Source organism: Rubrivivax gelatinosus (genome assembly GCF_016583785.1).
GTDB classification, from domain to species: domain Bacteria; phylum Pseudomonadota; class Gammaproteobacteria; order Burkholderiales; family Burkholderiaceae_C; genus Rubrivivax; species Rubrivivax gelatinosus_B.
This window is the reverse complement of sequence record NZ_NRRU01000032.1, coordinates 1-50581: the sequence shown is the minus strand read 5'-3', so window position 1 is coordinate 50581 and position 50581 is coordinate 1. Positions and strand designations below refer to the sequence as shown.

The window sequence follows — 50581 nt, the reverse complement described above, 5'->3', positions numbered from 1 at the left end:
AAGATCTGCAGATGGCCGCTGGCGAGACTCTCACACTCGCCGCAGGGCAGAACCTGGAGCAAGCCAGCGGCGGCGCCCTGCGCATCCACACCGGCCAGAGCATCGGCGTGCTGGCCGGGGCGGTGAAACCGGGCGAACAGGCCGCCGGCAAGGGCATCACCCTCATCGCCGGCCAAGGCGACATCAGCGTGCAGGCGCAGAGCGACACGCTGCGCGTGGCGGCCAAGCAGGACGTGAGCGTCCAGAGCGCCAGTGCGCACATCGACTGGGCGGCGGCCAAGAAGATCACCCTGGCCACCGCCGGCGGCGCCCGGCTCACGCTGGAGGGCGGCAACATCGTCTTCGAGTGCCCGGGCAAGATCTCGGTGTGGGCGGGCAAGAAGAGTTTTGCGGGGCCGCAGCAATCTAGCTACGCCATGCCGCAGATGCCGAGCCAGGTCTGCGTGTCGTGTCTGCTCAAGGCGCTGAAGTCCGGGTCGGCGCTCGCGAGCGTGTAGCGCATGGCCATGACGTTCGTTGCGTCCGATCCAGCATCCAAGGCGACCCTGGAAGCATTCGAGCGGCTTGCCAGCGACACCGAACCCGGCTGGCACTGGCACGCCTTGGTGGACCTCGCGTTCGACGAAGGGAACCCCCGATGGCCGCTGGCGTCGCCGCCGGCGGCGGTCTACGCCCGTGGGAAGTGGGCCGCCTTGGCGCAGGTGTCGCCGGTGTTCTTCGAACTGGCGGCAGTCGAGCCCGCGCAGTTGCAACGCCAGGTACGGGCGCTGCACAGCTACGCTGCGGGCAGGCCCATGTTGTCGTTTGTGCGCTCGGACTTGTCCGCTACCGAACTCGCATTGGCGATGCACAGGTTCATCGAAGTCCAAACCGAGGACGGGCAAGCCTTCGTGCTGCGCTGGGCCGACACTCGAGTCGCGGTGGGGCTGCACCAGTCGCTCAGCAAGCAGCACTGGTCCTCGTTGCGAGCGCAATTTGCCGATTGGCGGGTCATCGACCGTTACGGCGAACTCGTGAAGCAGCCCGCCACGGCGGGCGCCCCGGCGCTCGCAGAAAAGGCCCAACAAGGCCCGGTCAAGCTGTCCGACGCCGAACTGGGCGCCTTGTTGCGCGCTGGTGAACCAGATTCGCTCGTTGCGATGCTGAGCGAGCAGTTCGCAGACTTGCTTCTGGAAGACAACAGGGCCGCTGTCTATACCCAGGCTTTGCGAGTGTGCGAGTTGGCCGAGGACTGCCAGCTCGGCACGCCGGCAGATCGCCTGTACTTGTTGGTGGCCTGTCGCAGCGCTGGGCGACACCTTGAAGACGATCCTCGGCTCCTGGCATGGCTTCGGGCGAAGTCCTGGGTGGCAACCGGGGACTTCGCGCAGGCAATGGGGAATTTTTTGGAGTCGATCGAATGAACTGTAACGCCATGGCTTCGCAGCCAATTCGGTGGCTGCTGTTGGCAACGAGCGCTGCAATGTTGGTGGCGTGCGGTGAAGAAGATAAGACGGCAGTGAGTTATACGGCCTACAACCACACCGACCTCGGCGTTGGCAGCATCATCATCAATGGTGAAGGCGGAATCCTCAACGCCCGAGCGCATGGTGGTGGCAGTGAGATGTGCTGCGTTGTGATTCCCACTGAGTGGCGGCCTGGATTGAAGGCAACGATCAAGTGGCAGGAAGATGGTCACTGGGTGCGAGACGGCAACGGGAACATCGTCGTGAAGGATGGTCGCAACCAGTTCGTTGAGGGGGCTTGGCGAGAGACGGTTGTTGACATTCCCAGGTACAGCAAGCCCCTTGGTAATCTTCGTATTCATTTCCTACCGGCAGGGGAGGTTCGCGCCGTGGTTAGTTTCTACGGCCCAACGCATCCCGACTACCCCATTCGCTTCCCCAGCGAGCAGGAATCGCCAGCTGGGTCGCCGCAATGACGACGACATCACCCCAAGCCTTCCCTGAAAGCGGTGTCCGGAAGCTCTCAACCAGAGAGCAACTGCAGCGTGCCAAGGCCCTCGCCTGCACAGTGTCTGCAGAGCGGCTTCCAACTTGTTCAGGTCAAGTATTTGTAGGCCTGTTCTTCGACGGCACTGGAAACAATATGAGGGCCGACTATGAACTGCCGCCACCGGAGCAGCGCAAGCACAGCAACGTGGTAAAGCTATTTCTGACGCACATCGATCCTCTTACGCGACCCGGCTACTACCCGTTTTACGTGCCAGGTGTCGGTACTCCCTTCCCAGAGATCGGAGACACAGGCGGACCAATGGGCTCGCTTGCGGCAGCGGGCGGGGAAGAGCGCGTCCTTTGGGGGTTCACTCGTCTGGTCAATGCGCCGCATCAGTATGTTTTCAACGATGCGCCGCTAATCACGAACGCTGACGCGAAAGCGATCGCCGGCTACCTATCTTCTACCGGGACTTCCGCCTTCATCCGCCGAGCGATGTTCCGTGCTTGGCAGCAGAAGCTCAAGGCAGCGCTGAATGATAAGAAGCCACGCGTCGAACAGATCAACCTCTCCGTTTTCGGCTTCTCTCGCGGGGCAGCTCAAGCAAGGGCCTTCGTCAACTGGATTTTCGAAACGTGCGAGCCAGAGGGCGGAGGCTGGACATTCGCCGGGATCCCGATTCGACTGCAGTTTCTCGGCATCTTCGACACAGTCGCATCGGTCGGCTTGGCCAACCTGTACGACAACGGGGTTCTCACTGGCCACCAGTCATGGGCCGATGGAAGCCTAGAGATTCATCCCGCCGTCGAGCAGTGCGTGCACTACGTAGCCGGCCACGAGACTCGGGCCTGCTTTCCGCTGGACTCCGTGCGCGTGAAGTCGAGGTATCCCCCGAATGCCATGGAGGTGATGTACCCGGGGGCTCACTCCGACGTTGGTGGCGGCTACGCGCCCAAAGCCCTCGGAGTCTCGCCCACCCAGGAGTCTCTCCTCAGCATCATTCCTGGCGTGAACATGTACCACGAGGCACGGAAGGCTGGCGTGCCTCTGCTGCCCTTTGATCAACTCAGCGAATCTATCCAGAAGAGCTTAACGCCAGATCCTCAAGTCATTTCCGATTTCAACGGCTTCCTCAGGGGAGCCAAGCTCGGAAGCTCCCCCATCGAAGACATGGGCAGGCGCCACATGAGCCTGTACTTCAGCTACCGCTTCAAGCACTTGCACTCGGTCCAGTACTACGCCACGCCGCCGTACCGCAACGCCAGTCCGAAGGACCGCAGCTACCTCTACAAGACGCAGCGAACGCTGTTCATGCAGATGGCCAAGTTGATGGACACGGTCAAGGAACGGGAGCCAACGTACGCAGCGAACTGGCCTTTCCTCAAGCGCTATGGTCAAGTCATTGATGGCGCGCGCCGAAGCTGGGACGAACTGCATGCTGCGCCATCCATCTGGGACAAGACCTGGACGACTGCATGGCGTTCGATCGCCATCGGACCCATCCGATTGGGCACCGTAGTCGACAACGCGGAGCCCGCGTTTGTGGCCGTGGGGAAGAACCCGATGCAACATGCCTTCGAAGTGGCACAGAGCATCAACTTGGAAGCGGTGACTCCCGAGATCCAGACGTTCTTCGACCGCTACATCCACGACTCGCAGGCAGGGTTCATCGACATGGGCATGGACGAGTACCAGCGCAACGGTATCGGCTTCGTCAAGTTCCGAACTGTCTTCAAGGGTGCGGACTGACAAGACCGCAGCAGCATGCCGGGAAGCAAGCGGTCACCTGACGAGATGCTCATCGTCGTCGAGCCCGGTGGCAGCATCACCAGCTTTGGATCCTCCGATGCGGCGGCGATGCGACGGCAACTGGCAGCCGCTTTCGGCATCTCAGCCTTGCTGGAAGGCCGCTTGGAGCAAACTGGCGCTGCCTGCCAGCTTGGGTGTCAGCGAACTGCTGACGACTGCCAGCGCAGAGGAGCTGGTCAGCCACTTCAGGCGCATCCGGCTCATGCGCGTCGAGGATGGGTAGCGCTTCTACTTCCGATTCGCTGATACCCGGGCGCTGCAAGCAGCGAACGCTGCGCTGCCGAAAGGCGTGCTGGCCACCATCAAGGGACCGGTTGCGCGTTGGAGCTGGGTTGACCGCTATGGCAGGCCGTGCGAGTTGGCCCAGGAGTTAGCTGGGTCGGACGCGGGCGATCTCACGTTTGCTGCGAACCAGTTGGATGCCTTGTTGGCCGCAGGAGCGGCGGACCAGATGGCGGTCAGCCTTGAAGAACTTGGCGACCCGGGCCTCTCTCCTAAGAAGGACGCAGCTCAGTTCGTAAGGGTCGAAGAAGCACTGGCGCACTGCACTGAGGTCGGCCTCGATCCGTGGTTGCTGCGGCGTGCCGTTGCCAGGCGCGTCGTCCTTTCAAGCGGCGCCGCACTGCGCGATGCCGGCTTCAGGGCTGCCGTGCTGGAAGCCAAGCTTCGCGGCACTCCCGACGCTGTCGATCGCTGGGCCGGGCGAGCCGCATGATCGCCGCCAGGCTCATCTTCCGGGTGTCAACGATGCTGCTCTCGCCCTTCGCTCGCTGCCTCAGGTGCCTTCATGCGCCGCCTTATCTGGAAGATCGTCCTGGTCCTGTTGCTTCCTCTGGTTGGCTGCCGAGCTGCCGAGCCGGAGAACATGGTCGGCGTGCCCATCTCTGGCATCGACCATCTGGCAGAGCACCTGAGCATCCAGGAGTTCTGGGTTGACGGAACGGGAGGTCATCAGGCGGGCGGGGGGGGGTAGTGAGGTCTGCTGCGTCAGCCTGCCAGCCGAGTGGCGATCCAGACTGACCGTGAAGGTCAGATGGGGCGTCACGAACTGGAAGCGGCGGGTCTACACGATGTACGAGCGGACCGTAGAGGTTGAACCCTTCGATGAGTTGGGCCCGTTGTATGTGCACTTCCTGCGCGACGGATCGGTGCGGGCCGTGTCGTCGATGTACGCGCCATGGGGAAGCGGCGGCTACTACCGAGGCCCTTCGTACGACACCGTATTGCGCAAGCATCCTTGGGACAACTACGAGCGCAAGCCTGATGAGCCCCTTTTCGAGGAAGTCGATGACGCCATGAAAGACTCAGCCCAATGAGCGATATCAGTGCCCCGGCGCACCTTGGATCACGGCGCTCCATGAGTATTGGCCGCTGGTTCACGAAGGCCCTGGTCTTCGTGCTGCTGCCACTGGCCGCGTGCCGCGCGGCTGGGCAGGACGACACGATCGGCGTGTCCATCACGGGCGTCGACCATCTGGCTGAACACCTGAGCATCCAGGACTTCTGGGTCAATGGTACGGGTGGACATCAGGCCGGTGGGGGAGGCCGCAAAGTGTGCTGCGCCAGCCTGCCGGCCGAGTGGCGGCCCGGGCTCACCGTGAAAGTGACCTGGGCCGTCACGAACTGGAAACGCCGCGTCTATTCCATGTACGAGCGTGATGTGCCGCTGGAGCACTGTGACGGCCCGATGGGCCGCCTTTGGGTGCACTTTCTGCGCGATGGGCAAGTACGTGCCATCACCTGCGACCTCAGTGCTCCAGGCACTTGGGAACCGAACCCGGAGTACCCCGGACCGCAGCCGCTGGCGACCACGCTGCTGCGCAAGCAACCGTGGAGCGACTACGAACGCCAGCCGGACGAGCCCGAGTTTCCTGAAGTTGACAACGCGATGGAGGACGAGGCCATATGAGCGCAAGCTTCGGGACGAAAGCAGCCTGCTTCTTGTTGCCGATGGCATTGGCCGCCTGTCTGAACCGCTCCGGCAATCTCGGAGGCCGATTGGTGTGAGTCAGGCCATTGCAGCCTGACGGGTGGCGAGTTGCCGGTAGTAGTTTGCCTCGGCCTCTGCCGGCGGGATGTAGCCGATGGGTTCGAGCAGGCGGTGATGGTTGAACCACGAGACCCATTCGAGGGTGGCCAACTCGACGGCCTCGCGGGTCTTCCAGGGCGCACGCCGGTGGATCAGTTCGGCCTTGTACAGCCCGTTGATCGTCTCGGCCAGCGCGTTGTCGTAGCTGTCGCCCTTGGAGCCGACCGACGGCTCGATGCTGGCCTCGGCCAGGCGCTCGCTGTACCGAATCGACACGTATTGCGAGCCGCGGTCCGAGTGATGCACCAGCGAGCCGTCGCGCTCGGGCTGGCGCGCGTACAGCGCCTGTTCCAGCGCGTCGAGCACGAAGTCCGTGGTCATCGAGCGGCTGGCGCGCCAGCCGACGATGCGACGCGCGAAGACGTCGACGACGAAGGCGACGTAGACGTGGCCCTGCCAGGTCGAGACGTAGGTGAAGTCGCTCACCCATAGCTGGTTGGGCCGCTCGGCGCGGAACTCGCGGTTGACGCGGTCCAGCGGGCACGCCGCCTTGGCGTCGGGCACCGTAGTGCGGATTCGCTTGCCCCGCATCGCACCGCGCCAGCCGTTGGCCCGCATCAGCCGCGCGACGGTGCAACGCGCCACGGCGCGGCCTTCGCGGTGCAACTGCTTCCAGACCTTGCGCACCCCGTACACGCGCAGGTTTCCCGTCCAGACGCGCTCGATCTCGGGCACCAAAGCAGCGTCCAGCCTCTGGCGCGCTGGCCGCAGTTGCGGATCTCGCCGGCGCGCCAACTCGCGCCACATCGACGACGGGGCGACCTGCAGCGCGCGGCAGATCGGCTCGACCCCGAATCGAGCGCGGTGTTCTTCGACGAAGCCCATCAAGACTTGAAGCGGCGGTCGAGCTCCGCCTGGGCGAAAAACGCGCTCGCCAGCTTCAGGATCTCGTTGGCCTTGTGCAGCTCGCGCACCTCGCGCTCGAGGTCCTAGATGCGCTGCTGCTCCTCGGTCGTCGGCCCGGGCTTGAGCCCCTGGTCGCGCTCGGCCTGGCGCACCCAGCGCCGCAGCGTCTCCGACGTGCAGCCGATCTTGGCCGCGATGGACTCGATGGCCGCCCATTGCGACTCGTACTGGCCCTTGGCCTCGAACACCATGCGCACGGCGAGCTCGACGACCTCGGGGGAGAACTTCACTGACTTCCTCATGCTGACTCCATTCTCAAGCGAAGGAGCCTCCTCGGAAGCCGGAGCGGTTCAGTTCAGCTGAAGTACGTCGCAAGCCATGAATGCGACAACAAGGGCCTCAACTGCTGCAGACGCCAAAACGAGGGGAATGCTGTCGCGTTTTGGGACTTTTCAGGTGGAGCGTTGCGTCGGACGGCTGGCAGCCAGCAGTGAAGAGCCGTGGTGCCGGGCCAGGAGGCGCCTGTAAGTTGACATAATATACATTGTCGCTATTTCGGATCTTGACGTTCTGGCGTGAACGCAGCTCACCGCCGCTGTCGGTGTTCGTTACATTTGGCCTGGCGCGCCGCGCCTGTTCCGCCCCAAGTCCTTGCCGCGCAACGACTTTTCCATCAGGGCTCGGCTTTTGCTTACCGACCCGCCGGTCTGAAATTGCCGATCGCAAAGCTCGATGAACCTTGTTGATGGTCCGCGTCACGCGGTCTTGCTGGCGGCCCTGCTGAGCGCCGGGCCGTGCCTCGCGGCGCCGGCCGCGTCTTCGGCTCTGGGTAACGAGACGGCGCGTGCAGCCGCCATGCCCAGTTCAGCTTCCGCCGTACAGGACGTGCCCGGAACCTCTTCCACGATCCGCATGCTGCTGGACCTTCAGGCGGCACCGCCGGCGCCTGGCGTGGGTGGCGAGACGGTCAAGCCCGCGCGCCAGCTGCCGGCGACCCCACGAGCTGCCGCCGCGGCCGCACACGAAGCGGCGTCGGTCCCGACGGACGCTACGGCCGCGCCCGAGACCGTGGAGGAATCGGGCTCGCCGGCCGCGCCGACGCGGTGGTCCTCACTCAACGGTGATGCTGGCGCTGCCGACACCGGGAGCGATCCCGGCTTGGGTGGTGCCAAGTCGGCGCATGACAGCAACCCGTCGGTCCTGCGCCGGATGGTGTCCGCGCTGCGCGAACACCGCATGGAAGTCTTCGTCGGCGGCCTGCTGGTCCTGGCGCTGGCCGCCGTCGGCACGATCATGTCGACCCGCCGCCAGCGCTCGGCGCGCGGGCGCAAGCGCCTTACTGCAGGTCGGTCTCAGGCGAGTCGTCCTCGTCATCCTCCGCGGCATCCGCGACCTTGACCGGGCCGAGCATCGGGCGGTCCAGCGGGCGGCAGATGCGCCGGTTGAGCTGACCCAGGCGCTCGGAGCGCTCGATCGCAGCAAGCACGATCTCGGGGTTCATCATCAGCGTGAACGGGTTGCGCGACGTGATGCGAGCCATGAGGGTCTCCCGGAGTGGCCGGCGATTCCGGCTGATTGCACTCTAGGGCCGCCGCCCGCGCCTGCCGAGTCGGCGCGTCGCCATCCTTGATGTAAGCCTGCTTCCGACAGCACCGCTGTCAGCGACCGCGCTGCGGCCGGGCGGCGGCGGCTGCGAGCTGGTCGGCGAGCGCGTCACGCCCGGCCCGGCGCGCGAACTCGGCGGCGTCCAGCCCCTGGGCGTTGCGCAGGCTGACGTCAGCACCCAGCCCCAGCAGCGTCTGGGCATTGCGCTGGTCGCCGTAGCTGGCGGCCATCATCAGCGGCGTGCTGCCATTGGGCGAACGGGCATCCAGCAGCGCGCCACGCTCGACGAGGCGCACGATGACGGTCCGGTCGGAGCCGCTGGCCGCGTAGTGCAGCGGCGTCCAGCCCTCGCGGTTGACGGCCGCGCCGCGTGCGATCAGCCGCTCCACCCAGTCCAGCCGGCCGGCCAGCGCCGCCATCATCAGCGCCGTCTCGCCGCGTGCGCTGGCCTGGTCGACCTGGATGGCGGGGTGCGCCAGCAGCAGCCGCGCGACCTTGTCCGAGCCCTCCTTCAGCGCCAGCGCCAGCGCGACGTCGCCGCTTTCACTGACGGCGTTGGGATCGAAGCCGTCGGCCAGGATCTCCTTGACCGCCTGCTCGTTGTCCAGCTGCAGTGCCCGGAAGAAATCCACGTAGGAACCGGCTTGCGCAGGCAAAACTGCAATCACGAAAACAACTTGGAGCAGAAACCTGAGGAATTGCTTCATGATTGGGTTCGCGGATTGAAATCTATACGAATCAGTACGCTGAAGCGCAAAGCTCAAGCAGATTCGAGCTTTGCTTGGGCCTGCCGGACTAGGCCGACGGGTGTGCGTCTGCCGCCACGCGCACCCCGAACAGCTGCTCGAAGTTGCGCGTCGTCGCGGCCGCCACCGTCTCCAGCGGCAGCCCCTTCAACTCGGCGAGCCTGGCCGCGACCAGCGGCACCCAGGCCGGCGTATTGGTCTTGCCCCGATGCGGCGCCGGCGCCAGGTAGGGGCTGTCGGTCTCGATCAGGCAGCGCTCCAGCGGCACTTCGTGCGCCACCTCGCGCAGTTCCTCGGCATTGCGGAAAGTGAGGATGCCCGAGAACGAGATGTGAAACCCCAGATCCAGCGCCGCGCGTGCGACCGCGCGCGTTTCGGTGAAGCAATGGAAGACGCCGCGCACCTGGCCCGCGCCCTCCTCCGCCAGCACCGCCAGCGTGTCCTCGCTGGCCGAGCGTGTGTGGATCACCAGCGGCAGCCCGGTCTCGCGCGCGGCACGGATGTGCACCCGGAAACGTTCGCGCTGCCATTCCATGTCGGCGACGCTGCGGCCGTTCAGGCGGTAGTAGTCCAGCCCGGTCTCGCCGATCGCGACGACGCGCTCGCGCCGCGCCAGCGCCAGCAGCGTCTGCAGATCAGGTTCGGCCAGCCCTTCGGTGTCGGGATGCACGCCGACGCTGCACCAAAAGTTGTCGTGCGCTGCCGCCAGCGCGTGCACGGTGTCGAACTCCTCGAGCGTGGTGCAGATGCACAGCGCGGCGTCGACCCGGTTTGCGGCCATCTCGGCGCGGATGGAGTCCAGGCGCTCATGCAGCCCGGGATACGAGAGGTGGCAGTGGGAATCGACGAACATGCTGGCGGATGCCGGGCGGTCCCGGCTGAGGGAAAGCGGACGATCAGATCGTCTGCGTCGGCTTGGACGACGAGATCGCGGTGCCCAGCACCTCTTCGATCTTCAGCCGCAGCGCACGCGTCTTCTCGTCCTGCGGGAAACGCACGCCGACACCCTGCGTGCGGCCGCCCGAGGCGTTGGCCGGCGTGATCCAGGCCACCTTGCCGGCCACCGGATAACGCTGCGGGTCATCTGGCAGCGACAGCAGCAGGTAGATGTCGTCGCCGAGCCGGTAGTCGCGCGTCGTCGGCACGAACAGCCCGCCTTCGCTGAGGAAGGGGATGTAGGCGGCGTACAGCGCACCCTTCTCGCGGAACACGAGCTGGATCACGCTGGGGCGGCTCTGCAGCCCGGCCGTGGTGGTGGCCGGACCGAGTGCGCCGTGTCGCGACGGCACCCGATCTGTCATGGGCGCAGTGTAAGCGCGCCGCTTCCCTGGGCGACGAGGGCTTCGATCAACAGCGCTTCGTGCCAGGGGTGTTCGTCGTGGCGGGCGATGCGCTGCAAGGCCTCGTGCCAGCCCAGCAGGGCCTGGGCGCTGCGCCCGCGCGGCACGCTGCCGGCCGGGAAGTAGCGCGGCGCGCCGCCGGCGCTGACGGCGGTGGCGTCGTGGCAGAGCTTCTGCAGCGCGTCAACCGCACGCGGCACGCTCCAGCCGGCCAGGGCCTGCGCCTGGCCACGCGCCACCGCGGCCGGCAAGGCGCGCCAGGCGGATGCGGCGACGCCGTCGGCCGCCAGCGCCAGCGCGTCCAGCGGACGGCCGGCCGCGGCGGCCAGCAGCACCTCGGGCTCGGCCACGCCCTGCCCGGCCAGCCAGTCGCGCGCGTCTTCCAGCGTCGGCGCGGCGAGTGCCACCCGGTGGCAGCGGCTGCGCACCGTCGGCAGCAGGTGCTGCGGGTCGCCGGCCGCCAGCAGCAGCCGGGTGCCGGGCGGCGGCTCCTCCAGCGTCTTCAGCAAGGCGTTCGCGGCCTGCAGGTTGATGGCCTCGGCCGGATGCAGCACGACGACCTTGCCACGGCCGCGCGAGGACGTGCGCGCGACCCAGTCGATCGCCTGGCGGATCTCGTCGATGCGGATCTGGCGGCTGGGTTTCTTCTTGCCTTCGTCCTCGGGCTTGTCGCCGGCCAGCGGCCAGGCATGGGCCTGGCGCGCGGCCTCGGGCATCAGCAGCAGCAGGTCGGGGTGCAGCCGGGTCTGCACCAGGTGGCAGCTCTGGCAGCGGCCGCAGGCCGGGCGCGGCGCGCCGTCGTGGCCTTCGCACAGCCAGCTCTGCGCCAGCGCGACACCGAAGGCGAGCGTGCCGATGCCAGCGGCACCGTGCAGCAGCAGCGCATGGCCGCGCTGGCGTGCCAGCGTCTCGGCCAGCGGCTGCTCCAGCCAGGGCAGCGGCGGCCGGCCCTGATCGTCGATGGCGAGGTTCACCACGGGCCGCGCGCGTCCAGCGTGGTTTCGATCTGCCGGCGCACCGCTTCGGGTGTCGCCGAGGCGTCGACGATGGCGAAGCGCGCCGGGTCGTCCGCGGCGCGGCGCGCGTAACCGGCGCGCACACGTTCGAAGAAGGCCTGGTCCTGGCTCTCGAAACGGTCGGGGGCGCGCACCGCGGCGCGGCGCGCGGCGGCGGTGGCCGGTGCCAGGTCGAACCACAGCGTCAGGTCGGGCTGGCGGCCCTGCTGCACCCAGGTCTCGAGCGTCGCCAGCACGCCCAGGTCGAAGCCGCGGCCGGCGCCCTGGTAGGCGAAGGTGGCGTCGGTGAAGCGGTCGCAGAGCACGACAGAACCCCGCGCCAGCGCCGGCTCGATCTGCGTGGCGAGGTGGTCGCGGCGCGCGGCGAAGACCAGCAGCGCCTCGGTCAGCGCGTCCATCGGCTGGTGCAGCACCAGTTCGCGCAGGCGTTCGGCGAGTTCGGTGCCGCCGGGTTCGCGCGTGACCAGCACCTCGCGCCCGCGCTCGCGCAGCCAGCCGGCCAGCCACTCGATGTGAGAGCTCTTGCCGGCTCCGTCTATGCCTTCGAAGCTGAGGAAACGTCCCGGCTTCACGGCCGGCCGCGCTGGTACTGGTTCACCGCACGATTATGGTCGGCCAGCGTGCTGCTGAACTGGCTGCTGCCGTCGCCGCGGGCGACGAAGTACAGCGCCTGGGTCGGCGCCGGCTTCACCGCGGCCAGCAGCGAGGCGCGCCCGGGCATCGCGATCGGCGTCGGCGGCAGCCCGGGGCGGGTGTAGGTGTTGTAGGGCCCGTCGCTTTCCAGGTGCACGCGGCGCAGGTTGCCGTCGAAGCGTGCGCCCAGGCCGTAGATGACCGAAGGGTCGGTCTGCAGCGGCATGCCGACGCGCAGGCGGTTGGAGAACACGCCGGCGACGAGCGCGCGGTCGGCTTCGCGGCCGGTCTCCTTCTCGACGATGGAGGCCAGCGTCAACGCCTGCTCGGGCGTCTTCAGCACGCCGCCGGGCGCACGCGCCGCCCAGGCGGCGGCGAGCTCCTGCTGCATCTTGGTGTAGGCGCGCTTGAGCACCAGCAGGTCGCTGACGCCGACGCTGTAGGCGTAGGTGTCGGGGAAGAAGCGCCCTTCCGGGTTGATGCCGGGCGCGCCGATGGCGGTCATCAGCTCGGCGTCGCTCATCGCCGCGGTCGTCGGCTTGAGGCGCGGCGCGCGTGCCAGCTCAGCGCGGAACTCGCGCCAGCTGCGGCCTTCGATCAGGCGCACGGTCTCTAGCTGTTCGTCGCCCTCGACCATCTTGGACAGCAGCGTGCGCGGTGTCGCGCCCGGCAGCACCGCGTAGCTGCCGGCGCGGATGCGGCGCGCTTCGCCCGACCAGCGGAACCACTCGTAGAGCAGACGCGGCGAGGTATTGACCCCGGCGCGCACCCAGGCATCGGCGATCTGGCGTGGTGTGGTGCCGGCTTCGATCGAGACCTCGACCGTCGGCGCGGCGAGTTCGAGCGGGCGCCCGAGCCACCACAGCGCGATGCCGACGCCGATGACCGGCAACAAAAGCAAGGACAGGACAGCAGCCTGCCAACGGCCGGAGCCGGACCCCCTTCGAGACATGGGCGGCGATGATAATGGCCTGCATGAAGCCTTCCCTCGCCGCCATGTCAAATCTCCAGGGGGCCGTGCGACTGGCCGACTGGGGCGTGATCCGCGCCACCGGCAACGACGCCGCCAGCTTCCTGCACGGCCAACTGACGCAAGAGATCGTGCGCCTGGACGCCGGCCACGCGCGCCTGGCCGGCTACTGCTCGGCCAAGGGGCGGCTGCTGGCGAGTTTCGTCGTCTGGCGCCGCGGCCCGGCCGAGATCCTGCTCGCCTGCAGCGCCGACCTGCTGCCGGCCGTGCTCAAGCGCCTGAAGATGTTCGTGCTGCGCGCCCAGTGCCAGCTCGAGGACGCCAGCGCCGAATGGCCGCTGACCGGCCTGGCCGGCGACGCGGCACTGGCGGCGCTGGGTGACGCTGCGCCGGCCACGCCCTGGCAGCGCAGCGTCGTCGCCGACGGCGCCGAGCTGCTGCGTCTGCCCGACGCAGCCGGATTGCCCCGGCTGCTCTGGGCCGGTGCCGGTGCGCCGGCGCTGCCGCCGCTGGCGCCCGAGGCCTGGGCCTGGCTCGAGGTGCAGAGCGCGCTGCCGCGCATCGTCGCGGCGACGGCCGAGCAGTTCGTGCCGCAGATGGTCAATCTGGAGGTCGTCGGCGGCGTCAACTTCCAGAAGGGCTGCTACCCCGGGCAGGAGATCGTCGCGCGCAGCCAGTACCGCGGCACGCTCAAGCGCCGCGCCTTCCTGTTCGACAGCGACGCACCGGCCGCGCCGGGCCAGGAACTGTTCGCCGCCGACGACCCGGGCCAGCCCGCCGGCCTGGTCGTCGCCGCAGCACCGGCGCCTGACGGCTCGGGCTGGTCGGTTTTCGCCGAAACCAAGATCGCGTCGCTGGCCGACGGCGTCGCCCTGCACCTGGGCGCTGCCGACGGGCCGAGGCTGACGCCGGCCGCCCTGCCCTACGCCTTTCCCGCCGCCGAAGCCTGACGGTGCCGCAGCCGGTGCGGCGCTACGTCTATTACCGCGTTGCCGAGGACCAGGTGGGCGGATGCAGCGCGGCCGTGCTGGCGCTGTTCCGGCAGTTGCGCACCGAATACGCCGGCGCCTCCTTCGAGCTCTTGCGCCGTCCCGAGGCGCGGGACGGCCTGGCGACGCTGATGGAAGTGCACGCCGGCCTGGCCGACGAAGCTGCGGCCGATGCCGTCGAAGCCCGGCTCGCCGCGGCGCTGCAGCCCTGGATCGCCGGCCCGCGCCACGTCGAACGTTTTCTGCCGCTGGGCTGATTCAGCCCCGGGCGAGGGGCAATCGCACCCGGCCCGGGCCCAGCCTCGGCCATCGCGCTTGAGGTCGTATCCCGGCCCGACTCAGAGCCGGCGCCGCATCTCCTGGTGCGCGATGCCGGCTTCGTCGAACGGCTCTCCGGCAGGCGCGAAACCGGCGCGCAGATAAAAACCCACCGCGCTCGCCTGCGCGTGCAGCAGGATCTCGGCCTTGCCCGCCGCGCGTGCCGCTTCGACCAGCGCGTCGAGCACGGCGCGCCCGGCACCCTGGCCACGCAGCGGCGCCAGCACCGCCATGCGGCCGATGCGCGCGACGCCGGCTTCGGGCGCATCGAGCCAGCGCCCGGTGGCGACCGGCCGCCCGTGCTGCAGCGCCAGAGCGTGCACGGCACCGGCGTCGGCCGCGTCCCATTCGAGTTCGGCCGGGATGCCCTGCTCCTGCACGAAAACGGCGTGGCGGATGGTCTGCGCCTCGGTTCCGAGTTCGGCCCAGCTGCCGACACGCAGCTCGAAGTCCGGCTGCGCCGGGGTGGTGTTCGGGTTCATGGTTTCCAGGCTTGTTTCAGCGCGGCGGCGGCCGCGTCCAGGGCGGCCTGCGCATCCGGCAGCGCGCGCCCCATCTTGATGAAGTCGTGCGTCATGCCGCGCGCGATCTCCAGCGCCACCGGCACGCGCGCCAGGCGCAGCCGGTCGGCGTAGGCGATGCCTTCGTCGACCAGCGGGTCGCACTCGGCCAGCAGCAGGCAGGCGGGTGCGACACCCTCCAGGTCCTCGGCCTCCAGCGGCGCGAAGCGCCAGTCGCGGCGGTGGTGGTGGTCGATGTAGTGCTCGAAGAACCAGGCGATGGTCGCCGCGTCGATCAGGAAGCCGTTGGCGAACAGCTTGTGCGAGGCGGTATCGGCGTGCGCCGCGGTGCCCGGCGTGATCAGCAACTGCAACGCCAGCGGCAGGCCGATGTCGCGTGCGTGGATGGCGGCCACCGCTGCCAGCGTGCCGCCGGCACTGTCGCCGCCGACGGCCAGGCGCGAGCCGTCCAGGCCTAGCGTGCCGGCGTTCGCCGCCAGCCAGGCCAGCGCCGCCCAGGCGTCGTCGACCGCGGCCGGGAACCGGTGCTCGGGCGCGAGCCGGTAGTCGAGCGCGACGACGGCGCCGCCGCTGCGCCGCGCGAGCTGGCGGCACAGGCTGTCGTGCGTTTCCAGGCTGCCGATGACGAAGCCGCCGCCGTGCAGGTACAGCAGCAGCGGCAGGTGTTCGTGCGAGGGCGCGTAGAGCCGCGCCGCGAGCGGCGACCCGTCTGCGGCGGGGATCCTGAAGTCCTCGACCCGGGCCAGCGGCGCACGCGGCAGGTCCAGCACCTCGGCGGCGGATTCGTAGGCGGCGCGTGCGGCCGGCGGTGTCAGTGCATGGAAGGGCTTGCGTTCGGCACGCTGGATGCGTTCGAGCAGGCCCGCCATTGCGGGTTTCAGCAGATGCGTTCCCAAGGTGGACGCGAGGATACTGGCTGCATGGCCCGCATGCTCTACGTCACCCAGATCGACCTCGACTTCGGCGCGGTGCGCCTGCTTCGCGCCGAATGCGAACGCATCGGCATGCGCCGCCCGCTCGTCGTCACCGACGCCGGCGTGCGCGCTGCCGGCGTGCTGCAGCCGGCGCTGGACGCACTCGCCGACCTGCCGCATGCGGTCTTTGACGGCACGCCGTCCAACCCGACCGAAGCCGCGGTGCGCGCCGCGGTCGCGGTCTGGCGCGAAAGCGGCTGCGACGGGCTGGTCGCCGTCGGCGGCGGCTCCAGCATCGACCTCGCCAAGGGCGTCGCGATCGCCGCGACCCACGACGGCCCGCTGGCGCGTTACGCAACGATAGAAGGCGGCAGCGGCCTGATCAGCGAGCGCGTCGCCCCGCTGATCGCGGTGCCGACGACCGCCGGCACCGGCAGCGAGGTCGCACGCGGCGCGATCGTCATCGTCGACGACGGCCGCAAGCTCGGTTTCCACAGCTGGCACCTGGTACCCAAGGCCGCCCTGCTCGACCCGGAGCTGACGCTGGCGCTGCCGCCGCGGCTGACCGCGGCCACCGGCATGGACGCGATCGCGCACTGCATCGAGACCTTCCTGGCGCCGGCACTCAACCCGCCGGCCGACGGCATCGCGCTCGACGGCCTGGCGCGCGGCTGGGCGCACATCGAACGCGCGACCCGCGACGGCAGCGACCGCGAAGCGCGCTGGAACATGATGAGCGCGAGCATGCAGGGTGCGCTTGCGTTTCAGAAAGGCCTGGGCTGCGTGCATTCGCTGAGCCACGCGCTCGGCGGCGCCGACCCGCGGCTGCACCACGGCAGCCTGAACGCGGTCTTTCTGCCGGCTGTCATCCGCTTCAACGCCGCCGCCGACAGCGTGCGCCGCGAGCGCCGGCTGCAGCGCCTGGCGCAGGCGATGGGCCTGCCCGGCTGCGACGACGAAGGCCTCGAAGTCGCCGACGCGATCCAGGCCCTGAATGCACGCCTGGGCCTGCCGTCCGGGCTGGCGGCGATGGGTGTAAGCCGCGACCGCTTCGACAAGGTCATCGCCGGCGCGTTGGCCGACCACTGCCACAAGACCAACCCGCGGCAGGCCAGCGCCGACGACTACCGCGCGATGCTCGAAGCCTCGCTCTGAGGCCTCGGCTTCAGCCCGGCACCAGCTGCGCCCAGGCTTCTCGCAGCACCTGCGCCGAGTTCTGCAAGGCGGCGGCTTCCTCGTCGTCCAGCGCCGGCGGGATCACTTTGGTCGCACCGTTGCGGCCAACGATCGCCGGCAGCGACAGCGCCAGGCCGTCCAGCTCGCCACCCGTCTGGCAACGGGTGACCGTCAGCACCCGGTGTTCGTCGCGCAGGATGGCGCGCACCAGGTCGGCGGTGACGAAGCCGATGGCGTGGTTGGTCACGCCCTTCCTCTGGATGATCTCGTAGGCCGCGCGTTTGACCTCGTGGCCCAGGCGCTGCTCGTCCTCGCGCGTCCAGCCCGGCCAGTCACGCAGCGGACGGCCACCGACCTGGGCGCCGGACCATTGCACGATCTCGGAGTCGCCGTGTTCACCCAGCACCTGGGCATGCACCGAGCGCGAATCGACCGCCAGCCGCACGGCCAGCGCCTGGCGCAGCCGCGCGGTGTCGAGCATGGTGCCGGTGCCGATGACACGCTCGGGCGGCAGGCCCGAGGACTGCTGCAGCACACGCGTCAGCACGTCCACCGGGTTCGACACCGCGACGACGATGCCGGCGTGTTTGCCGACCAGGCGGCCGACTTCGCTGGCGACGCGGAAGTTGTCGGCCAGCAGTTGCAACCGCGACTCGCCGGGGCGGCCGTTGCGGCCAGCGGCGAAGACGACCAGGTCGCAGCGCGATGCCTCTTCCAGGCCGACGGCGCGCACCTTGGCGCGAGGGTAGTACGGCGCGCCCTGCGCCAGGTCCATCGCCTCGCCTTCGGCGCGCGCGCCGTCGCGGTCGTGCAGCAGCAGTTCACGCGCTGCTCCGGCCTGCAGCACCGAGACCGCGACGCTGGCGCCGACATGGCCGACACCGATGATTCCGACTCTCATGGAAAACCCTCCAGCCGGACCATGCTACGCCGCCGCGGTGACCGGGGCGAGAACCCGTACGGCTGGGCGACGCAGACGGCAAAACGGCGCTGCCCTTGCCGGGCAGCGCCGTCCGCCTTGTCTCCTCTTGGCTTCCTCTCGGAACCGGTCTCTGTCCTGGAGGGCCGGGGCTCGCGGGCCCCGGCCGCGGCGCGTCAGTGCGCGCCGTCGAGGAACTGTTCGTCTTCCGTCGAACCCTTGAGCGCGGCGGTCGATGCCTGCTTCTCGATCGTCGTCGTGACGGCGTCGAAGTAGCCGGTGCCGACCTCGCGCTGGTGCTTGACCGCGGTGAAACCACGCTCGGCGGCGGCGAACTCCTTCTGCTGCAGCTCGACGAAGGCCGTCATGTTGTCGCGGGCGTAGCCGTAAGCCAGGTCGAACATGCCGTAGTTCAGGCTGTGGAAGCCGGCCAGCGTGATGAACTGGAACTTGTAGCCCATCGCGCCGAGTTCACGCTGGAACTTGGCGATCGTCGCGTCGTCGAGGTTCTTCTTCCAGTTGAACGAAGGCGAGCAGTTGTAGGCCAGCAGCTTGCCCGGGAACTTGGCGTGGATCGCGTCGGCGAAGGCCTTGGCGAAGGCCAGGTCGGGCTTGCCGGTCTCGCACCAGATCAGGTCGGCGTAGGGCGCGTAGGCCAGGCCGCGGCTGATCGACTGCTCCAGGCCGTTCTTGGTGCGGAAGAAACCTTCGACGGTGCGCTCGCCGGTCAGGAAGGGCTGGTCGTTCTCGTCGACGTCGGCGGTGACGAGGTCGGCGGCTTCGGCGTCGGTGCGCGCCAGCAGCACGGTCGGCGTGCCCATGACGTCGGCGGCCAGGCGCGCGGCGACGAGCTTGCTGATCGCTTCACGCGTCGGCACCAGCACCTTGCCCCCCATGTGGCCGCACTTCTTGACGGCGGCAAGCTGGTCCTCGAAGTGCACGCCGGCGGCGCCGGCGTCGATCATCGCCTTCATCAGTTCGAAGGCGTTGAGCACGCCACCGAAGCCGGCTTCGGCGTCAGCCACGATCGGGGCGAAGAAGTCGATGTCGTTCTTGCCTTCGCTCCACTGGATCTGGTCGGCACGCTGGAAGGTCGAGTTGATGCGCTTGACGACCTTGGGCACCGAGTCCACCGAGTACAGCGACTGGTCGGGATACATCTCGCCGTTGCTGTTGGCGTCACCGGCGACCTGCCAGCCCGACAGGTAGATCGCCTTCAGGCCGGCCTTGACCTGCTGCATCGCCTGGTTGCCGGTGAGCGCGCCGAGCGCGTTGATGAAGGGCTCGTTGTTGATCAGCGTCCACAGCTTCTCGGCGCCGCGCTTGGCGAGCGTGTGCTCGATCGGCAGCGAGCCGCGCAGGCGCACGACGTCGGCGGCGGTGTAGCCGCGCTTGATGCCTTTCCAGCGCGGGTTCTCCGCCCAGTCTTTTTCGAGGGCGGCGGCTTGTTGTTCGCGGGTCGGTTGCGTCATCGGAAGACTCCTGGTCCAAGGGAGAAACGATGGCGCAAGCGTAGCGTCGCCGGGCCTCGCTGCCAAGACATCTGTCTTATATAAGACAAAAGATTCGACTCAATAAAAACAACAGCTTACGGGCCGTTTCTTGCGATACGGAACGCAGATCTTCCATATGACGAATTTTGCTGCGCTGCAGCGCGACAATTTGCCACGATGTGAAAGCGAGCTTCTACATCGCAAGATGGTGGCCGTGCAGCAGCCAGCGCTGGTACAGATGCTCGGCCAAGGCCTGTTGCCGCGGCAGGCGGGGCGCAGCCTCGCGGTGCATCGCCGCGCCGTCAGACGACGCCGCGCTCGCGCAGCCACCGCGCCAGATAGGGCGGCCCATCGCGCTGGACAGGTGCTGCAGGATGCGCACCGGTTTCATGGCCTGCCGCTCCTTATGATCACCCTCGCCTCGTCCGCCCGGACACCCGCTGCCACCCGATGAGCCACTTCGCCTTCCTCTGCGATCTCGCCACCTTCCTGAAGGTGCCGGCGCGCGACGCCCTGCCGGCGGCGCCTTACTGCGTCGCCGGGGTCGCCTGGGACGGCGCCACGACCAATCGCCCGGGTGCACGCTTCGGGCCACGCGCGATCCGCAGCGCCAGCCACATGCTGTGCGACGCGACCCATCCGCTGTTCGACGTCTCGCCGATCGGCGCGCTGGCCGACGCCGGCGACCTGCCGCTGCCCAACACCTCGATCGACGGCATGCGCGCCGCGCTGCAGCCGGCGGCCGCGCAGCTGATCCGCCAGCACCACATGGCCTGGCTGGGCGGCGACCACTCGATGACGCTGCCGCTGCTGCGCGAGTACCGCGCATGGCTCGGCCGGCCGCTGGCGGTGATCCATTTCGACGCCCATTGCGACACCTGGCAGGACCACTTCGGCGAGCCCAGCGGCCACGGCACCTGGGTGCACGAAGCGTTTGCCGAAGGGCTGGTCGAACCCGCGTGTTTCGTCCAGGTCGGCATCCGTTCGGCCGCGGTGCGCGAAGCCCGCGACTACGTGCCCGATCGTGGCGGCCTGCTGTTCAGCGCCCGCGAGCTGCGCGGCCTGGAGAGTCCTGCGCAGCTCGCGCCTGTTCTGGCGGCGGTGCGCGAGCGCCTGGCGGCGCACGGCATGCCGCCGGTCTACCTGTCGCTGGACATCGACTGCCTGGACCCCGCTTTCGCCCCCGGCACCGGAACCCCGGAACCGGGCGGCCTCAGCACCAACCAGGTGCTGACGATGCTCGAAGAATGGGCAGGCCTGCCCTTCGTCGGCATGGACTGCGTCGAGGTCGCGCCGCCTTACGATCACGCCGAGCTGGCCTCGTCGGCGGCCGCTACTTTCGTCTGGAGTTATCTTTCAGGCTGTCTGGCGCGCGCAGCGCGCTGAGTTCCCGACGACAATCGTGGGCGGCGAAAATTGCTTGATCCCGCGCAAGTCAGACAGGTCACTCGATCGAACAATGGGGGAAACCCCTGAAGGAGTCGCGATGGTTGCAAGCTCTGGAACCAAGGCCCGCCCCGCGCGCGTGCCCGCGCCGCCGATGCCCCCGTTTGAGGCGCTGGATCGCACCCACGCCCGCGTCATCGAGGTGCTCGGGCAGTTCGACCGCCTGCTGGCGCACATCGACGAAAACGGTGCCGATGAAGTCGCGCGCGCCAGCGCCGCGGAAATCCACCAGTTCTTCAGCGGCCACGCCCGCCAGCATCACAGCGACGAAGAACGTTTCGTCTTCCCGCAGCTGCTGGCCAAGGGCGACGCCGAGCTCGTGCAGAGCATCAAGCGCCTGCAGCAGGACCACGGCTGGCTCGAGGAAGACTGGCTCGAACTGGCGCCGCAGATCGAAGCGATCGCCGAGGGCTACAACTGGTACGACCTGGTGATGCTGCGCCACGCGCTGCCGGTCTTCACCGCGCTCTATTACGAACACATCGGGCTGGAGGAGTCGCTGGTCTACCCCGCCGCCCGCCGTCACCACGCGTCGCTGGAGGAAGGGGCGAAGTCCCGCGGCTGAACGGCCGCCGGCACCCTCGCCCGACGGGCGCCCTGCGGGGCGCCCGTCGTCTTTCTACAGCGCCAGCGAGGTCGTCTTCTTCACCGTGCGCAGCACCAGCATCGAGTTCGAGCGCAGCACGCCGGGCAGGCGCGGCAGCACCTCGGCGTGGAAACGCTCCAGGTCCTCGGCGTCGCGGTAGGCAAAACGCAGCAGGTAGTCGTTGGCACCGGCGACGTAGAAGCAGTCCAGGATCTCGGGCGTGTTCTTCACTGCCTGCTCGAAGGCCTCGAGCTTGGCCGGCTGGGTGCTCTCGAGGTTGACGATGGTGTAGCTGGCGCCGTGGCGGCCCACCGCCCGCGGGTTGAGCAGCGCGACGTAGCGGTCGATCACACCCAGTTCTTCGAGCGCCTTCACGCGCCGCAGGCAGGCCGAAGGCGACAGGTGGATGCGCTGCGCCAGGTCGACGTTCGAGAGCCGGCCGTCGTGTTGAAGTTCCTGCAGTATGGCGCGGTCGACAGCGTCGAGTTTGGCAGGCCATTGCGGCGATGCTTCAGCATTTCGCATGAAGTTGTGCTCCGGTGTTCCTTGTTCGCATCATAGTGCGTAAACACGGGCCAACCCCGGTCCAGCGAGCACGCACATTGCTAGCGCTCGTGGCTAGACTGCCAGCGGGCCAGCGCGCCCCTCAACTCACGTCGAAACACCAGGCGCCGGACCGTTGGCGCCACCCGGGATTACCGCCATGACACAGGATCTCTCCGCCTACTGGATGCCGTTCACCGCCAACCGTCAGTTCAAGAAGGCGCCACGCCTGCTGACCCGGTCGCAAGGCATGTATTACTGGGACGATCACGGGCGCCAGATCCTCGACGGCGTCGCCGGGCTGTGGTGCGTCAACGCCGGCCACGCGCGGCCGAAGATCGTGCAGGCGATCCAGGCCCAGGCCGCCGAGCTCGATTACGCGCCGCCGTTCCAGATGGCGCACCCCAAGGCCTTCGAGCTCGCCGACCGTCTCGCCAAGCTGGCTCCGGCCGGGCTGGGCCACGTGTTCTTCACGAACTCGGGGTCGGAGTCGGTCGAGACCGCGCTGAAGATCGCCCTGGCCTACCACCGCGCGCGCGGCGAAGGCACGCGTACCCGGCTGCTGGGCCGCGAACGCGGTTACCACGGCGTCAACTTCGGCGGCATCTCGGTCGGCGGCATCGTCGGCAACCGCAAGTACTTCGGCACGCTGCTGGGCGGCGTCGACCACATCCGCCACACCCACGACCCGGCGCGCAACGCCTTCAGCGTCGGCCAGCCCGAACACGGCGCCGAACTCGCCGACGACCTGGAGCGCCTGGTCACGCTGCATGACGCCTCGACGATCGCCGCGATCATCGTCGAGCCGGTGGCCGGGTCCACCGGCGTGCTGCTGCCGCCCAAGGGCTACCTGCAGCGCCTGCGCGAGATCTGCGACCGCCACGGCATCCTGCTGATCTTCGACGAGGTCATCACCGGTTTCGGCCGCACCGGCCAGCCCTTCGCGGCCCAGACCTTCGGCGTCACGCCCGACCTGATGACGCTGGCCAAGGGCATCACCAACGGCAGCGTGCCGATGGGCGCCGTGCTCGTGAAGGACACGATCCACGACACCTTCATGAACGGGCCCGAGCACCTGATCGAGTTCGCCCACGGCTACACCTACTCGGGCCACCCGCTGGCCTGCGCCGCCGGCCTGGCGACGCTGGACACCTATGCCGACGAAGGCCTGCTGACGCGTGCCACCGAGCTCGGCGGCCATTTCGCCGCGGCCGTGCATTCGCTCAAGGGCGAGCCGCACGTGATCGACGTGCGCAACGTCGGCTTCGTCGGCGGCATCGAACTCGCCGCACGCCCGGGCGAGCCCGGCAAGCGCGCCTTCGACGCCTTCCTCGACTGCTACGAGCAGGGCGTGCTGGTGCGCACCACCGGCGACGTCATCGCGCTGTCGCCGCCGCTGATCATCGAATCCGAGCAGATCGACCGCATCGTCGAGGCGATCCGCACGGCGCTGCGACGCGTGGCCTGAGCGTCCCGGAGCACGCCGCGATGCCCTTGCTCGACACCGACCAGGACCTGGCCCGCGACTCGTACTACGCCGCGACCGCGGTGCGCGGCCCCGGCCACGCGCCGCTTTCGGGCAGCACGAGCTGCGACGTCGCCGTCGTCGGCGGCGGCCTGGCCGGGCTGTCGGCGGCGCTCGAACTGCGCCAGCGCGGCTTCGACGTCGTGCTGCTCGAGTCGCAGCAGCTCGCCTGGGGCGGCAGCGGCCGCAACGGCGGCCAGGCGATCCACGGCCTGGCCTGCGACCAGGGCACGATCGAAGCCCAGCTCGGGCTGGACGAAGCCCGGCGCGTCTGGGCGATGACGATCGAGGCGCTGGACCTGATCCGCGAACGCATCGCCCGCCACGGCATCGCCTGCGACTGGCGCGACGGTTTCCTGGGATTGGCGACGAATGCACGCAAGGGCGCCGAACTCGCCGCCTGGGCCGACCGCATCGAATCGGTCTACGGCTACCCGCTGACCCGGGTCGCGCCGGCCGACCTGCGCGCCTGGATCGACAGCCCGCGGTTTCACAGCGGCATCCACGATCCGCGCTCGGGCCACCTGCACCCGCTGAAGTACTCGCTCGGCATCGCACGTGCGGCGGCCGAGGCCGGCGTGCGCCTGCACGAACACAGCGCCGTCACCTCGATGACGCCGGGCGAGACGGTGCTGCTGCGCACCGCCGGCGGCGAGCTGCGGGCGCGCCAGGTGCTGCTCGCCGGCAACGTCTACCTCTCGGGACTGGCGCCGGCGCTGGAGCCGCGCATCATGCCCGTCGGCACGTACATTGCGTGCAGCAGCGTGCTCGACGACGCGCTGGCAGACCGCCTGATCCCGTCGCGATCGGCGGTCTGCGACACCAACTTCGTGCTCGACTACTTCCGCACCACCGACGACAACCGCATGCTCTACGGCGGCCGTGTCAGCTACAGCACGGTGACCCCGGCCAACCTCGCCGAAAGCATGCGCCAGCGCATGCTGCTGAGCTTCCCGCAGCTGGCCTCGGCCCAGGTCGACTACGCCTGGGGTGGCTTCGTCGACATCTCGATGAACCGCGCGCCCGACTTCGGCCGCCTGCCCGCCGCGCCCAACGTCTACTACCTGCAGGGCTTCTCCGGCCACGGTCTGGCGCTGACCGGCATGGCCGGCCGCCTGGTCGCCGAGGCGATGGCCGGCGACGCCTCCCGCTTCGACGTCTTCGCGCGCCTGCGCCATCGCCCCTTCCCCGGTGGGCGCATGCTGCGTACGCCCGCATTGGTACTCGGCATGGCCTGGTATAGGCTGCGAGACATCCTCGGCTGACCCCGTTCTTCATGACCCAACGCCCGCCCATCGTCCTCGTCACCAGCTGCAATCGACCGTCAGGCGAACATCCGTTCCACGTCGCCGGGCGCAAGTACGTCGACGCCGTGCGCCTGGCCGGCGCGCTGCCGCTGATCGCACCGCCCTTCGGGGCCGACGAGGTCGATGCGCTGCTGGACACGGCCGACGGCGTGCTGCTGACCGGCTCGCAGTCCAATGTCCACCCCTCGCACTTTGGCGAAGCGGTGCTAGACCCGTCGCTGCCGCTGGACCCGGAGCGCGACGCCTGGACGCTGCCGCTGATCCGGCGTGCGCTCGAACGTGGCGTACCGCTGTTCGGCATCTGCCGCGGCGCCCAGGAAGCCAACGTCGCGCTCGGCGGCACGCTCTATCAGGCGGTGCACGAAGCCGCTGGCCGCCAGGACCACCGTGCACCCGCCGGCCAACCGGCCGCGGTGCAGTACGACCTGGCGCACCGGGTCGACGTCGCCGCCGGCGGCCTGCTGGCGGCAATCACCGGCCGCCAGCACTTCGAGGTCAACTCGGTGCACGGTCAGGGCGTGCGGGACCTCGCCCCCGGCCTGTGCATCGAGGCCGTCGCGCCCGACGGCCTGGTCGAAGCTTTCAGCCGGCCCGATGCGCCGGGCTTCAATCTCTGCGTCCAGTGGCACCCCGAGTGGCGTGCCGCCGACAACCCCGTCTCCGTCCAGCTCTTCAACGCGTTCGGCGTCGCCGTGCGCGCCTACCGCGACCGGGTGCGCGGGCCCTTGCCTCGTGTCCCTGCCGCTTGAACGACAGGGTTTCGTGCGCCGCCCCTTGATCGCGGTGCGCCGACAGCGAAGACAGGTGCCCCATGGCCGACAAAGAACCGACGACCTTCAGCGAACTGGAGCAGTGGCTCAACAAGAACCGCGTCACCGAGATCGAGTGCCTCGTGCCCGACCTCACCGGCGTGGCCCGCGGCAAGATCCTGCCGCGGCAGAAATTCACCGAGGACCGCGGCATGCGGCTGCCGGAAGCCATCGTCGCGATGGGCGTGACCGGCGAGTTCCCCGAGGAGGGGCCGTACTACGACGTCATCACGCCGACCGACCGCGACATGCACCTGCAGCCGGACCCGACGACGGTGCGCATCGTGCCCTGGGCGACCGACCCGACGGCGCAGGTCATCCACGACTGCTACGACCGTGACGGCAAGCTGGTCGCGTTCGCGCCGCGTTCGGTGCTGCGCCGCGTCTGCGGCCTGTACGACGAACTCGGCCTGGAGCCGGTGGTCGCGCCGGAGCTCGAGTTCTACCTCGTCGCGCGCAACACCGACCCCGACGTGCCGCTGAAGCCGCCGGTGGGCCGCAGCGGCCGCAGCGAGACCTCGCGCCAGGCGTATTCGATCGACGCCGTCAACGAGTTCGACCCGCTGTTCGAGGACGTCTACGACTACTGCGAGAAGATGCAGCTGAACGTGGACACGCTGATCCACGAGATCGGCGCCGGGCAGATGGAGATCAACTTCTTCCACGCCCACCCGCTGGGGCTGGCCGACGAGGTGTTCCTCTTCAAGCGCACGGTGCGCGAGGCGGCGCTGCGCCACGACATGTTCGCCACCTTCATGGCCAAGCCGATCGCCGGCGAGCCCGGCAGCGCGATGCACGTGCACCAGAGCGTGGTGCGCAAGTCCGACGGCCAGAACATCTTCAGCAACCCCGACGGCACGCCGACCAAGGAGTTCTTCTGGTACATCGGCGGGCTGCAGAAATACATCCCGGCGGCGATGGCGCTGTTCGCGCCCTACGTCAACAGCTACCGCCGGCTGGCGCGTTTCACCGCGGCGCCGATCAACATCCAGTGGGGCACCGACAACCGCACCGTCGGCATCCGCAGCCCGGTGGCGTCGCCCAACGCACGCCGCATCGAGAACCGCGTCATCGGCGCCGACGCCAACCCCTACGTCGCGCTGGCCGCGACGCTGGCCTGCGGCTACCTCGGCATCCAGCACCGCATCGAGCCCTCGGCCGAGTGCAAGGGCGACGCCTACCTGGGCGAATACGCCCTGCCCCGCAGCCTGGGCGAGGCGCTGACGCTGCTGCGCGACGAGCGCGAGCTCGCCCGCGTGCTGGGCGAGGACTTCATCACCGTCTACACCGAGGTGAAGGAGATCGAACACGCCGAATTCATGAAGGTGATCTCGCCCTGGGAGCGTGAACACCTGCTGCTCCACGTCTGAAGAAAGCCTCCATGTCCACGTCCACGCACCGCACGACCCAGGAATGGCAGGCCGCCGACGCGGCCCACTTCCTGCACCCCTTCACCGACTTCCAGGCGCTGGCGCGCAAGGGCTCGCGCGTCATCGAGCGCGCCGACAACATCTACCTCTGGGACAGCGAGGGCCACAAGATCCTCGACGCGATGAGCGGCCTGTGGTGCGTCAACGTCGGCTACGGCCAGCAGGCGCTGATCGATGCGGCGACCGCGCAATTGAAGCAGCTGCCCTTCTACAACGCCTTCTTCCAGACCGCGACGCCGCCGGCGATCGAACTCGCCGAGCTGCTGGCCGAGGTGTCGCCGCCGCAGTTCCAGCACGTGTTCTTCAGCGGCTCGGGCAGCGAGGGCAACGACACCGTCGTGCGCATGGTGCGCCGCTACTGGGACCTGCTCGGCCAGCCCGAGCGCCAGGTCATCATCAGCCGCGACAACGCCTATCACGGCTCGACGATGGCCGGCGCCTCGCTCGGCGGCATGAGCGGCATGCATGCCCAGGGCGGGCTGCCGATCCCCGGCATCGTGCACATCGGCCAGCCCTACTGGCACGAACACGGCAAGAGCATGTCGCGCGACGAGTTCGGCCTGGTCGCCGCCCGCTGGCTCGAAGACAAGATCCTGGAGCTGGGGCCTGAACGGGTCGCGGCCTTCATCGGCGAGCCGATCCAGGGCGCCGGTGGCGTCATCATCCCGCCGGCGACCTACTGGCCCGAAGTCCAGCGCATCTGCGACAAATACGGGATCCTGCTCGTCAGCGACGAGGTCATCTGCGGTTTCGGCCGCACCGGCAACTGGTTCGGCTGCGAGACCATGGGCACCCGGCCCGACCTGATGACCTTCGCCAAGGGCGTGACCAGCGGCTACATCCCGCTGGGCGGCGTGATGGTCGGCGAGCGCATCGCCCGGGTGCTGATCGACAAGGGCGGCGAGTTCGCCCACGGCTACACCTACAGCGGCCACCCGGTGGCCTGCGCAGTGGCGCTGGCCAACATCAAGCTGATGCGGGAGCTGAAACTCGTCGAGCACGTGCGCGACGACGTCGGCCCGTATCTTGCGAGCCAGTTCGCGACGCTGCGCGACCACCCGCTGGTTGCCGACGCGGAAAGCTGCGGCCTGATGGGTGCGATCCTGCTGGCCCAGGACAAGGCGACGGGCACCCCCTTCCCCGAGTCCGTGGAGATCGGCATGGTCTGCCGCGGCCACTGCTTCCGCGAGGGCCTGATCATGCGGGCGGTCGGTGACCGGATGATCATCGCGCCCCCGCTCGTGATCACACGGCCGCAGATCGACGAGATGGTGGGTCTCATCCGTCGATGCCTGGATCTCACGCTTGCCGATGCCAAGGCGGGCGGTTGGCTGTCTTAGACTCCCGCGCTGTTCACGATTCCCCCCCATCCTTCGGAGGTTTCCTCATGAACTTGAAGTCCGTCCTGGCGATGGCTGGCCTCGTCCTGGCCTGCTCGACCGTGTTCGCCCAGGAAGAAGAAAAAGTCCTGAACATCTACAACTGGTCGGACTACATCGCCGAGGACACGATCAAGAACTTCGAGAAGGAAACGGGGATCAAGGTCCGCTACGACAACTTCGACAACAACGAGATCGTTCACGCCAAGCTGGTGGCGGGCAAGACGGGTTACGACATCGTCGTGCCGTCATCGAACTGGGCCAAGCTGCAGGCCGACGGCGGCCTGCTGCGCAAGATCGACAAATCGCAGATCCCGAACTACAAGAACCTCGACCCGGCGGTGCAGGCGGCGCTGGCCAAGCTGGACCCGGGCAACGAGTACATGGTCGACTGGCTCTGGGGCTACACCACGGTCGGCATCAACGTCGACAAGGTCAAGGCCGCGCTCGGCTCGACACCGATGCCCGACAACGCCTGGGACCTGGTGTTCAAGCCCGAGTACATCTCCAAGTTGAAGAGCTGCGGCGTCAGCTTCCTGGACTCGGCTTCCGAGGTGCTGCCCGCCGCGCTGCACTACCTGGGCAAACCTGCCTACAGCAAGGTTCCCAGCGACTATGCCGCGGCAGCCCAGGTGCTGAAGGCGGTGCGCCCGCACATCACGCTGTTCAGCTCGTCGGGCTACATCAACGACATGGCCAACGGCTCGATCTGCCTGGCGCTAGGCTGGTCGGGTGACATCAACATCGCGCGCCAGCGTGCGATCGACGGCAAGACCGGCCAGAACATCCAGGCGCTGATCCCCAAGACCGGCGGCGTGCTGTTCTTCGACGTGATGGTGATCCCCGCCGATGCACCGCGCCCGGGCAACGCGCACAAGTTCATCAACTACGTCCTGCGCCCCGAGGTGCACGCGTCGCTGACGAACAAGGTGTTCTACGCCAACCCGAACGGCGAGTCGCGCAAGTTCGTGAAGCCCGAGGTCGCCAACAATCCGACCGTTTTCCTGTCCCCCGCCGACATGGCCCGCATGGTGTCGCCCGATTCGCTGAACAACGACCTGCGCCGGCTGATGACCCGCACCTTCACCTCCTTCAAGACCGGGATCTGAGCCCCCGGGACCTAAGCCCCCCCGTAGCGCCTGCGGCGCTCCCCCCCGAGGGGGGCGCCGCCAGCGGACCGGCAAAGCCGGATCCGCGGCGGCAGCTAGACGCGTTTCTCGACAGTCTTTTTCCAATTAGATAGACACAGGCCCGCCGCTGAGATGGTTGCCACCGACAAAGAAAAGCAGTTCCTGCAGATCCAGGACGTCGTCAAGGACTTCGACGGGCACCGTGCCGTCAACCGTGCCAGCGTGGACATCGCCAAGGGCGAGATCTTCGCGCTGCTCGGGCCTTCGGGCTGCGGCAAGAGCACGCTGCTGCGCATGCTGGCGGGCTTCGAGACGCCGACGTCCGGACGCATCCTGCTCGGCGGCGTCGACCTGGCGACGCTGCCGCCGTACGAGCGGCCGATGAACATGATGTTCCAGAGCTACGCGCTCTTCCCGCACCTGACGGTGTGGGAGAACATCGCCTTCGGCCTGAAGCGCGAAGGCCAGCCCAAGGACCGCATCGCCGCGCGCGTCGAGGCCATGCTCAAGCTGGTGCAGCTGACCAAGTACGCCCAGCGCAAGCCGCACCAGCTCTCGGGCGGCCAGCAGCAGCGGGTCGCGCTGGCGCGCAGCCTGGCCAAGCAGCCGCAGCTGCTGCTGCTCGACGAGCCGCTGGGCGCGCTCGACAAGAAGCTGCGCGAGCAGACCCAGATCGAGCTCGTCAACATCATCGAGCAGGTCGGCGTGACCTGCGTGATGGTCACCCACGACCAGGAAGAAGCGATGACGATGGCCACGCGCCTGGCCGTGATGTCCGAGGGCCGCTTCCTGCAGGTCGGCCAGCCCAGCGAGATCTACGAGACGCCAGCGACGCGTTTCGTCGCCGACTTCATCGGCAACGTCAACATGATGGACGGCACGCTGACGGTCGACGAGCCCGACCACGTCGTCATCAGCTCCAAGGACTGCCGGCACTACGTCGGCCACGGCATCACCGGCACCGAAGGCATGCCGGTGACGGTGGCGCTGCGGCCCGAGAAGATCCACATCTCGCACCACAAGCCGGCCGAGGACGAGTTCAACTGCGCGCCGGGCAGGATCAAGGAGCTGTCCTACTTCGGCATGTTCACCGTCTATCACGTCGTGCTGCCCAGCGGCACGCTGGTCAAGGTGAGCGTGGCCAACACCCAGCGCCACCGCGACGAGAGCTACACCTGGGGCGACGAGGTCTGGCTGCACTGGTCGCGTTCGGCCCACGTCGTCCTCACCCAGTGAACACGGCCGTGCAACGACTGAAGTCCTGGTTCTCCGGGCGGCACCTCGTCATCGCGGTGCCCTACCTGTTCCTGCTGCTGTTCTTCCTGTTCCCGTTCCTGATCGTCGGCAAGATCAGCGTCAGCGAGATGGAGTCGGTCGCCTTCAAGGACCTGATCACCTTCACCGACGGCGCCCTGCAGCTGACGATCAAGTTCGGCAACTACCTCTACATCGCCGAGGACAGCCTCTACTTCAGGACCTATCTCAGCAGCGTGCACTACGCGGCGCTGACGACGGCACTGTGCCTGTTCATCGGCTACCCCTTCGCCTACTTCATGGCACGCGCCCGCAGCACGGTGCAGCCGGCGCTGCTGATGCTGGTGATGCTGCCGTTCTGGACTTCCTTCCTGCTGCGCGTCTACGCCTGGAAGGGCTTGCTGAGCGACGGCGGCGTCGTCGCCGATCTGATCGTCGGTGTCGGGCTGGACCAGTTGCTGGCCGCGCTCGGGCTGATCCCGGCTCCGGGCAAGCTGATGAACACGCCGTTCTCGCTGATCCTCGGCATGGTCTACACCTACCTGCCGTTCATGATCCTGCCGCTGTACGCCAATCTCTCGAAAATGGACCTGCGGCTGCTGGAGGCGGCGGCCGACCTCGGCGCCTCGCCCTGGGTCGCGTTCTGGAAGATCACGGTGCCGCTGTCCAAGGCCGGCATCATCGCCGGCGCCATGCTGGTGTTCATCCCCTGCGTCGGCGAGTACGTGATCCCCGAGCTGCTCGGCGGCCCCGAGACGCTGATGATCGGCCGCGTCATCTGGGACGAGTTCTTCTCGAACAACGACTGGCCGATGGCCTCGAGCGTGGCCGTGATCATGATCCTGCTGATCATCGTGCCGCTGGCGATCTTCAATAAATACCAGGCCGAGGCGCAGGAGACCGTGCGATGAAGGCTTCGCGCTTCAACATGTGGTTCGGGCGCGCCTGGCTGGCCGCGGGCTACGTCTTCCTGTTCGTGCCCATCGTCGCGCTCGTCGTCTATTCGTTCAACGACTCGCCGCTGCCCAACGTCTGGCGCGGCTTCACGCTGCGCTGGTATCGCTCGCTGGCCGACGACAGCGAGATCATCTCCGGCTTCTGGCTCAGCCTGCAGGTCGCCTTCCTGACGGCCTGCGGCTCGGTGGTGCTGGGCACGATCGCCGCGTTCGTGCTCGTCAAGTACAAACGCTTCGCCGGCCGCACACTGTTCAGCGGCATGGTCAACGCGCCGCTGGTGATGCCCGAGGTCGTCGTCGGCCTGTCGCTGCTGCTGATGCTGGTGAGCGTGCAGCGCGCCCTCGGTTTCCCCGAACGCGGCCTGGGCACGATCTGGATCGGCCACCTGCTGCTGGGCATGGCCTACGCCACCGTCGTCGTGCAGTCGCGGCTGCAGGACCTGAACCCGCGGCTGGAAGAAGCGGCGATGGACCTGGGCGCGCGCCCGGCGCAGGTCTTCTGGCTGGTGACGCTGCCGATGATCGCGCAGTCGCTGGTCTCGGCCTGGCTGCTGACCTTCACGATCTCGCTGGACGACGTCGTGCTGTCCAACTTCCTGTCCGGCCCAGGTGCGACGACGATGCCGCTGGTCATCTTCTCGCGTGCCCGGCTGGGCCTGAACCCGAGCGTCAACGCCGTCGCAGCGATCACGGTGGCCGTGGTCTCCGTCGGCGTCATCGTCGCCAGCTACATGATCGCGCGCCGCGAACGCCAGCGCCTGGCCGACCTGGCCGCCGCGGCCCGCGCCTAGAACAAGACCCGCAACCGCCCAGATCCACGAGGAGGAATCCTGATGAAGCCCGCCCGCCTGACCGCTCTCGTGCTCGCGATCGGGGCCGCCTTCCCGGCAGCCGCGCAGAGCAACGAGGACCTGCTGAAGGAACTGCGCGCGCTGCGCGACCGCGTCACCGAGCTCGAGAAGAAGCTCGCCGCGCAGCCGGCGGCAGCGCCCGCGCCGCAGGCCGGCCAGTGGGGCATGACGCCCGAGCAGGCGCAGGAACTGGCGCGCATCGGCACCAAGGCCGAGGCGCTGCAGGACAACTTCGAGGCCCAGGGCTTCAAGGGCCTGAAGATCAGCGGCCAGATCGACCCGGCCTGGATCTACAACCGCCGCGCCGACAACGCGTCCTTCGTGCTGCTCAACGGCGAGGACGCGCGCTACACCTACGACAACTCCTACTTCGGCATGGCCGTGCTCGATTTCCTCAAGGAAACCGAGGGCGGCACGATCTGGCACCTGACGCTGGCGCCCGAACGCGGCACCGGCGCGCTGACCAACGGCGGCTCCATCGTGCACGAGGCCTCGGTCTCGATCCCGCTGGGCGACCTGCAGAACCGCCTGTGGGTGGGCCAGATCCCCGACTGGACCGGCTACGAGCTGACGCTGCCCGACGGCAACAAGCTCGTCACCCACAACCTGCTGTTCGACTTCATGGCGCCGACGGCCTACACCGGCGCGGTCTACGAAATGAGCAGCGGCAAATGGGTCGCCAAGGTCGGCCTGGCGAACGTGAACACGCCGCGCCAGGGCTCCAGCCACAAGTCGCCGGCGCTGATCTACCGCGTCGACTACTCCAAGGGCGAGTTCAGCGGCTTCGGCTTCACCGGCCTGCACGGCAAGACGGCCAACTACGCGGCCCAGGACCTCGGCCAGGAAGACGCCTACAGCGCGGTCAACCTGCTCGAGGCCGACGCCTACTTCACGCGCGGCGATCTGTCGCTGTTCGGCCAGATCAGCTACGGCCAGCAGAAGAAGGCCGCGATCTACCACGAAGACGGCGTGCTGCGCGACGCACGCTGGTGGGGCCTGTCGACGACCGCGGCCTACAAGATCACGCCGCGGCTGGAAGGTGTCGTGCGCGCCGACTACGTCTACAACCGCAAGAACGGCGGCGGCCTGTTCGGCTACAGCAGCGACGACGGCGCCAACGGCATCGGCCGCGGCCTGACGCTGGACGCCGATGGCAACGCCATCGTCGCAGGCGACCCGTCCAAGGGCAGCAACCGCTACGCGCTGACCGTCGGTGGCAACTATCTCTACGACGAGAACACGATCTTCAAGCTCGAGTACCGTTACGACGGCGCGAGCCAGGCCGTGTTCGAGGACGTGAAGGACGGCGGTTACCGCAAGAACAACCACCTGCTCGGCGCGTCGGTGGTCGTCAAGTTCTGACGCCGCGCCGCCCGGCGGGCCCACGCGGCCCGTGTCCAGCCCACCAGGAGACGCGATGAACTCCCCGACCCCGAACTGGCGCGAACGCGCCGCCGCGCTCGCGATCGACGGCCGTGCGCTCGTCGATGGCGAGCGCATCGCCAGCGCATCCGGCGAGACCTTCGACAAACACTCGCCGATCGACGGCCGCCGGCTCGGCGCCGTCGTGCGCGGCCGGGCCGAGGACGTAAACCGGGCCGTCGCCAGCGCCCGCGCCGCCTTCGACGACCGGCGCTGGGCCGGCAAGGCGCCGGCGGCACGCAAGAAGATCCTGCAGCGTTTTGCCGAGGGCATCCTCGCCGCCAAGGACGAACTCGCGCTGCTCGAGACCCTGGACATGGGCAAGCCGATCCGCTATTCGCTTGCCGTCGACGTGCCCGCGACGGCACGCTGCATCGCCTGGTACGCGGAAGCCGTCGACAAGCTCTACGACGAGGTCGCACCCACCGCCGACAACGCGCTGGCGCTGATCACGCGCGAGCCCATGGGTGTGGTCGGCGCCATCGTGCCCTGGAACTACCCGATGATCATGGCGGCCTGGAAGCTGGGGCCGGCGCTGGCGGCGGGCAACTCGGTCGTGCTCAAACCCAGCGAGAAGAGCCCGCTGACGGCGCTGCGTCTGGCCGAGATCGCGGTCGCGGCCGGTTTGCCGCCGGGTGTGTTCAACGTCGTGCCGGGTTACGGCGGCGAAGCCGGCGAGGCGCTGGCGCTGCACCCCGAGGTCGACGCGATCGGCTTCACCGGCAGCACGCGCATCGGCCGGCGCATGCTCGAGTACTCGGGCCGCTCCAACCTGAAGCGTGTCTACAACGAGCTCGGCGGCAAATCGGCCTTTCTCGTCTTCCCCGACGGCGACGTCGAACGCGCCGCCGAGACCGTGGCCGACAGCATGTTCTTCAACCAGGGCGAGAGCTGCAACGCGCCGTCGCGCGTGCTGGTGCACGAGAGCATCGCCGCCGACTTCGCCGCGCGCGTCGCCGCACTGGCGCCGCGCTACCAGCCGGCCGACCCGCTGGACCCGGGCACGGTGATGGGTGCGATCGTCGACGAGACGCAGCTGGACACGGTGCTCGGCTACATAGCCGCCGGCCTGGCCGACGGCGCCAGCTGCCTGGCCGGCGGCCGCCGGGCACGCGCCGAAACCGGCGGTTATTACGTCGAACCCACCGTCTTCGACGGCGTGACCGACTCGATGCGCATCGCGCGCGAGGAGATCTTCGGCCCGGTGCTATCGGTGCTGCGTTTCGCCGACGAGGCCCAGGCCGTGGCGATGGCCAACGCCAGCGCCTACGGGCTGCAAGCCAGCGTCTGGAGCGACAACGTGCACCGCGCCCACCGCGTCGCGCGCGCGCTGCGCGCCGGCACGGTGCACGTCAACCAGTACGACGAGGACGACATCACCGTCCCGTTCGGCGGCTACAAGCAGAGCGGCAACGGCCGCGACAAGAGCCTGCACGCCTTCGACAAGTACACCGAGCTGAAGACCACCTGGCTGCGCATCAACCCGGCATGAAGGCGCTGCACGAGCGGCTGGCAGCCGCCGGCGTGCACACGCTGCTGGTCCAGTTCACCGACCTGAACGGCGTCGCCAAGGGCAAGCTGGTGCCGCTGGCGCACCTGGACGAGGTGCTCGCCACCGGCGCCGGTTTCGCCGGCCCGTCGATCGTGGGCACCGGCTTGCCGCGCTGCGGCCCACGCTCCGAGTTCTACGCACGCGGCGACGCCGCGACGGCGCTGCCCTTGCCCTGGTGGCCTGGGGTCGCGCGCCTCGTCGGTGACGGCTTTGTCGCCGGGGAGCCCTTCGACGGCTGCCCGCGCCAGCTGCTGCGGCGTGCGCGCGCGCGTCTGGCGGCCCGCGGCCTGACGATGCGCACCGGCATCGAGCCCGAGTTCTTCCTGCTCAAACGCGACGCGGCCGGCCGCTGGGCCCCGGCCGACGACGCCGACCGCCTGGACAAGCCCTCCTACGACCTGAAGTCGCTGCCGCGCCAGCACGGTTTCCTGCACGCACTGTCGACGGCACTGAGCGACGCCGGCCTGGACGTGCTGCAGATCGACCACGAGGACGCGCAGGGGCAGTACGAAGTCAACTTCGCCCACGACGAGGCGCTGGCCAGCTGCGACCACCTGATGCTGTTCAAGCTCGCCGCGCACGCGCTGGCCGAGCAGCGCGGCATGGTGTTCTCGATGATGCCCAAGCCCTTCGCCGACCAGCCGGGCAGCGGCCTGCACTTCCACGTCTCGCTGTGGCGCGGCGCCGAGCCCGCCAGCGATCTGCTGGACGCCTTCGTCGCCGGCGTGCTGGCGCACGCGCCGGCGCTGGCGGCACTGGCCGCGCCGACGGTCAACTCGTACAAACGCCTGACGGTGGGCGAATCGCTGTCGGGCACGGCCTGGGCGCCGGCCTATGTCGCCCACGGCCCGAACAACCGCACGGCGCTCGTGCGCACCCTGCCCGGCCGCTTCGAATGGCGGCTGCCCGACGCCAGCGCCAACCCGTATCTCGCGACCGCCGGCCTGATCGCGGCCGGCCTGGACGGCATCGAGCGCGGGCTGGTGCTGCCGCCGGCGGTCGAAGACGACTTGTTCGCGCTCGATCTGGTGACGATCCGCGCGCGCGGCATCGCCCTGCTGCCGCAATCGCTGGGCGAAGCGGTTGCAGCGCTCGAAGCCGATCCGGTGCTGCTGGATGCACTCGGCCCCAGCCTGGGCCCCGAGTTCTTGCGCCTCAAACGCGCCGAGTGGACCGAGTACGCACGCCACGTCGGCGCCTGGGAACTGGAGCGCTACGCCGCGGCGTTCTGATGTCCCAGTCCCGTGTTCCGCTGCTGGCCTACGCCTGCCTGGCCTCCGGCATGGCGCTGGTCGGCTGTTATGTCGGCCTGTCGCGCCTGCTGGTCGCGGCGCTGCCGGTCTTCCTGCTCGCGTGGATGCGCTTCGGCATCGCCGCGCTGGCGATGGCGCACTGGGTGCGGCGCGGCGAGGCCGAAGCGCCGCTGACGCCGCACGACCGCAAGCTGCTGTTCTGGGAGAGTTTTCTCGGCAACTTCCTGTTCAGCATCTGCATGCTGTACGGCGTCAAGGCGACCTCGGCGCTGGCCGCCGGGGTCGTGATGGCGGCGATTCCGGCCGCGGTGGCCATCCTGTCGCGCCTGTTCCTGGGCGAGCGCATCACGCGCCGCGTCGCCGGCGCCATCGCGCTCGCGGCGGCCGGCATCGCGCTGCTGGCGCTGGCCAAGGCACCGGCCGGCAGCGCCGAAGCCGGCGCGCCGTGGTGGGGTTATGCGCTGCTGCTGGCAGCGGTGGTCTGCGAGGCGAGCTACGTCGTCATCGGCAAGCGGCTCACCGGCAACGTCTCGCCCAAACGCATCAGCGCGCTGATCAACCTCTGGGGGCTGGCCCTGGTGACGCCGTTCGGCATCTGGCAGGCGCTGAGCTTCGACTTTGCCGCCGTCGCCGCGCCGACCTGGGCGCTGCTGGTCTTCTACGCGATCGCCGCCAGCATGGTGACGGTCTGGCTGTGGATGGCCGGGCTGCGCCATGTGCCGGCCTCGCAGGCGGGTGTGTTCACCGTGATGCTGCCGGTCAGCGCGGCGCTGATCGGCGTCGTCTTCCTCGGCGAGCATTTCGGCGCCGGCCACGCGGCGGCGTTTGCGCTCGCGCTGGCCGGGCTGCTGCTCGCAACCTGGCCGGCACGGCGCTGAAGCCTTACTTCTTGTCCTTGCTGGTTTCGTGGCCGATGACGCCGCCGACCGCGGCGCCGCCGATCGTGCCGGCGGTGCTGCCGCCGGTCAGCACCGCGCCGGCGACGCCGCCGATGCCGGCACCGACCGCCGTGTCACGCTGATGCGTCGACATGCCGGAACAGCCGGCCAGCGCGGCCACCGAGACCACCAGGGCACCGAGGGTGAAAGATCGCGAAACGTTCGTCATGTCCAGCTCCTTGCAACGAGCACCCTGCGCAAGCCGCGGACGCGGCCGGCGAGAGGCTTTGAAACAAGTCTGGACGCCGAGGGCCGGCGGCACCATCGGCGGGTGCCGCCACCCGCTGTGCGCGCCGTCCTACGCCGTCAGCCGCGGCGTGCGCTGCGGCCGTAGCTCCTGAACCGGGCGATCACCTCGTCCATCTCGGCGCGCCCCAGCACGCGCGGCTCGGCCACCGCCAGCGCCTTCAGGTAGACCTCGCACAGCGACTCGATCTCCTGGCAGACCTTCAGTGCCTCGGCCAGCGTCGCGCCGGCGGCCACCAGGCCGTGGTGCGCCAGCAGACAGGCTTTGCGCTCGGCCATCGCCTCGCCCACCGCGGCCGACAGCGCCTCGGTGCCAAAGGTGTGGTACGGCACCAGCGGCACGGTGTCGCCACCGGCCACCGCGATCATGTAGTGGAAAGCCGGCAGCGGCCGGTCCAGGCAGGCCAGCGCGGTGGCGTTCGGCGAATGCGTGTGCACGACCGCGTTCAGGTCGGGCCGGGCGCGGTAGACAGCCTGGTGGAAATGCCATTCCGACGACGGCTGCCACTGGCCCTCGACACGGCCGTCGGCGAGGAAGACACGCACGAAGTCTTCGCCGCGCACTTCCGAGCCCATGCCGGTCGGCGTGATCAGCATCGCGTCGCCGCAGCGAACGCTGAGGTTGCCGGTGCTGCCGCGGTTCAGGCCGCGCGCATCCAGCAACCGCACCGCGGCGGCGGCGTCCTCGCGCAGCGTGATCTCCACCGACGGCAGGTTCATCGTGCGCTCCGTTGGGCGAGTGCGCGCAGCGCGGTTTCGTCGGCCGGAAACACGCCGTGTTCGGTGACCAGGCCGCTGACCAGGCGCGCCGGCGTGACGTCGAAGGCCGGATTCGCCGCCGTCGTGCCGCTGGGCACCAGGCAGACCTCGGCCAGCTCGCCCGCGGCCGTCAGCCCGGCGATGTGCGTCACCTCGCGCGCGCTGCGTTCCTCGATCGGGATCTCGCGAACGCCGTCGGCGAGCCTGGGGTCCAGCGTCGAGGTCGGCATCGCAACGTAGAACGGCACGCCGTTGTCGTGCGCGGCCAGCGCCTTCAGATAGGTGCCGATCTTGTTGCAGACGTCGCCGCGCACCGTCACGCGGTCGCAGCCGACGATGCACAGGTCGACCTCGCCGCGCTGCATCAGGTGGCCGCCGGCGTTGTCGGCGACCAGCGTATGCGGCACGCCGGCCTTGCCCAGCTCCCAGGCCGTGAGGCTGGCGCCCTGGTTGCGCGGGCGCGTCTCGTCGACCCAGACGTGGAGTTCGATGCCACGCTCCTGGGCGCGGTAGATCGGTGCCGTCGCGGTGCCCCAGTCGACGGTCGCCAGCCAGCCGGCGTTGCAGTGCGTCAGCACCTTGACCGGGCCGGAGCGCTTGGCGGCGATGGCCTCGATCAGCGCCAGTCCGTGATCGCCGATCGCGCGGTTGACCGCCACGTCTTCCTCGGCGATGGCGTCGGCCAGCGCCCAGGCGGCGGCGCGGCGCTCGCTGGCCGGCAGCGGCCGCAGCCGGCTCAGCATGCGGTCGACGGCCCAGGCCAGGTTGACGGCGGTCGGGCGCGCGGCGCGGATGCGCCCGCAGCCGGCTTCGAGCGCGGCGTCGCCGGCGTCGGCGTTCATCAGCAGCGCGACGCCGTAGGCGGCACTGGCGCCGATCAGCGGCGCACCGCGCACCCACATGTCGCGGATCGCGACGATCATCTCGTCGGCGCTGGCGACGCGTTCGATGACCAGGCGGTGCGGCAGCAGGCGCTGGTCGATGATCTCGACCGCCTCGCCGCCGGCGACGGCGCGGATGGTGCGCAGCGGCTTGCCGTCGACCTTCATGCGAGCACCCGGCCGGCGATGGCTTGCAGGCGCTTGACGACCTCGGGGTCGCGTGCGGCGGGCGCGGTGATGATCGCGTTGTCCAGCGCGTGGCGGCAGCCGCAGGCGGCTGCGTGTTCGTCGTGGGCCACGTCCTCGGCCAGGCCGCGCACCATCTGGCGCGCGTTCTCGGCGTTGGCGAGCAGCACCTTGACGATCGCGTCGACCGTCACCGCGTCGTGGCCGACGTGCCAGCAGTCGAAGTCGGTGACCATGCTGACCGAGCAATAGCAAAGCTCGGCTTCGCGCGCCAGCTTGGCCTCGGGCATGTTGGTCATGCCGATGACGCTGCAGTTCCACGAGCGGTACAGATGCGACTCGGCGCGGGTGGAGAACTGCGGCCCTTCCATCGTCAGGTAGGTGCCGCCGCGCACGTGGGGCACGCCCTGCTCGGCCAGGCGCTTCTGCACGTGGTCGCCCAGGCGGTGGCAGGTCGGGTCGGCCATCGAGACGTGGGCCACGCAGCCGGTGCCGAAGAAGCTCTTGTCGCGTGCGAACGTGCGGTCGATGAACTGGTCGACGATGACGAAGGTGCCCGGCGGCAGGTCGGCACGCAGGCCGCCGACGGCACTGCAGGACAGCACGTCGGTGGCGCCCAGCTGCTTCAGCGCGGCGATGTTGGCGCGGTAGTTGACCTCGCTCGGCGGGATGCGGTGGCCGCGGCCGTGGCGCGGCAGGAAGGCGAGTTCGGCGTCGCCCAGGCGGCCGAGGAAGATCTCGTCGGAGGGCGCGCCCCAGGGCGTGTCGACCGAGACCCAGCGGGTGTCGGTGAGGCCGGGCAGGTCGTACAGGCCGCTGCCGCCGATGATGGCGAGTCGTGTCGTCATAGGTGTCGAAGTCGCCGCGGCAGGCGGCGGGGTCGGGAACGAGGAAGGCCGGCACCCGACGGGCTGCCGGCCTCGTGCCGCGGCCGGGCATGGCCCGCTGCGGTAGCGTGATGCTACGTCGCTCGGCGCCGGCCGCGGCTGCCGAATGTCAAGCGGCCGCGCCCTGCTCCAGCACCCGCACCGGACGCTGCGCCAGCGCGTGCACCACAGCCGGCGGCTCGTGCTTCAGCTTGTGGTCGGACCAGACCTGACGCCAGCGGCGCGCACCGGGCTCGCCGTTCCACAGCCCCAGCATGTGGCGCGCGACGTGCGCCCAGGGCACGCCGGCGGCGGCCTGCTGCTCCATGTAGCGCACCATCTCCAGCTCGAGCGCGGCGCGGTCTCTCGCCGGTGCCGGCGTGCCGAAGAAACGCGGGTCCCAGCTCGCCAGCGACCAGGGCTCGTGATACGCGGCGCGGCCCACCATCACGCCGTCGACGTGTTCGAGCTGCGCCGCGATCGCCTCGTCGCCGGCAATGCCGCCGTTGACGACGATGGTGAGCTGCGGGAACTCGGCCTTCAGCCGCTGCGCGACCTCGTAGCGCAGCGGCGGGATGTCGCGGTTTTCCTTCGGGCTCAGGCCTTCGAGCCAGGCGTTGCGTGCGTGCACGATGAAGACCTCGCAGCCGGCGTCGGCGACCGTGCCGACGAAGTCGCGCACGAAGCCGTAGCGCTCGTCCTTGCCCAGGCCGATGCGGTGCTTGACGGTGACCGGCAGGCCGACCGCGTCGCGCATCGCCTTGACGCTGTCGGCCACCAGTGCCGGCTCGTGCATCAGGCAGGCGCCGAAAGCGCCGCGCTGCACGCGCGGGCTGGGGCAGCCGCAGTTCAGGTTGACCTCGTCGTAGCCCCAGCGTTCGGCCAGCTTCGCGCAGGCCGCCAGGTCGGCGGGCTCGCTGCCGCCCAGCTGCAGCGCCACCGGGTGTTCGTCGGCGCCGAAGTCCAGATGGCGCGCGACGTCGCCATGCAGCAGCGCGCCGGTGGTCACCATCTCGGTGTAGAGCCGCGCATGGCGGCTCAGCAGCCGGTGGAAGTGGCGGCAGTGGCGGTCAGTCCAGTCCAGCATCGGCGCCACGCACAGGCGCCAGGGGCTGGGGACGGCAGGGTCCAGGAGCGTCATCGTCGTCGGTCGGGCGCCGAAAAGCCGGCGCGGGCCGCGATTGTCTCAGCCGTGACCGCGGATGAAGCCGTCCATCGCCGCCAGCACCTGCTGCGGTGCGCTCAGGTGCGGCAAATGGCCTTCGGCCTCGAGCACGACCAGCTCGCTGCCGCGGATGCTGCGGTGCAGGTATTCGGCCGCCGCCTGCGGCACCGCCGCGTCCTCGCGCGTCTGCAGCAGCAGCGTCGGGCGTTCGAGCCGGCCGATGCGCTCGCGGTAGTCGGACTGGAAGATCGAACACAGCACCGTCAGCACCGCGTCCGCCGGCACGCTCTTGATCGTCTCGGCGAAGTGGGCGGCGAGTTCGGGCCGGTCGCGGTTGCCCATCGCCACCGGCGCGAAGGCGTCGGCCCAGGCATCGCGGCCGGTGGTCACGGCGCGGTAGAGCGCGTTCAGGTCGGCTTCGCTGAAGCCGCCTTGGTAACCCACGTCATCCAGGTAACGCGCCGAGGCGCCGATCGCGACCAGGCGCGCGAACTGCTCGGGCCGCTCGATCGCCGCCAGCAGGCCGGCCAGCGCGCCCATCGAGTGGCCGACGAAAACGACGTCGCGCAGGTCGAGCGCGTCCAGCAACTCGTTCAAGTCCTGCGCGTAGCGCTCCATCGTCAGGTAGCGGTGCTGCTCGAAGGCCTGCGGGTCCGAGCGGCCGGCGCCGACGTTGTCGAAACGCACGATGCGGAAGTCGGCGGCGTAATGCGGCCAGATGGCGTCCCAGGCGCGCTGATCGGTGCCGAAGCCGTGTGCGAACACCAGGACCCGCTCGGCCTGCGGGTTGCCGGCCAGGCTCAGGTGGTGCTTGCGGATCGAATCGGCTGCGGTGTGCGGCATGGGCGGGAACGATTATTCGTGCGGGCGCCCGGCCTGCGCAGCCTGGGGCTTACACCCTGTCACGTGGGGCGTGAAATCTTCGCGCTCCTGCCGGTTGAACCAGGACCCGAGCCGCTCGGGGTTTGCGCTCAGCTGCGCTGGGCGTTGGCGGCGATCGAGTCGGCGAAACGTTCCAGCAGTTCCTGCGGCAGGTCGTGGCCCATGCCGGGAATCATCTCGACGGTGGCACCCGGGATCTTGAGCGCCAGGTCGTGCGCGGCCGCCGGCGGCACCAGCGGGTCGTCGCGGCCGTGCAGCACCAGCGTCGGGGCGCGGACAGCGCCCAGCAGCCGCGTGCGGTCGCCGTCGGCGATGACGGCGGCGATCTGGCGTGCGGTGCCCGCGGGGCGCCAGGCGCGGTCGAAAGCGGCCTCGAAACGCTGGTGCATCTGCGCCCGGTCGGGCGGGAAACCGGGGCTGCCGATCGTGCGCAGCACCCGCTCCAGATGGGCGACGACCGCTTCGCGCGAGTTGTTCGCGGGCCGCGACAGCAAGGCCTGGCGCACCCGCAGGCCCGGCTGCGGCAGCGCACGCGCGCCCGAGGTCGTCATCATCAGCGTCAGGCTGCGCACACGTTCGGGCCGGCGCGCGGCCAGGTGCTGGGCGATCATGCCGCCCATGGACGCGCCGCAGACGTGCGCCGACTGCAGTCCGAGCGCGTCCATCACGCCCAGCGTGTCGGCCGCCATGTCGGCCAGCGAATAAGGCGAGCGCCCCGGCAGGTGCAGCGCGAAGCGGATGCCGGCGATCGCCAGGTTGGGAGCACCCAGATGGTCGAAACCCTGGCTCAGCCCGGCGTCGCGGTTGTCGAAGCGCAGCACGCGAAAACCGCGCGCCACCAGCAACTGCACCAGTTCCTCGGGCCAGGCCGTCAGCTGCATGCCCAGCCCCATCACCAGCAGCAGCGGCACGCCGTCGGGCGGGCCACGATCGTCGACCTCGAGCGCGAGGCCGTTGGCGGAAACCTGCATCAGCTGCGCCCCGCCGCAGCGCGCCCGTGGCGCCATGCACAAACAGTCATGCGCCGGATGTTATCGGCAGCGCGGCGGGCGCCGCCCCCAGCGCTTGCGGGTGTTCAGGCCGCCGCCTTCTGGCCGCCGAACTCCTCGAAGGCCTGCAGCGCCTTGGCCGCGTACATCAGCGAGGGCCCGCCGCCCATGTAGATGCACAGGCCCAGCATCTCCTCGAACTCGGCACGCGTGCAGCCCAGCTTGACCAGTGCGTCGGCGTGAAAGCCGACACAGGGGTCGCAGCGCGCGCCGACCGACAGCGCCATCGCGATCAGCTCCTTGGTCTTCTTGTCCAGCGTGCCGGGGCGCGTGGCGGCCATCGCCAGCGACGAAAAGCCGCGCGTGGTGTCGGGCATGTCGGCGCGCAGTTGCGCGAGCGAGGCCGAGATCGAGGAGGTCAGGTCGCGATAGGACTCGGTCATGATACGGGTGTGGGTATAAACGTCGGCGCATTGTCGGTGCAAGCGGCAGCCTGCCGGCTTGCCGCAGCACAAGCCCCAGCCCGGCGCTCGGCCACCCGGCGCCGCCGCCTCAGCCGTGCGCGTCTGGCCTCGTTTCGGGCGGCTGCGCCAGGCCGGCCTCACGCAGCTGCCGGTGGATCGCCGCGGCTGCGATCGCGCCCTGCCCCGTCGCCACCGCCAGCTGGTCGAGCGAGCTGACGACGTCGCCGGCAGCGTACAGGCTCGCCACCGTGCTGCGGCAGCGCTCGTCGACGATCAGCTTGCCGGCGGCGTCCGGCGCTTGCGCTAGCCGGATGCGCGGTTCGACGCCCAGCGCGGTGTAGACGACGTCGACCACCAGGCAGTCGTAGATCTTGTCATCGGGCATGCGCGGCGTCGGCAATCGTGTATCCCGGCGCGGGCCCGGCTTTTGCCGGTCGGGCCCATGCCTCGTGCCGCCCTGTCCCCGGCCGCTGCCGCGCCCGCCGATCCGCTTCAGGTCTACCTCGCCAAACGCGATTTCGCGATCACTCCTGAACCTTCGCCGGCCGTGCACGCCGACGCCGCCGACCCGGTCTTCGTGATCCAGAAACACGACGCGACGCGGCTGCACTACGACTTCCGGCTGGAACTCGACGGCGTGCTGCTGTCCTGGGCGGTGCCCAAAGGCCCGAGCCTGGACCCGGCGGACAAGCGCCTGGCGGTGCGCACCGAGGACCACCCGCTGGCCTACGCCGGCTTCGAGGGCACGATCCCGCGCGGCCAGTACGGCGCCGGCGACGTGATCGTCTGGGACCGCGGCCGCTGGACCGCGCTCGGCGACCCGCGTGCCGGGCTCGCGGCCGGCAAGCTCGTCTTCGAACTGCACGGCGAGAAGCTGGGCGGCACCTGGGAGCTGGTGCGCACCAAGGCGCGCGACGGCGAGCGCGGCGAAAACTGGCTGCTGTTCAAGAAACGCGACGCACACGCGCGCCCTCGCGCCGAGTTCGACGTCGTCGCCGAACGCCCCGACAGCGTCGCCGCAGCGGCCGCCCCGCGCTCGCGGCGGGCCCGTACGGAAACCGCAGCGGCGAAACCGCGCCAGCGCCGGCCCGCAGCCGCGCTGGCCCTGGACGCGCTGGCGCCCAAGGCGCCGCAGCCGGCGACGCTGGCACCGCAGCTCGCCACGCTGGCCTGCGCAGCACCCGCCGGCGGCGGCTGGCTCTACGAGACCAAGTACGACGGCTACCGGCTGCTGGCCCGCATCCGCCGCGGCGCGGTGCGGCTGTTCACGCGCAACGGCCACGACTGGACGGCCAAACTGCCGGTACTGGCCGCGGCGCTCGAAGGGCTTGGCCTGCAGTCGGCCTGGATCGACGGCGAACTGGTCGCGCTCGGCGCGCGCGGCGGTGCCGACTTCGGCCTGCTGCAAAAAGCCTTCGACGGCAGCGGCACCGCCCGCCTCGTCTACTGCGTCTTCGACCTGCCCTATCTGCAGGGCCGCGACCTGCGCGAGCTGCCGCTGGACGCCCGCCGGGCGCTCTTGAAGTCGCTAGTCGACGAGCAGGAGCGGCCGCTGCTGCGCTACTCGGCCGAACTCGAGCCGGGGCCCGACGGCGCGCTCGCCACTGCCTGCAGCCAGCAACTCGAAGGCGTGATCGCCAAGCGCCGCGACGCGCCCTACCGCTCGGTACGCAGCGACAGCTGGCTCAAGCTGAAATGCCGCCGGCGCCAGGAGTTCGTCGTCGGCGGATTCACCGAACGCAGCGGCGCCACTGGCGAGATCGGCAGCCTGCTGCTCGGCGTGCACGACGCGGCCGGCCAGCTGCAGCACGCCGGCAGCGTCGGCACCGGCTGGGACAGCCAGGCGGCGCAGGCGCTGCACCGGCGGCTGGCCGCCCTGGCCGTCGACACACCGCCGTTTGCCGGCGGTGCACGCGCGCGGGGGCGCTGGAGCCGTCGCGGCCCGGGGCTGGAGCGCTGGGTGCGGCCCGAACTCGTCGTCGAGGTCGAGTTCGCCGACTGGACCGAAGCCGGCCGCGTGCGCCACGCCGTCTTCGTCGGCGTGCGCGAGGACAAGCCGGCGCGCCAGATCGTGCGCGAACGAGCCCTGGCCCCCGACGCACTGCCGAGTGCGGCGCCCACTGCCGCGTCTTCCGGGCGCGTCGGCCGCATGCGCGTGACACACGGCGAGCGCATCGTCGACGCCGCCAGCGGGCTCACCAAGCTCGACCTGCTGCGCTGGTACGACGCGGTCGCGGCGCGCATGCTGCCGCATCTCAAGGGGCGGCCGGTCGCCTTCCTGCGCGCGCCGCAGGGCGTGGGGCACGCCGGCTTCTTCCAGAAACACGCCGAGCGCACGAGCATCCCCGGCGTCACCGAACTCGACCCGGCGCTGTGGCCCGGCCACGAGCCGCTGCTCGAGATCCGCACACCCGAGGCGCTGCTGGCTGCGGCGCAGATGAACGTGATCGAGTTCCACACCTGGAACACGCGGGCCGCCGCGATCGCCACGCCCGACCGCATGGTCTTCGACCTGGACCCGGGCGAAGGCGTGGATTTCGGCGCGGTGCGCGACGGCACGCTGCTCGTGCGCACGCTGCTCGACGAACTGGGCCTGGCGGCGTGGCTGAAGACCAGCGGCGGCAAAGGCCTGCACGTCGTCGTGCCGATCGCCGAGCGCCTTGGCGTCGACGTCGTCAAGGCCTTCGCGCGTGCCATCGTCGCCCACCTGGCGCAGGAACTGCCCGAGCGTTTCGTGCTCAAGAGCGGGCCGTCGAACCGCGTCGGCCGCATCTTCGTCGACTACCTGCGCAACGGCGAAGGCGCGACCACCGTTTGCGCGTTCTCGGCCCGCGCCCGGCCCGGGCTGGGCGTGTCCATGCCGCTGCACTGGGACGAACTGCCGGCGCTGCGCAGCGCGGCGCAGTGGACGGTGGCCGACGCCGCTGCCCGCCTTGCCGCCGCAACCGCCGACCCCTGGGCCGACTACTGGCGCAAGCGCCAGCCGCTCGCGGCCGCGATGAAGCGGCTGGGTTTCGACCCGGCGGCACCGCTGCGCCGTGCCTGACGCGCGCCCGCCGGCGCCGACACCCGCTGCCGGCCTGTTCCTACACACGCTGCGCCTGCGGGACGACTCCGGGCGCCGCACCGATCGCGACACTGAGTTCACGTTTTTGGGAGCCTGCCATGAGCATCGCCATCCAGACCCCCCCGCGCGCCGCGCACCTGCCCTGGGTGCACGCGCAGCCGGTCGTCGCCTTCCTCGGCGGTGCCGCCACCGGCCGGCCGCCGGGCCACGACCACCAGAGCAAGGCACGCGTCGCCGCCGGCCTGGCCGAACTGCTGGGCTATGACTATGTCGGCGACTACGCCGCGCTCGGCCCGACCCACCGCCCGGTCTACCTGGTGCCGCGCGACACGCTGACGCAGGCCGAAGCGCTGCGCCTGGGCGTGCGCGGCCCGGCCGACCTGTTCGGCGGCGTCGTGCCCCAGCCTTTCGTCGCCACCAAGCTGATCACGCACCCGGCTGTCGGCGCAGCGCCGCCGCCTGCCGGCTGGTCCGCCGCGTTCTGCCACGCCGTGCGCGGCGCGGTGCTGCCGGGCTGTTCCTGCTTCTCGGCCGCCGACCTGCGGCGTGCGGCGACGCGGCTGCTGCACCGCGGCGCGGTGCGGCTGAAGGATCCGGGCGGCGTCGGCGGCCTGGGCCAGTGGGTGGTGCGCGACGGCGCCGAGCTCGAGCGGGTGCTGGGCGAACTCGATCCGCTTGCGATCGAGCTTCACGGCCTCGTCGCCGAGGCCAACCTGCGCGACGTCAGCACGATGTCGGTCGGCCAGGTGCGTGTCGGCGAATGGCTCGCCTCCTACTACGGCAGCCAGCGCCTGACGCGCAACCGCGAAGGCCAGGAGGTCTATGGCGGCTCCGACCTGGTCGTCGTGCGCGGCGGCTTCGACGCGCTGCTGCAGCGCGAGCTGCCGTCGCCGGTGCGCCTGGGCATCGAGCAGGCGCTGACCTACCACCACGCTGCGATCGAGTTTTTCCCCGGTTTCCACGCCTCGCGCGCCAACTACGATGTGGCCCAGGGGCTGGACGAGTCCGGTCGCTGGCGCTCCGGCGTGCTCGAGCAGTCCTGGCGCATCGGCGGCGCCAGCGGCGCCGAACTGGTCGCGCTGCAGGCCTTGCGCGACGACCCCGAACGCCGCCTGGTGCACGCCTCGACGCACGAGGTGCACGGTGGCGCCGAGATCCCGGCCGGGGCGATGCCGCTGTACGACGGCGTCGACGCCGAGGTCGGCCGCCTCACCAAGTACGCCTTCGCCCAGACGCATGTCGACAACTGAGGAAACGATAGACATCGAGGTCGACGACGAACGCATCGCCGGCACCTTCGTCGCGCCCGGCACGCTGATCCCGGGCGTGCTCTTCGTGCACGGCTGGGGCGGCAGCCGCTCGCAGTACCTGGCGCGGGCGCGAGAGCTGGCGGCGCTGGGTTGCGTCTGCCTGGCCTTCGACCTGCGCGGCCACGCCGGCACCCAGGCGCAGCAGGCGCGGGTCTCGCGCGAGAGCAATCTGCGCGACCTGGTCGCCGCCTACGAGCGGCTGGTCGCGCACCCCGAGGTCGACCCGCAGGCGATCTGTGTCGTCGGCAGCAGCTACGGCGGCTACCTCGCCGCGATCCTGACGACGCTCAAGCCCGTGAAGTGGCTCGCACTGCGCGCGCCGGCGCTCTACCTCGACGCCGGCTGGGAGCTGCCCAAGCTGCAGTTGCACCAGGAACAGGACCTGAAGACTTATCGCCGCAGCGTCGTGCCGCCCAAGGACAACCGGGCCTTGCGCGCCTTCCAGCAGTTCGAGGGCGACGTGCTGCTGATCGAGTCGGAGAACGACCGCATCATTCCGCACGCCGTCATCACCAGCTACCAGGAGGCGGCGCGCCAGGTGAAGTCGCTGACGCTGCGCTGCCTGGCCGGCGCCGACCACGGCCTGTCGGACGAAGCCGACCAGCGCGCCTACACCCAGGTGCTGGTCGGCTGGTTCAAGGAGATGCTGCTCGGTGCCCGCCGCGGTACGGTGCAGCCGGCGACCGCCGACGGCGCGCCGCCCGAGCGGCCGCTGCCGACGAAAAAGGCGGTCAGCGCCGCCGCCGCCGCGCAACCGTCAGCATGACGAGCGCCAGGCCCAGGCCCATCGTCGCCACGGTGGCCGGCTCGGGCACCGCGAACGCGAGCGACAGGTCGAGCGAGGCGTCGCGCGCCCCCCGGCCGGTCGCATGCAGCGTGTAGGTGCCGGGGCCCAGCGCCCCGGCGAGCAGCGAGGTCCTGACGCCCGCGGCGCGGCCGGCAAAGGAGTCGCTGAACACCACGTTGCCGTCGGCGTCGAGCAGGTCGATGTCGACACCCAGCAGGCGCGAGCCGCCACGCACGACGTTCCAGCTCGCCTCGCCCGTGGCATAGGCGGCCGAGGCCAGCGTGAAGGTGATCGACTGGTCGAAACGGCCGCGCTGGCCGGCGGCAAAACTGTCGAGCACGAGGGCGTCGCCGCCTCGCAGCGGCGTGTCCAGCCGCGTCGACTCGATCAGCTGGTCGAAGTCGACCACCTGCACCGCCGCCCGTGCCGGCAGCGCCGCCGCGAGCATCACCGCCGCCACCAGCCCCGCTGTCGCCATGCGCTTCATCGCTGCCCTCCGCTTGAAACAGGTCAAGCGCAGGTGTAGCCGAAGGCCGCGCCATCGGCACCCCCGCGGCTGCGGGCCGCGCGGGGCCAAGCGGTAACCGGAGGTCAGCGGAGGTCAGCGGCGTGCCGCCGCTCAGTCCGCTTCGGACTCGACGACGAAGAGGTAGCCGACGAGTTCGCCGTCGTCGGCGGTCATCTCGTAGACCTCGGCGTCGGCGATCGCGTCGGCGCCCGACATCTCGACCGCGGCCTCGGTCGCGGCGGCCAGTGCGGCCTCGCGTCCCGGGTCGGCCTCCAGGGCCTGCGCCAGCGCGGCGTTGTAGCGCTCGCGTGCGGCCAGCACCTCGTGCGTGTCGCCGCCCTCGCCGTCCGGGCTCAGCATGCCGGCGACGCGGGCGAACTCGTACTCGTGGCGCACATCGTCGCGTGTCGTGCCGGCCGCGGCCAACACCGGCGCCAGGTGCACGCCAGGCGGAACACGCGCCGGCTCCATGTGCGGCTCCTGCGCCCAGGCGCTGCCGGCCAGCGCGCACGCGCCCAGCAGCATGGCAATCGTTCGTTTCATCGTCTGTCTCCAGGTGCCAAGGCCAGTTCGAGCACGTTTTCCACCACGCGCACACCGTCGACACCGGCGGCGATCGCGGCCGCCCGTTCGCGTGCGGCCTCGTCCGGGGCGACGCCGCGCAGCGCGACGTGGCCGCCGACGCAGTCGACGTCGACCGGCGCCGTCGCCAGTTGCGGGTCGCGCCCGAGCTCGGCGCTGACCGCGGCGCCGATGCCGGCGTCGGTGACC

The 50581-nt window shown here is 69.6% G+C and carries 55 protein-coding genes, 1 pseudogene and 1 other annotated feature; of the genes and pseudogenes, 29 read left to right on the top strand and 27 right to left on the bottom strand.

Features of this window, described 5'->3' with window-relative positions:
- From CKO43_RS10455 to CKO43_RS10435, 5 genes are all read left to right on the top strand, one after another.
- Nucleotides 1–497: DUF2345 domain-containing protein (locus CKO43_RS10455; protein WP_200378597.1), on the top strand; the 497-nt coding region annotated here is incomplete at its 5' end.
- A gap of 3 nt (nucleotides 498–500) precedes the next feature.
- Complete coding sequence (locus tag CKO43_RS10450) at nucleotides 501–1403, top strand: DUF4123 domain-containing protein (protein WP_200225630.1); 903 nt, start codon at nucleotides 501–503, stop codon at nucleotides 1401–1403.
- Complete coding sequence (locus CKO43_RS10445; RefSeq protein WP_200225627.1) at nucleotides 1400–1921, top strand: DUF3304 domain-containing protein; 522 nt, start codon at nucleotides 1400–1402, stop codon at nucleotides 1919–1921. The genes CKO43_RS10450 and CKO43_RS10445 overlap by 4 nt, the downstream gene beginning before the upstream one ends.
- Complete coding sequence (locus tag CKO43_RS10440) at nucleotides 1918–3684, top strand: T6SS phospholipase effector Tle1-like catalytic domain-containing protein (RefSeq protein ID WP_200378596.1); 1767 nt, start codon at nucleotides 1918–1920, stop codon at nucleotides 3682–3684. The genes CKO43_RS10445 and CKO43_RS10440 overlap by 4 nt, the downstream gene beginning before the upstream one ends.
- A 349-nt stretch (nucleotides 3685–4033) precedes the next feature.
- Nucleotides 4034–4459 (top strand): hypothetical protein, encoded by a 426-nt coding sequence (locus CKO43_RS10435; RefSeq protein WP_200225621.1) that lies wholly within the window; start codon nucleotides 4034–4036, stop codon nucleotides 4457–4459.
- A 60-nt stretch (nucleotides 4460–4519) separates the two neighbouring features.
- Here CKO43_RS10435 and CKO43_RS25770 read toward each other — a convergent pair whose 3' ends face one another.
- Complete coding sequence (locus tag CKO43_RS25770) at nucleotides 4520–4696, bottom strand: hypothetical protein (protein WP_242477749.1); 177 nt, start codon at nucleotides 4694–4696, stop codon at nucleotides 4520–4522.
- Between CKO43_RS25770 and CKO43_RS10430 the strand changes: the two genes are divergently transcribed.
- Nucleotides 4677–5060 carry a DUF3304 domain-containing protein gene (locus tag CKO43_RS10430; RefSeq protein ID WP_242477748.1) on the top strand — a complete coding sequence of 128 codons (384 nt, stop codon included), beginning with the start codon at nucleotides 4677–4679 and terminating at the stop codon, nucleotides 5058–5060. The genes CKO43_RS25770 and CKO43_RS10430 overlap by 20 nt on opposite strands.
- Nucleotides 5057–5653: a DUF3304 domain-containing protein gene (locus tag CKO43_RS10425; protein WP_242477747.1), complete on the top strand. Its 597-nt coding sequence runs from the start codon at nucleotides 5057–5059 to the stop codon at nucleotides 5651–5653. The genes CKO43_RS10430 and CKO43_RS10425 overlap by 4 nt, the downstream gene beginning before the upstream one ends.
- 99 nt (nucleotides 5654–5752) lie before the next feature.
- Here CKO43_RS10425 and CKO43_RS10420 read toward each other — a convergent pair.
- Nucleotides 5753–6981, bottom strand: a pseudogene (locus CKO43_RS10420) (IS3 family transposase).
- Nucleotides 6587–6703 (bottom strand) — a sequence feature (AL1L pseudoknot). Its footprint overlaps the pseudogene before it by 117 nt.
- Nucleotides 6982–7411: 430 nt before the next feature.
- Between CKO43_RS10420 and CKO43_RS10415 the strand changes: the two are divergent.
- The gene (locus CKO43_RS10415; RefSeq protein ID WP_200225619.1) at nucleotides 7412–8077 is read left to right on the top strand and encodes a hypothetical protein; all 666 of its coding nucleotides are present in this window, start codon (nucleotides 7412–7414) and stop codon (nucleotides 8075–8077) included.
- Here CKO43_RS10415 and CKO43_RS10410 read toward each other — a convergent pair.
- From CKO43_RS10410 to mltG, 7 genes are all read right to left on the bottom strand, one after another.
- On the bottom strand, nucleotides 8016–8219 hold the full coding sequence (locus CKO43_RS10410; RefSeq protein WP_200225617.1) for a hypothetical protein: 204 nt from the start codon (nucleotides 8217–8219) through the stop codon (nucleotides 8016–8018). The genes CKO43_RS10415 and CKO43_RS10410 overlap by 62 nt on opposite strands.
- A gap of 118 nt (nucleotides 8220–8337) precedes the next feature.
- The gene (locus CKO43_RS10405) at nucleotides 8338–8916 is read right to left on the bottom strand and encodes an ankyrin repeat domain-containing protein (protein WP_346014377.1); all 579 of its coding nucleotides are present in this window, start codon (nucleotides 8914–8916) and stop codon (nucleotides 8338–8340) included.
- Nucleotides 8917–9079: 163 nt separating this feature from the next.
- Nucleotides 9080–9883, bottom strand: coding sequence for a TatD family hydrolase (locus CKO43_RS10400; RefSeq protein WP_200378595.1), 804 nt, complete (start codon nucleotides 9881–9883; stop codon nucleotides 9080–9082).
- A gap of 43 nt (nucleotides 9884–9926) precedes the next feature.
- A complete protein-coding gene (locus CKO43_RS10395) occupies nucleotides 9927–10331 on the bottom strand; it encodes a PilZ domain-containing protein (protein ID WP_242477746.1) in 405 nt (134 codons plus the stop codon).
- Nucleotides 10328–11344, bottom strand: coding sequence for a DNA polymerase III subunit delta' (locus tag CKO43_RS10390; RefSeq protein ID WP_346728242.1), 1017 nt, complete (start codon nucleotides 11342–11344; stop codon nucleotides 10328–10330). The genes CKO43_RS10395 and CKO43_RS10390 overlap by 4 nt, the downstream gene beginning before the upstream one ends.
- Nucleotides 11341–11958 carry a dTMP kinase gene (gene tmk / locus CKO43_RS10385; RefSeq protein WP_200225609.1) on the bottom strand — a complete coding sequence of 206 codons (618 nt, stop codon included), beginning with the start codon at nucleotides 11956–11958 and terminating at the stop codon, nucleotides 11341–11343. The genes CKO43_RS10390 and tmk overlap by 4 nt, the downstream gene beginning before the upstream one ends.
- Complete coding sequence (mltG, locus tag CKO43_RS10380) at nucleotides 11955–12971, bottom strand: endolytic transglycosylase MltG (RefSeq protein WP_200378593.1); 1017 nt, start codon at nucleotides 12969–12971, stop codon at nucleotides 11955–11957. Before mltG ends, tmk begins: the two co-directional genes overlap by 4 nt.
- A 23-nt stretch (nucleotides 12972–12994) precedes the next feature.
- Between mltG and ygfZ the strand changes: the two genes are divergently transcribed.
- Both ygfZ and CKO43_RS10370 read left to right on the top strand, forming a co-directional pair.
- The gene (ygfZ, locus tag CKO43_RS10375; protein WP_200378592.1) at nucleotides 12995–13939 is read left to right on the top strand and encodes a CAF17-like 4Fe-4S cluster assembly/insertion protein YgfZ; all 945 of its coding nucleotides are present in this window, start codon (nucleotides 12995–12997) and stop codon (nucleotides 13937–13939) included.
- A gap of 2 nt (nucleotides 13940–13941) precedes the next feature.
- Nucleotides 13942–14235, top strand: a complete 294-nt coding sequence (locus CKO43_RS10370) for a DUF4936 family protein (RefSeq protein ID WP_346728241.1) — start codon at nucleotides 13942–13944, stop codon at nucleotides 14233–14235.
- Between the two features lie 81 nt (nucleotides 14236–14316).
- On the opposite strand, the gene CKO43_RS10365 is transcribed toward CKO43_RS10370, so the two are convergent.
- Both CKO43_RS10365 and CKO43_RS10360 read right to left on the bottom strand, forming a co-directional pair.
- Complete coding sequence (locus CKO43_RS10365; RefSeq protein ID WP_200378591.1) at nucleotides 14317–14778, bottom strand: GNAT family N-acetyltransferase; 462 nt, start codon at nucleotides 14776–14778, stop codon at nucleotides 14317–14319.
- Complete coding sequence (locus tag CKO43_RS10360) at nucleotides 14775–15686, bottom strand: alpha/beta hydrolase (RefSeq protein WP_200378590.1); 912 nt, start codon at nucleotides 15684–15686, stop codon at nucleotides 14775–14777. The genes CKO43_RS10365 and CKO43_RS10360 overlap by 4 nt, the downstream gene beginning before the upstream one ends.
- A gap of 51 nt (nucleotides 15687–15737) precedes the next feature.
- On the opposite strand from CKO43_RS10360, the gene CKO43_RS10355 reads away from it, so the two are divergent.
- Nucleotides 15738–16886, top strand: coding sequence for an iron-containing alcohol dehydrogenase (locus tag CKO43_RS10355; RefSeq protein WP_200378589.1), 1149 nt, complete (start codon nucleotides 15738–15740; stop codon nucleotides 16884–16886).
- A 10-nt stretch (nucleotides 16887–16896) separates the two neighbouring features.
- On the opposite strand, the gene CKO43_RS10350 is transcribed toward CKO43_RS10355, so the two are convergent.
- The 3 genes from CKO43_RS10350 to CKO43_RS10340 all read right to left on the bottom strand — a co-directional run bounded on the left by CKO43_RS10350 (nucleotide 16897) and on the right by CKO43_RS10340 (nucleotide 19710).
- Nucleotides 16897–17808 carry a lactate/malate family dehydrogenase gene (locus CKO43_RS10350; RefSeq protein WP_200225594.1) on the bottom strand — a complete coding sequence of 304 codons (912 nt, stop codon included), beginning with the start codon at nucleotides 17806–17808 and terminating at the stop codon, nucleotides 16897–16899.
- Between the two features lie 194 nt (nucleotides 17809–18002).
- Nucleotides 18003–19298 carry an isocitrate lyase gene (gene aceA / locus CKO43_RS10345; RefSeq protein ID WP_200378588.1) on the bottom strand — a complete coding sequence of 432 codons (1296 nt, stop codon included), beginning with the start codon at nucleotides 19296–19298 and terminating at the stop codon, nucleotides 18003–18005.
- A 214-nt stretch (nucleotides 19299–19512) separates the two neighbouring features.
- Entirely contained in the window at nucleotides 19513–19710 is a 198-nt protein-coding gene (locus CKO43_RS10340; RefSeq protein ID WP_200225588.1) for a hypothetical protein, read from the bottom strand.
- Between the two features lie 59 nt (nucleotides 19711–19769).
- Here CKO43_RS10340 and CKO43_RS10335 point away from each other — a divergent pair, with 59 nt between their 5' ends.
- Together CKO43_RS10335 and CKO43_RS10330 are read left to right on the top strand one after the other, a co-directional pair.
- Complete coding sequence (locus CKO43_RS10335) at nucleotides 19770–20705, top strand: agmatinase (RefSeq protein ID WP_200378587.1); 936 nt, start codon at nucleotides 19770–19772, stop codon at nucleotides 20703–20705.
- 154 nt (nucleotides 20706–20859) lie between these two features.
- Nucleotides 20860–21330 carry a hemerythrin domain-containing protein gene (locus tag CKO43_RS10330; RefSeq protein WP_242481120.1) on the top strand — a complete coding sequence of 157 codons (471 nt, stop codon included), beginning with the start codon at nucleotides 20860–20862 and terminating at the stop codon, nucleotides 21328–21330.
- 54 nt (nucleotides 21331–21384) lie between these two features.
- On the opposite strand, the gene CKO43_RS10325 is transcribed toward CKO43_RS10330, so the two are convergent.
- Nucleotides 21385–21876 (bottom strand): Lrp/AsnC family transcriptional regulator, encoded by a 492-nt coding sequence (locus CKO43_RS10325; protein WP_200378586.1) that lies wholly within the window; start codon nucleotides 21874–21876, stop codon nucleotides 21385–21387.
- Nucleotides 21877–22054: 178 nt separating this feature from the next.
- On the opposite strand from CKO43_RS10325, the gene CKO43_RS10320 reads away from it, so the two are divergent.
- From CKO43_RS10320 to CKO43_RS10260, 13 genes are all read left to right on the top strand, one after another.
- Nucleotides 22055–23362 (top strand): aspartate aminotransferase family protein, encoded by a 1308-nt coding sequence (locus CKO43_RS10320; protein ID WP_200378585.1) that lies wholly within the window; start codon nucleotides 22055–22057, stop codon nucleotides 23360–23362.
- Nucleotides 23363–23382: 20 nt separating this feature from the next.
- Nucleotides 23383–24684, top strand: coding sequence for an NAD(P)/FAD-dependent oxidoreductase (locus CKO43_RS10315; protein ID WP_200378584.1), 1302 nt, complete (start codon nucleotides 23383–23385; stop codon nucleotides 24682–24684).
- Nucleotides 24685–24695: 11 nt separating this feature from the next.
- On the top strand, nucleotides 24696–25475 hold the full coding sequence (locus CKO43_RS10310; protein ID WP_200378583.1) for a gamma-glutamyl-gamma-aminobutyrate hydrolase family protein: 780 nt from the start codon (nucleotides 24696–24698) through the stop codon (nucleotides 25473–25475).
- A gap of 62 nt (nucleotides 25476–25537) precedes the next feature.
- Nucleotides 25538–26905, top strand: coding sequence for a glutamine synthetase family protein (locus tag CKO43_RS10305; protein ID WP_200232325.1), 1368 nt, complete (start codon nucleotides 25538–25540; stop codon nucleotides 26903–26905).
- An 11-nt stretch (nucleotides 26906–26916) separates the two neighbouring features.
- Nucleotides 26917–28305, top strand: a complete 1389-nt coding sequence (locus CKO43_RS10300; RefSeq protein ID WP_200232326.1) for an aspartate aminotransferase family protein — start codon at nucleotides 26917–26919, stop codon at nucleotides 28303–28305.
- Nucleotides 28306–28352: 47 nt separating this feature from the next.
- Complete coding sequence (locus tag CKO43_RS10295) at nucleotides 28353–29453, top strand: polyamine ABC transporter substrate-binding protein (protein ID WP_200378582.1); 1101 nt, start codon at nucleotides 28353–28355, stop codon at nucleotides 29451–29453.
- Nucleotides 29454–29606: 153 nt separating this feature from the next.
- Nucleotides 29607–30710 carry an ABC transporter ATP-binding protein gene (locus CKO43_RS10290; RefSeq protein ID WP_200378581.1) on the top strand — a complete coding sequence of 368 codons (1104 nt, stop codon included), beginning with the start codon at nucleotides 29607–29609 and terminating at the stop codon, nucleotides 30708–30710.
- 8 nt (nucleotides 30711–30718) lie between these two features.
- Nucleotides 30719–31639, top strand: coding sequence for an ABC transporter permease subunit (locus CKO43_RS10285; protein ID WP_346014521.1), 921 nt, complete (start codon nucleotides 30719–30721; stop codon nucleotides 31637–31639).
- Nucleotides 31636–32475 (top strand): ABC transporter permease, encoded by an 840-nt coding sequence (locus tag CKO43_RS10280; RefSeq protein ID WP_200378580.1) that lies wholly within the window; start codon nucleotides 31636–31638, stop codon nucleotides 32473–32475. The genes CKO43_RS10285 and CKO43_RS10280 overlap by 4 nt, the downstream gene beginning before the upstream one ends.
- A gap of 42 nt (nucleotides 32476–32517) precedes the next feature.
- Nucleotides 32518–33897 (top strand): DUF3138 family protein, encoded by a 1380-nt coding sequence (locus tag CKO43_RS10275; protein WP_200378579.1) that lies wholly within the window; start codon nucleotides 32518–32520, stop codon nucleotides 33895–33897.
- A gap of 55 nt (nucleotides 33898–33952) precedes the next feature.
- Entirely contained in the window at nucleotides 33953–35449 is a 1497-nt protein-coding gene (locus CKO43_RS10270; RefSeq protein ID WP_200232400.1) for an aldehyde dehydrogenase, read from the top strand.
- Entirely contained in the window at nucleotides 35446–36741 is a 1296-nt protein-coding gene (locus CKO43_RS10265) for a type III glutamate--ammonia ligase (RefSeq protein ID WP_200378578.1), read from the top strand. The genes CKO43_RS10270 and CKO43_RS10265 overlap by 4 nt, the downstream gene beginning before the upstream one ends.
- Nucleotides 36741–37640 carry a DMT family transporter gene (locus tag CKO43_RS10260; protein ID WP_200378577.1) on the top strand — a complete coding sequence of 300 codons (900 nt, stop codon included), beginning with the start codon at nucleotides 36741–36743 and terminating at the stop codon, nucleotides 37638–37640. The genes CKO43_RS10265 and CKO43_RS10260 overlap by 1 nt, the downstream gene beginning before the upstream one ends.
- Before the next feature lie 4 nt (nucleotides 37641–37644).
- On the opposite strand, the gene CKO43_RS10255 is transcribed toward CKO43_RS10260, so the two are convergent.
- From CKO43_RS10255 to CKO43_RS10215, 9 genes are all read right to left on the bottom strand, one after another.
- Nucleotides 37645–37869: a glycine zipper 2TM domain-containing protein gene (locus CKO43_RS10255; protein ID WP_200378576.1), complete on the bottom strand. Its 225-nt coding sequence runs from the start codon at nucleotides 37867–37869 to the stop codon at nucleotides 37645–37647.
- A 137-nt stretch (nucleotides 37870–38006) separates the two neighbouring features.
- A complete protein-coding gene (locus CKO43_RS10250) occupies nucleotides 38007–38666 on the bottom strand; it encodes a class II aldolase/adducin family protein (RefSeq protein WP_200378575.1) in 660 nt (219 codons plus the stop codon).
- Nucleotides 38663–39754, bottom strand: coding sequence for an S-methyl-5-thioribose-1-phosphate isomerase (gene mtnA / locus CKO43_RS10245; protein WP_200378574.1), 1092 nt, complete (start codon nucleotides 39752–39754; stop codon nucleotides 38663–38665). Before mtnA ends, CKO43_RS10250 begins: the two co-directional genes overlap by 4 nt.
- Nucleotides 39751–40620: an S-methyl-5'-thioadenosine phosphorylase gene (locus CKO43_RS10240; protein ID WP_200378573.1), complete on the bottom strand. Its 870-nt coding sequence runs from the start codon at nucleotides 40618–40620 to the stop codon at nucleotides 39751–39753. The genes mtnA and CKO43_RS10240 overlap by 4 nt, the downstream gene beginning before the upstream one ends.
- Nucleotides 40621–40768: 148 nt before the next feature.
- Nucleotides 40769–41779 carry a tRNA dihydrouridine(20/20a) synthase DusA gene (gene dusA / locus CKO43_RS10235; protein ID WP_200378572.1) on the bottom strand — a complete coding sequence of 337 codons (1011 nt, stop codon included), beginning with the start codon at nucleotides 41777–41779 and terminating at the stop codon, nucleotides 40769–40771.
- A gap of 45 nt (nucleotides 41780–41824) precedes the next feature.
- Nucleotides 41825–42646 carry an alpha/beta fold hydrolase gene (locus tag CKO43_RS10230; RefSeq protein ID WP_200232408.1) on the bottom strand — a complete coding sequence of 274 codons (822 nt, stop codon included), beginning with the start codon at nucleotides 42644–42646 and terminating at the stop codon, nucleotides 41825–41827.
- A 128-nt stretch (nucleotides 42647–42774) separates the two neighbouring features.
- Nucleotides 42775–43656, bottom strand: a complete 882-nt coding sequence (locus CKO43_RS10225; RefSeq protein WP_200378571.1) for an alpha/beta fold hydrolase — start codon at nucleotides 43654–43656, stop codon at nucleotides 42775–42777.
- A 104-nt stretch (nucleotides 43657–43760) separates the two neighbouring features.
- Nucleotides 43761–44117 carry a carboxymuconolactone decarboxylase family protein gene (locus tag CKO43_RS10220; RefSeq protein WP_200232432.1) on the bottom strand — a complete coding sequence of 119 codons (357 nt, stop codon included), beginning with the start codon at nucleotides 44115–44117 and terminating at the stop codon, nucleotides 43761–43763.
- Nucleotides 44118–44226: 109 nt separating this feature from the next.
- Nucleotides 44227–44523 (bottom strand): FAD-dependent oxidoreductase, encoded by a 297-nt coding sequence (locus CKO43_RS10215; RefSeq protein WP_200378570.1) that lies wholly within the window; start codon nucleotides 44521–44523, stop codon nucleotides 44227–44229.
- Nucleotides 44524–44580: 57 nt separating this feature from the next.
- Between CKO43_RS10215 and ligD the strand changes: the two genes are divergently transcribed.
- From ligD to CKO43_RS10200, 3 genes are all read left to right on the top strand, one after another.
- Nucleotides 44581–47184 (top strand): DNA ligase D, encoded by a 2604-nt coding sequence (ligD, locus tag CKO43_RS10210; RefSeq protein WP_200378569.1) that lies wholly within the window; start codon nucleotides 44581–44583, stop codon nucleotides 47182–47184.
- Between the two features lie 119 nt (nucleotides 47185–47303).
- Nucleotides 47304–48455: a DUF3182 family protein gene (locus CKO43_RS10205; RefSeq protein WP_200378568.1), complete on the top strand. Its 1152-nt coding sequence runs from the start codon at nucleotides 47304–47306 to the stop codon at nucleotides 48453–48455.
- A complete protein-coding gene (locus CKO43_RS10200; RefSeq protein ID WP_200378567.1) occupies nucleotides 48442–49281 on the top strand; it encodes an alpha/beta hydrolase family protein in 840 nt (279 codons plus the stop codon). The genes CKO43_RS10205 and CKO43_RS10200 overlap by 14 nt, the downstream gene beginning before the upstream one ends.
- On the opposite strand, the gene CKO43_RS10195 is transcribed toward CKO43_RS10200, so the two are convergent.
- The 3 genes from CKO43_RS10195 to CKO43_RS10185 form a co-directional block, all read right to left on the bottom strand.
- Complete coding sequence (locus CKO43_RS10195; protein WP_200378566.1) at nucleotides 49247–49789, bottom strand: PEP-CTERM sorting domain-containing protein; 543 nt, start codon at nucleotides 49787–49789, stop codon at nucleotides 49247–49249. The two genes, CKO43_RS10200 and CKO43_RS10195, sit on opposite strands and share 35 nt — an antisense overlap.
- 132 nt (nucleotides 49790–49921) lie before the next feature.
- The gene (locus CKO43_RS10190) at nucleotides 49922–50353 is read right to left on the bottom strand and encodes a hypothetical protein (protein ID WP_200378565.1); all 432 of its coding nucleotides are present in this window, start codon (nucleotides 50351–50353) and stop codon (nucleotides 49922–49924) included.
- Nucleotides 50350–50581 (bottom strand): BON domain-containing protein (locus tag CKO43_RS10185; RefSeq protein WP_200378564.1); only part of this gene is annotated, 232 nt, incomplete at its 5' end. The genes CKO43_RS10185 and CKO43_RS10190, both read right to left, overlap by 4 nt.

Excerpts from the sequence above, each read along its gene's own strand:
- CKO43_RS10350 (WP_200225594.1), bottom strand. The coding sequence starts at position 17,808 with ATGAGAGTCGGAATCATCGGTGTCGGCCATGTCGGCGCCAGCGTCGCG.
- CKO43_RS10270 (WP_200232400.1), top strand. The coding sequence starts at position 33,953 with ATGAACTCCCCGACCCCGAACTGGCGCGAACGCGCCGCCGCGCTCGCG.
- CKO43_RS10260 (WP_200378577.1), top strand. The coding sequence starts at position 36,741 with ATGTCCCAGTCCCGTGTTCCGCTGCTGGCCTACGCCTGCCTGGCCTCC.
- CKO43_RS10395 (WP_242477746.1), bottom strand. The coding sequence starts at position 10,331 with ATGACAGATCGGGTGCCGTCGCGACACGGCGCACTCGGTCCGGCCACC.
- CKO43_RS10305 (WP_200232325.1), top strand. The coding sequence starts at position 25,538 with ATGGCCGACAAAGAACCGACGACCTTCAGCGAACTGGAGCAGTGGCTC.
- CKO43_RS10340 (WP_200225588.1), bottom strand. The coding sequence starts at position 19,710 with ATGAAACCGGTGCGCATCCTGCAGCACCTGTCCAGCGCGATGGGCCGC.
- ygfZ (WP_200378592.1), top strand. The coding sequence starts at position 12,995 with ATGAAGCCTTCCCTCGCCGCCATGTCAAATCTCCAGGGGGCCGTGCGA.
- mtnA (WP_200378574.1), bottom strand. The coding sequence starts at position 39,754 with ATGAAGGTCGACGGCAAGCCGCTGCGCACCATCCGCGCCGTCGCCGGC.
- CKO43_RS25770 (WP_242477749.1), bottom strand. The coding sequence starts at position 4,696 with ATGACCTCCCGTTCCGTCAACCCAGAACTCCTGGATGCTCAGGTGCTC.
- CKO43_RS10220 (WP_200232432.1), bottom strand. The coding sequence starts at position 44,117 with ATGACCGAGTCCTATCGCGACCTGACCTCCTCGATCTCGGCCTCGCTC.
- CKO43_RS10365 (WP_200378591.1), bottom strand. The coding sequence starts at position 14,778 with ATGAACCCGAACACCACCCCGGCGCAGCCGGACTTCGAGCTGCGTGTC.
- CKO43_RS10310 (WP_200378583.1), top strand. The coding sequence starts at position 24,696 with ATGACCCAACGCCCGCCCATCGTCCTCGTCACCAGCTGCAATCGACCG.
- CKO43_RS10200 (WP_200378567.1), top strand. The coding sequence starts at position 48,442 with ATGTCGACAACTGAGGAAACGATAGACATCGAGGTCGACGACGAACGC.
- CKO43_RS10320 (WP_200378585.1), top strand. The coding sequence starts at position 22,055 with ATGACACAGGATCTCTCCGCCTACTGGATGCCGTTCACCGCCAACCGT.
- CKO43_RS10410 (WP_200225617.1), bottom strand. The coding sequence starts at position 8,219 with ATGGCTCGCATCACGTCGCGCAACCCGTTCACGCTGATGATGAACCCC.
- CKO43_RS10400 (WP_200378595.1), bottom strand. The coding sequence starts at position 9,883 with ATGTTCGTCGATTCCCACTGCCACCTCTCGTATCCCGGGCTGCATGAG.
- CKO43_RS10240 (WP_200378573.1), bottom strand. The coding sequence starts at position 40,620 with ATGACGACACGACTCGCCATCATCGGCGGCAGCGGCCTGTACGACCTG.
- CKO43_RS10195 (WP_200378566.1), bottom strand. The coding sequence starts at position 49,789 with ATGAAGCGCATGGCGACAGCGGGGCTGGTGGCGGCGGTGATGCTCGCG.
- aceA (WP_200378588.1), bottom strand. The coding sequence starts at position 19,298 with ATGACGCAACCGACCCGCGAACAACAAGCCGCCGCCCTCGAAAAAGAC.
- CKO43_RS10415 (WP_200225619.1), top strand. The coding sequence starts at position 7,412 with ATGAACCTTGTTGATGGTCCGCGTCACGCGGTCTTGCTGGCGGCCCTG.
- CKO43_RS10225 (WP_200378571.1), bottom strand. The coding sequence starts at position 43,656 with ATGCAGGTTTCCGCCAACGGCCTCGCGCTCGAGGTCGACGATCGTGGC.
- CKO43_RS10425 (WP_242477747.1), top strand. The coding sequence starts at position 5,057 with ATGAGCGATATCAGTGCCCCGGCGCACCTTGGATCACGGCGCTCCATG.
- CKO43_RS10265 (WP_200378578.1), top strand. The coding sequence starts at position 35,446 with ATGAAGGCGCTGCACGAGCGGCTGGCAGCCGCCGGCGTGCACACGCTG.
- CKO43_RS10440 (WP_200378596.1), top strand. The coding sequence starts at position 1,918 with ATGACGACGACATCACCCCAAGCCTTCCCTGAAAGCGGTGTCCGGAAG.
- CKO43_RS10330 (WP_242481120.1), top strand. The coding sequence starts at position 20,860 with ATGCCCCCGTTTGAGGCGCTGGATCGCACCCACGCCCGCGTCATCGAG.
- CKO43_RS10255 (WP_200378576.1), bottom strand. The coding sequence starts at position 37,869 with ATGACGAACGTTTCGCGATCTTTCACCCTCGGTGCCCTGGTGGTCTCG.
- mltG (WP_200378593.1), bottom strand. The coding sequence starts at position 12,971 with ATGTCTCGAAGGGGGTCCGGCTCCGGCCGTTGGCAGGCTGCTGTCCTG.
- CKO43_RS10275 (WP_200378579.1), top strand. The coding sequence starts at position 32,518 with ATGAAGCCCGCCCGCCTGACCGCTCTCGTGCTCGCGATCGGGGCCGCC.
- CKO43_RS10250 (WP_200378575.1), bottom strand. The coding sequence starts at position 38,666 with ATGAACCTGCCGTCGGTGGAGATCACGCTGCGCGAGGACGCCGCCGCC.
- CKO43_RS10450 (WP_200225630.1), top strand. The coding sequence starts at position 501 with ATGGCCATGACGTTCGTTGCGTCCGATCCAGCATCCAAGGCGACCCTG.
- CKO43_RS10205 (WP_200378568.1), top strand. The coding sequence starts at position 47,304 with ATGAGCATCGCCATCCAGACCCCCCCGCGCGCCGCGCACCTGCCCTGG.
- CKO43_RS10190 (WP_200378565.1), bottom strand. The coding sequence starts at position 50,353 with ATGAAACGAACGATTGCCATGCTGCTGGGCGCGTGCGCGCTGGCCGGC.
- ligD (WP_200378569.1), top strand. The coding sequence starts at position 44,581 with ATGCCTCGTGCCGCCCTGTCCCCGGCCGCTGCCGCGCCCGCCGATCCG.
- CKO43_RS10335 (WP_200378587.1), top strand. The coding sequence starts at position 19,770 with ATGAGCCACTTCGCCTTCCTCTGCGATCTCGCCACCTTCCTGAAGGTG.
- CKO43_RS10295 (WP_200378582.1), top strand. The coding sequence starts at position 28,353 with ATGAACTTGAAGTCCGTCCTGGCGATGGCTGGCCTCGTCCTGGCCTGC.
- CKO43_RS10355 (WP_200378589.1), top strand. The coding sequence starts at position 15,738 with ATGGCCCGCATGCTCTACGTCACCCAGATCGACCTCGACTTCGGCGCG.
- CKO43_RS10445 (WP_200225627.1), top strand. The coding sequence starts at position 1,400 with ATGAACTGTAACGCCATGGCTTCGCAGCCAATTCGGTGGCTGCTGTTG.
- CKO43_RS10280 (WP_200378580.1), top strand. The coding sequence starts at position 31,636 with ATGAAGGCTTCGCGCTTCAACATGTGGTTCGGGCGCGCCTGGCTGGCC.
- CKO43_RS10360 (WP_200378590.1), bottom strand. The coding sequence starts at position 15,686 with ATGGCGGGCCTGCTCGAACGCATCCAGCGTGCCGAACGCAAGCCCTTC.
- CKO43_RS10325 (WP_200378586.1), bottom strand. The coding sequence starts at position 21,876 with ATGCGAAATGCTGAAGCATCGCCGCAATGGCCTGCCAAACTCGACGCT.
- CKO43_RS10230 (WP_200232408.1), bottom strand. The coding sequence starts at position 42,646 with ATGCCGCACACCGCAGCCGATTCGATCCGCAAGCACCACCTGAGCCTG.
- dusA (WP_200378572.1), bottom strand. The coding sequence starts at position 41,779 with ATGACGCTCCTGGACCCTGCCGTCCCCAGCCCCTGGCGCCTGTGCGTG.
- CKO43_RS10290 (WP_200378581.1), top strand. The coding sequence starts at position 29,607 with ATGGTTGCCACCGACAAAGAAAAGCAGTTCCTGCAGATCCAGGACGTC.
- CKO43_RS10315 (WP_200378584.1), top strand. The coding sequence starts at position 23,383 with ATGCCCTTGCTCGACACCGACCAGGACCTGGCCCGCGACTCGTACTAC.
- CKO43_RS10300 (WP_200232326.1), top strand. The coding sequence starts at position 26,917 with ATGTCCACGTCCACGCACCGCACGACCCAGGAATGGCAGGCCGCCGAC.
- CKO43_RS10215 (WP_200378570.1), bottom strand. The coding sequence starts at position 44,523 with ATGCCCGATGACAAGATCTACGACTGCCTGGTGGTCGACGTCGTCTAC.